Annotated in this window: 50 protein-coding genes and 2 pseudogenes (1 of these 52 only partly in view); 31 read left to right on the forward strand and 21 right to left on the reverse strand. The window is 69.6% G+C overall.

Annotated elements, in window-relative coordinates:
* Window positions 1-494: 494 nt before the first annotated feature.
* Window positions 495-887: a hypothetical protein gene (locus KAK03_RS08965; RefSeq protein WP_210853548.1), complete on the reverse strand. Its 393-nt coding sequence runs from the start codon at window positions 885-887 to the stop codon at window positions 495-497.
* Between the two features lie 23 nt (window positions 888-910).
* Here KAK03_RS08965 and KAK03_RS08970 point away from each other — a divergent pair, with 23 nt between their 5' ends.
* The 10 genes and pseudogenes from KAK03_RS08970 to KAK03_RS09005 all read left to right on the forward strand — a co-directional run bounded on the left by KAK03_RS08970 (window position 911) and on the right by KAK03_RS09005 (window position 9,207).
* Complete coding sequence (locus tag KAK03_RS08970; RefSeq protein ID WP_210853550.1) at window positions 911-1,984, forward strand: ROK family protein; 1,074 nt, start codon at window positions 911-913, stop codon at window positions 1,982-1,984.
* A 105-nt stretch (window positions 1,985-2,089) separates the two neighbouring features.
* A pseudogene (locus KAK03_RS08975) lies at window positions 2,090-2,437 on the forward strand (IS481 family transposase); the annotation flags it as partial.
* 89 nt (window positions 2,438-2,526) lie between these two features.
* A complete protein-coding gene (locus KAK03_RS08980; protein ID WP_210853554.1) occupies window positions 2,527-3,489 on the forward strand; it encodes an IS5 family transposase in 963 nt (320 codons plus the stop codon).
* 286 nt (window positions 3,490-3,775) lie between these two features.
* Window positions 3,776-3,973: a hypothetical protein gene (locus tag KAK03_RS08985; RefSeq protein ID WP_210853556.1), complete on the forward strand. Its 198-nt coding sequence runs from the start codon at window positions 3,776-3,778 to the stop codon at window positions 3,971-3,973.
* A 137-nt stretch (window positions 3,974-4,110) separates the two neighbouring features.
* Window positions 4,111-4,566, forward strand: a complete 456-nt coding sequence (locus KAK03_RS08990; RefSeq protein WP_210853558.1) for an HAD domain-containing protein — start codon at window positions 4,111-4,113, stop codon at window positions 4,564-4,566.
* A gap of 10 nt (window positions 4,567-4,576) precedes the next feature.
* Complete coding sequence (locus KAK03_RS08995) at window positions 4,577-5,974, forward strand: phenylacetate--CoA ligase family protein (protein ID WP_210853560.1); 1,398 nt, start codon at window positions 4,577-4,579, stop codon at window positions 5,972-5,974.
* A gap of 78 nt (window positions 5,975-6,052) precedes the next feature.
* Window positions 6,053-6,322 (forward strand): hypothetical protein, encoded by a 270-nt coding sequence (locus tag KAK03_RS24925; protein WP_247661076.1) that lies wholly within the window; start codon window positions 6,053-6,055, stop codon window positions 6,320-6,322.
* Window positions 6,285-6,416, forward strand: coding sequence for a transposase (locus KAK03_RS24930; RefSeq protein ID WP_247661063.1), 132 nt, complete (start codon window positions 6,285-6,287; stop codon window positions 6,414-6,416). The genes KAK03_RS24925 and KAK03_RS24930 overlap by 38 nt, the downstream gene beginning before the upstream one ends.
* A gap of 30 nt (window positions 6,417-6,446) precedes the next feature.
* Window positions 6,447-6,614 carry a hypothetical protein gene (locus tag KAK03_RS24935; RefSeq protein ID WP_247661055.1) on the forward strand — a complete coding sequence of 56 codons (168 nt, stop codon included), beginning with the start codon at window positions 6,447-6,449 and terminating at the stop codon, window positions 6,612-6,614.
* Between the two features lie 284 nt (window positions 6,615-6,898).
* Window positions 6,899-9,207 (forward strand): annotated as a pseudogene (locus tag KAK03_RS09005) (Tn3 family transposase).
* Window positions 9,208-9,575: 368 nt separating this feature from the next.
* On the opposite strand, the gene KAK03_RS09010 reads toward KAK03_RS09005, so the two are convergent.
* From KAK03_RS09010 to KAK03_RS09025, 4 genes are all read right to left on the reverse strand, one after another.
* Entirely contained in the window at window positions 9,576-10,820 is a 1,245-nt protein-coding gene (locus KAK03_RS09010; RefSeq protein WP_210853562.1) for a tyrosine-type recombinase/integrase, read from the reverse strand.
* Between the two features lie 263 nt (window positions 10,821-11,083).
* Entirely contained in the window at window positions 11,084-12,529 is a 1,446-nt protein-coding gene (locus KAK03_RS09015) for an MFS transporter (RefSeq protein WP_210853564.1), read from the reverse strand.
* A gap of 249 nt (window positions 12,530-12,778) precedes the next feature.
* On the reverse strand, window positions 12,779-14,539 hold the full coding sequence (locus KAK03_RS09020) for a glycosyl hydrolase family 17 protein (RefSeq protein ID WP_210853566.1): 1,761 nt from the start codon (window positions 14,537-14,539) through the stop codon (window positions 12,779-12,781).
* A gap of 8 nt (window positions 14,540-14,547) precedes the next feature.
* Complete coding sequence (locus tag KAK03_RS09025; protein WP_210853568.1) at window positions 14,548-15,924, reverse strand: TonB-dependent receptor; 1,377 nt, start codon at window positions 15,922-15,924, stop codon at window positions 14,548-14,550.
* Between the two features lie 252 nt (window positions 15,925-16,176).
* Between KAK03_RS09025 and KAK03_RS09030 the strand changes: the two genes are divergently transcribed.
* The 6 genes from KAK03_RS09030 (at window position 16,177) to KAK03_RS09055 (ending at window position 24,290) form a co-directional block, all read left to right on the forward strand.
* Window positions 16,177-18,468, forward strand: a complete 2,292-nt coding sequence (locus KAK03_RS09030; RefSeq protein ID WP_210853570.1) for a glycosyl hydrolase — start codon at window positions 16,177-16,179, stop codon at window positions 18,466-18,468.
* A gap of 56 nt (window positions 18,469-18,524) precedes the next feature.
* Window positions 18,525-20,708 (forward strand): Ig-like domain-containing protein, encoded by a 2,184-nt coding sequence (locus KAK03_RS09035; protein WP_210853571.1) that lies wholly within the window; start codon window positions 18,525-18,527, stop codon window positions 20,706-20,708.
* A 125-nt stretch (window positions 20,709-20,833) separates the two neighbouring features.
* Complete coding sequence (locus KAK03_RS09040) at window positions 20,834-21,901, forward strand: LacI family DNA-binding transcriptional regulator (RefSeq protein ID WP_210853573.1); 1,068 nt, start codon at window positions 20,834-20,836, stop codon at window positions 21,899-21,901.
* Between the two features lie 153 nt (window positions 21,902-22,054).
* Window positions 22,055-23,410, forward strand: a complete 1,356-nt coding sequence (locus KAK03_RS09045) for a GH1 family beta-glucosidase (protein WP_210853575.1) — start codon at window positions 22,055-22,057, stop codon at window positions 23,408-23,410.
* A gap of 14 nt (window positions 23,411-23,424) precedes the next feature.
* Window positions 23,425-23,817 carry a glycoside hydrolase family 16 protein gene (locus tag KAK03_RS09050; RefSeq protein WP_210853577.1) on the forward strand — a complete coding sequence of 131 codons (393 nt, stop codon included), beginning with the start codon at window positions 23,425-23,427 and terminating at the stop codon, window positions 23,815-23,817.
* Between the two features lie 146 nt (window positions 23,818-23,963).
* Entirely contained in the window at window positions 23,964-24,290 is a 327-nt protein-coding gene (locus KAK03_RS09055) for a glycoside hydrolase family 16 protein (protein WP_210853579.1), read from the forward strand.
* On the opposite strand, the gene KAK03_RS09060 is transcribed toward KAK03_RS09055, so the two are convergent.
* The 3 genes from KAK03_RS09060 to KAK03_RS09070 are packed head-to-tail and all read right to left on the reverse strand — an operon-like array spanning window position 24,268 to window position 26,506.
* Entirely contained in the window at window positions 24,268-24,783 is a 516-nt protein-coding gene (locus KAK03_RS09060; RefSeq protein ID WP_210853581.1) for a dihydrofolate reductase, read from the reverse strand. The genes KAK03_RS09055 and KAK03_RS09060 overlap by 23 nt on opposite strands.
* Entirely contained in the window at window positions 24,780-25,667 is an 888-nt protein-coding gene (locus KAK03_RS09065) for a DMT family transporter (protein WP_210853583.1), read from the reverse strand. The genes KAK03_RS09060 and KAK03_RS09065 overlap by 4 nt, the downstream gene beginning before the upstream one ends.
* Complete coding sequence (locus KAK03_RS09070; RefSeq protein WP_210853585.1) at window positions 25,667-26,506, reverse strand: thymidylate synthase; 840 nt, start codon at window positions 26,504-26,506, stop codon at window positions 25,667-25,669. The genes KAK03_RS09065 and KAK03_RS09070 overlap by 1 nt, the downstream gene beginning before the upstream one ends.
* A 49-nt stretch (window positions 26,507-26,555) precedes the next feature.
* On the opposite strand from KAK03_RS09070, the gene KAK03_RS09075 reads away from it, so the two are divergent.
* The gene (locus tag KAK03_RS09075) at window positions 26,556-27,674 is read left to right on the forward strand and encodes an acyltransferase family protein (RefSeq protein WP_210853587.1); all 1,119 of its coding nucleotides are present in this window, start codon (window positions 26,556-26,558) and stop codon (window positions 27,672-27,674) included.
* Here the strand turns inward: KAK03_RS09075 and KAK03_RS09080 are convergent, their stop codons facing one another.
* Complete coding sequence (locus KAK03_RS09080) at window positions 27,675-29,459, reverse strand: ABC transporter transmembrane domain-containing protein (RefSeq protein ID WP_210853589.1); 1,785 nt, start codon at window positions 29,457-29,459, stop codon at window positions 27,675-27,677.
* 119 nt (window positions 29,460-29,578) lie between these two features.
* Here KAK03_RS09080 and KAK03_RS09085 point away from each other — a divergent pair, with 119 nt between their 5' ends.
* From KAK03_RS09085 to KAK03_RS09100, 4 genes are read left to right on the forward strand one after another with little or no spacing between them, the layout of a single operon-like run.
* Complete coding sequence (locus KAK03_RS09085) at window positions 29,579-30,091, forward strand: MarR family winged helix-turn-helix transcriptional regulator (RefSeq protein ID WP_210853590.1); 513 nt, start codon at window positions 29,579-29,581, stop codon at window positions 30,089-30,091.
* Window positions 30,088-31,521, forward strand: a complete 1,434-nt coding sequence (locus tag KAK03_RS09090) for an efflux transporter outer membrane subunit (RefSeq protein WP_210853592.1) — start codon at window positions 30,088-30,090, stop codon at window positions 31,519-31,521. Before KAK03_RS09085 ends, KAK03_RS09090 begins: the two co-directional genes overlap by 4 nt.
* Window positions 31,522-31,552: 31 nt before the next feature.
* Window positions 31,553-32,773: an HlyD family secretion protein gene (locus KAK03_RS09095; RefSeq protein WP_210853594.1), complete on the forward strand. Its 1,221-nt coding sequence runs from the start codon at window positions 31,553-31,555 to the stop codon at window positions 32,771-32,773.
* Between the two features lie 13 nt (window positions 32,774-32,786).
* Window positions 32,787-34,361, forward strand: coding sequence for a DHA2 family efflux MFS transporter permease subunit (locus KAK03_RS09100; protein WP_210853595.1), 1,575 nt, complete (start codon window positions 32,787-32,789; stop codon window positions 34,359-34,361).
* Here KAK03_RS09100 and KAK03_RS09105 read toward each other — a convergent pair whose 3' ends face one another.
* The 5 genes from KAK03_RS09105 to KAK03_RS09125 form a co-directional block, all read right to left on the reverse strand.
* Window positions 34,362-34,547, reverse strand: a complete 186-nt coding sequence (locus KAK03_RS09105; protein ID WP_210853597.1) for a type II toxin-antitoxin system antitoxin — start codon at window positions 34,545-34,547, stop codon at window positions 34,362-34,364.
* The gene (locus KAK03_RS09110) at window positions 34,547-34,819 is read right to left on the reverse strand and encodes a hypothetical protein (RefSeq protein WP_210853599.1); all 273 of its coding nucleotides are present in this window, start codon (window positions 34,817-34,819) and stop codon (window positions 34,547-34,549) included. The genes KAK03_RS09105 and KAK03_RS09110 overlap by 1 nt, the downstream gene beginning before the upstream one ends.
* 15 nt (window positions 34,820-34,834) lie before the next feature.
* Entirely contained in the window at window positions 34,835-35,335 is a 501-nt protein-coding gene (locus KAK03_RS09115; protein WP_210853601.1) for a DUF1648 domain-containing protein, read from the reverse strand.
* A 19-nt stretch (window positions 35,336-35,354) separates the two neighbouring features.
* Window positions 35,355-36,245, reverse strand: a complete 891-nt coding sequence (locus tag KAK03_RS09120) for an SPFH domain-containing protein (RefSeq protein WP_210853603.1) — start codon at window positions 36,243-36,245, stop codon at window positions 35,355-35,357.
* Between the two features lie 80 nt (window positions 36,246-36,325).
* The gene (locus KAK03_RS09125; protein WP_210853605.1) at window positions 36,326-38,467 is read right to left on the reverse strand and encodes an acetyl-CoA hydrolase/transferase C-terminal domain-containing protein; all 2,142 of its coding nucleotides are present in this window, start codon (window positions 38,465-38,467) and stop codon (window positions 36,326-36,328) included.
* Between the two features lie 195 nt (window positions 38,468-38,662).
* Here KAK03_RS09125 and KAK03_RS09130 point away from each other — a divergent pair, with 195 nt between their 5' ends.
* On the forward strand, window positions 38,663-39,472 hold the full coding sequence (locus KAK03_RS09130; protein WP_210853606.1) for a GGDEF domain-containing protein: 810 nt from the start codon (window positions 38,663-38,665) through the stop codon (window positions 39,470-39,472).
* A 12-nt stretch (window positions 39,473-39,484) separates the two neighbouring features.
* Here KAK03_RS09130 and KAK03_RS09135 read toward each other — a convergent pair whose 3' ends face one another.
* Genes KAK03_RS09135 through KAK03_RS09160 form a run of 6 tightly spaced genes read right to left on the reverse strand, consistent with a single transcriptional unit; the run spans window position 39,485 to window position 46,848 of the window.
* Entirely contained in the window at window positions 39,485-40,255 is a 771-nt protein-coding gene (locus KAK03_RS09135; protein WP_210853608.1) for an oxygen-binding di-iron domain-containing protein, read from the reverse strand.
* Window positions 40,256-40,297: 42 nt separating this feature from the next.
* Window positions 40,298-41,239, reverse strand: a complete 942-nt coding sequence (gene miaA, locus KAK03_RS09140) for a tRNA (adenosine(37)-N6)-dimethylallyltransferase MiaA (protein WP_210853610.1) — start codon at window positions 41,237-41,239, stop codon at window positions 40,298-40,300.
* Entirely contained in the window at window positions 41,220-42,455 is a 1,236-nt protein-coding gene (locus KAK03_RS09145; protein WP_210853612.1) for a Bcr/CflA family efflux MFS transporter, read from the reverse strand. Before KAK03_RS09145 ends, miaA begins: the two co-directional genes overlap by 20 nt.
* Window positions 42,442-43,809, reverse strand: coding sequence for a pseudouridine synthase (locus KAK03_RS09150; protein ID WP_210853614.1), 1,368 nt, complete (start codon window positions 43,807-43,809; stop codon window positions 42,442-42,444). Before KAK03_RS09150 ends, KAK03_RS09145 begins: the two co-directional genes overlap by 14 nt.
* 50 nt (window positions 43,810-43,859) lie before the next feature.
* The gene (gene mutL / locus KAK03_RS09155) at window positions 43,860-45,695 is read right to left on the reverse strand and encodes a DNA mismatch repair endonuclease MutL (RefSeq protein WP_210853616.1); all 1,836 of its coding nucleotides are present in this window, start codon (window positions 45,693-45,695) and stop codon (window positions 43,860-43,862) included.
* Window positions 45,696-45,717: 22 nt separating this feature from the next.
* On the reverse strand, window positions 45,718-46,848 hold the full coding sequence (locus KAK03_RS09160; protein ID WP_210853618.1) for an ABC transporter substrate-binding protein: 1,131 nt from the start codon (window positions 46,846-46,848) through the stop codon (window positions 45,718-45,720).
* Window positions 46,849-46,966: 118 nt separating this feature from the next.
* Here KAK03_RS09160 and KAK03_RS09165 point away from each other — a divergent pair, with 118 nt between their 5' ends.
* From KAK03_RS09165 to fae, 8 genes are all read left to right on the forward strand, one after another.
* Window positions 46,967-47,605 carry a DedA family protein gene (locus KAK03_RS09165; protein ID WP_210853620.1) on the forward strand — a complete coding sequence of 213 codons (639 nt, stop codon included), beginning with the start codon at window positions 46,967-46,969 and terminating at the stop codon, window positions 47,603-47,605.
* A gap of 142 nt (window positions 47,606-47,747) precedes the next feature.
* A complete protein-coding gene (locus KAK03_RS09170; protein ID WP_210853622.1) occupies window positions 47,748-48,860 on the forward strand; it encodes a beta-ribofuranosylaminobenzene 5'-phosphate synthase family protein in 1,113 nt (370 codons plus the stop codon).
* Between the two features lie 45 nt (window positions 48,861-48,905).
* Complete coding sequence (locus tag KAK03_RS09175) at window positions 48,906-49,808, forward strand: NAD(P)-dependent methylenetetrahydromethanopterin dehydrogenase (RefSeq protein WP_210853624.1); 903 nt, start codon at window positions 48,906-48,908, stop codon at window positions 49,806-49,808.
* A complete protein-coding gene (locus tag KAK03_RS09180; RefSeq protein WP_210853626.1) occupies window positions 49,805-50,974 on the forward strand; it encodes an ATP-grasp domain-containing protein in 1,170 nt (389 codons plus the stop codon). Before KAK03_RS09175 ends, KAK03_RS09180 begins: the two co-directional genes overlap by 4 nt.
* The gene (mch, locus tag KAK03_RS09185) at window positions 50,971-51,969 is read left to right on the forward strand and encodes a methenyltetrahydromethanopterin cyclohydrolase (RefSeq protein ID WP_210853628.1); all 999 of its coding nucleotides are present in this window, start codon (window positions 50,971-50,973) and stop codon (window positions 51,967-51,969) included. Before KAK03_RS09180 ends, mch begins: the two co-directional genes overlap by 4 nt.
* Before the next feature lie 8 nt (window positions 51,970-51,977).
* Window positions 51,978-52,901 carry an ATP-grasp domain-containing protein gene (locus tag KAK03_RS09190; protein ID WP_375140975.1) on the forward strand — a complete coding sequence of 308 codons (924 nt, stop codon included), beginning with the start codon at window positions 51,978-51,980 and terminating at the stop codon, window positions 52,899-52,901.
* A gap of 49 nt (window positions 52,902-52,950) precedes the next feature.
* Entirely contained in the window at window positions 52,951-53,832 is an 882-nt protein-coding gene (locus KAK03_RS09195; protein ID WP_210853632.1) for a triphosphoribosyl-dephospho-CoA synthase, read from the forward strand.
* A gap of 117 nt (window positions 53,833-53,949) precedes the next feature.
* Window positions 53,950-54,459, forward strand: a complete 510-nt coding sequence (gene fae / locus KAK03_RS09200; protein WP_210853831.1) for a formaldehyde-activating enzyme — start codon at window positions 53,950-53,952, stop codon at window positions 54,457-54,459.
* A 199-nt stretch (window positions 54,460-54,658) separates the two neighbouring features.
* On the opposite strand, the gene folB is transcribed toward fae, so the two are convergent.
* The gene (gene folB, locus KAK03_RS09205; RefSeq protein ID WP_210853634.1) at window positions 54,659-55,141 is read right to left on the reverse strand and encodes a dihydroneopterin aldolase; all 483 of its coding nucleotides are present in this window, start codon (window positions 55,139-55,141) and stop codon (window positions 54,659-54,661) included.
* A gap of 224 nt (window positions 55,142-55,365) precedes the next feature.
* Between folB and KAK03_RS09210 the strand changes: the two genes are divergently transcribed.
* A protein-coding gene (locus KAK03_RS09210; protein WP_210853636.1) for a sigma-54-dependent Fis family transcriptional regulator crosses the window boundary here: on the forward strand, window positions 55,366-55,758 show its 5' portion. Its footprint extends 1,617 nt past the window's final position; the window shows 393 of its 2,010 coding nt (coding positions 1-393); it begins with the start codon at window positions 55,366-55,368; its stop codon lies beyond the right edge, outside the window.

Raw genomic sequence — 55,758 nt, forward strand, 5'->3', positions numbered from 1 at the left:
TCCGAGGTCGCTGCTTCATCGCAACACTCCTTCCGCCAGGCGGTCATAGTGTGTTGCATCGATCGGTTGAATCCGCCCTCCTTGGTGGACACTATCGTGACCGGCCGCCCAGCAGAGTTCAAGACGGGTTCGCCGGACGCTTACCTCACTTCAATCGCGAGCGAGTGAGATCTGGCTCCCCATGACCACGCCGATCATCACCGCAGTGCCTGAGCCAGCAGGCACTGATCATCGACGTGGCCGCCAAGGTGCTAGATGATCGCCCAAACCACCCGCCAGATTGCCGCCAACACCCAACGCTGCCTACCGGGACGCCCCCGATCTCGGCCGCCTAACCATCTCATACCTCATGCGCGGTACGCTTACAAGGGGTGGCATGGCTTAGGTTTTGTGGATTGAGGCCTCACTCCGCATCGGAGCCGGCGGAGTCGCCCCCGCAAAGCAACATCCAATCCCCGCATCGCGTTGCCCCAAAGCTGCCGCTTGAGCGCAAATCACCTCACGCCAAAGCAACTCATCCGCGTGGCCTTCAATGACACCAAGGAATCACACTGCCGCAGCAAGTCCTGGATTTCCCGCATAGTCGGAGCCGCATTTTCGCGTAGGTTTTCGATGAGGGCAAGCGGCGAACTTCGCAGATTCAGCTGATCGAACAGCTTGCCAGCCAGCGTGGATGCGACGGCGCCGCATGCCGCTGAAGCTACCAGACCACCTTTAGAGCAGCGCCATCCGAAGCAGGCACCGGCGCCGCTTCCGATCAGGACCCTCTTGTAGGCTGCCGAATCCGGCATCCGGCGCTGTCGCGTGTCCATCAACTTGGTGGTCAAATCCACCGTCGGGGTAAATCCGACGTCCTTGTCTGCGAGAAGCAGCTTCAGCGAGTCCACCCCGCCCCCCTTCCGGAGGAAAAATGGTACTTTCGCCGGACTACCAGCTTTGCATCGATGTCGGTTACACCTTCAGTCGCTTCGGCGTCTCATGTGGGGGATCGTTTGTCGACATCGAGCGCGTAAGGACGATCGATACGCGCGCGTTGTGCGGGAACGTACCAGAGGCGCGCAAAGAGGAGTGGATCAGGTGGCTCGCTGAGTTGGTTCGCGCGAAGCGCAACTTGTGGCCATCCATCACCCGATGCGGCCTTTGCTTTCCTGGCTTGGTGTCGGCGCATGGCGATATTGGTCGTACGAATGCTATCTGGGGCGACGGCGCAAGCGATCTCGCGGCCCCCGCACTCTCCGCCCGGTTGGGCTTGCGAGTAGACGTTCTCAACGATTTGACGGCCGCTGCCATCCGCCATGGTGAGGACTCGTGCTTCACCGATCAGCGTACCGTGCTAACGCTCAGCGTCGGCAGTGGCATCGGATCCAAGATCTACGACAGGGTCGAACGACGCGTCGTCATGGAAGGCAGCGGCCGCAACGGCGAGATCGGTCTTGCGGTCGTCGACGAGGGACCGGAGGCACTGAGGAACGCCAATGGACTGCTGCCTGGCATCCTAGGCAACTACGCCTCGGGCGTCGGCTTTGCCCGTTTGCTCCGACATAACGCCGCGATCGCCAGCGGGGGGCAAGCGTACAAGGCGTCGTTGCTGTGGTCGACGCTCGCTAAAGGCGGGGCAGCCATCGACACGATCGACGACGTCCGGTTAAACGAAGTCGCGGTCGCCTGCATTCAGGCCGGCGACGTCTTCGTCTGCAAAATTCTGCAGCGCTCAATTAAGTATCTCGCTCAGGCGCTTCATGTCGTCGTACTGTTCGACGCGCCAGATGTAATCTTGCTAACCGGCGGCTTCGCCATCGCCGTCGGCGAGGTGTACCGGCGCGAGCTATGCACAGCGCTCTCGCGCTACCTACCATTGCTGTATTCTTCAGACGAAATCAACCACATGGTCAAGCTTGCGGCGGCAGACGATCTCGAAAGCTTGCGCGGCGTTGCCGTTTGGTTGGAGCGATTGCGATTGCCAAAGAATGAGCCCATTCAATAGCTGTCGTGTCCCGGATGATTGGCTCCTCGGCAGCCGATATGCGATCCTTGTGGGCCGGGAAGTCCTGAAGGGCTTGCTGGCAGACTTGAAGCAGCGGAGGCCATGATGCTGATCAGCTTGCACAAGAACGCGACGACCACGCCGGCCACCAGGCTGGCGATTCAGCAGGCGCAAGGCACCGAGGCCGAGTTGGTGCAGCGCTTCGGCGTGGGCAAGTTCACCATCCGCAAGTGGCGCAAGCGCACGACGGTCGAAGACGGCAGCCACACGCCGCATCGGCTGCAGACCACGCTCAACGTCGGCCAGGAAGAGATCGTCGTCTACCTTCGCACGCACCTGCGCCTGTCGCTGGACGACTTGCTGGCGGTGGTGCGTGAGTTCATCGAACCGGCGATGAGCCGCTCGGCGCTGGACCGACTGCTGCGACGGCGTGGCGTCAATCGCTTGCCTGAGCCCGAGGTCCAGAACACTTAGGGAAGGTCTGCATAAATCGCCCCACGCCGTGCTTGGCGCCGACGTGAAGCCCTGAGACGATTGGGTCCATGAAACAGCACAGCCTGGGCCCGGGAGTGACGGCCAAGCGAACGCGGCGCAGGGAGTTCCTGGAGGAGATGGAGAAGGTCGTGCCCTGGGCTGAGCTGGTGGCCTTGGTGTCGCCGTACCTCCCTGAAGGCAAGCGTGGTCGCCCGCCGTTCTCGCCCGAGACCATGTTGCGCATTCACTTCATGCAGCAGTGGTTCGCGCTGAGCGACCCGGCGATGGAAGAGGCACTGCACGATATGCCGGTGTTTCGCGAGTTCGCAGGCCTGGAAGGCTGGGACGAGCGGCTGCCCGACGAGAGCACGATCCTGCGCTTCCGGCATGTGCTGGAGAAGCACAAGCTGGCTGCCCAGATCCTGCAGACTGTTAACGACCTGCTCAGCGCCAAGGGCGTGATGCTCAGGAGCGGCACGGTGGTGGATGCCACCTTGATTGCGGCGCCGAGTTCGACCAAGAACAGCAGCGGTGAGCGCGACCCGGAGATGAAGCAAAGCCGCAAGGGCCAGCAGTGGTACTTCGGTATGAAGTGCCACATCGGCTTGGACATCGAGTCGGGTCTGGTCCACACCGTGAAGGGCACGAGTGGTGCGGTCAACGATGTCATTGAGGCCAACAGCCTGGTGCGAAGCAGCGACCACGACGTCTTTGCAGACGCTGGATACCAAGGCGCAGGCAAACGGCCCGATGCCCGCGACGACGTGACCTGGCACATCGCCATGCGACCGGGCTTGCGCAAGACGCTGGACCCCAGCGATCCGATGGATCGATTGGTCGAGCAACTGGAGCGCGTGAAGGCCGGTATCAGGGCGCGGGTTGAACATCCCTTCCGTGTGGTCAAACGTCAGTTCGGGCATGCCAAGGTTCGCTACCGCGGCTTGGCCAAGAAAACGGCGCAGCTGCACACGCTGTTTGCGCTGGCCAACCTGTGGCTTGTGCGGCGCAAACTCCTCGGAGCGATGGCATGAGTGTGTCCGCAGCCCGCCAAATGGCTCTCGCCACCGACGATTCCTCAGCCCTGAGGCTGCCGACTCGTGCGAATCCAAGGCTGGCGGCATCACATTCCCAACGGTTCAGCGCATTGCAATGCTCGGGCGGGCTTTGTGCAGACCTTCCCTAAGCCAAGGCAAGGTTCCGCAGGGTGGCGGCGCCCCCACGCAGAGCGGGCACAAGGAGGTTGCACCCCAACCATTGTCAGGGCTATAATTCAGCCGGAGTCGGTTTGCGATGCCATCAATTCGACAGGAGCTCACGATGCAACAGGACGAGGACGAAGAGGCGGGTGCCGGCCGGTTGTACGAATCCAAGAGTGTCGAGAAAATGTCCCTGCCGGAGCTCATTGAGCTTCAGAGAAAGTACCCGGCACGATTTGTTCAGGTACTGGACAAATCGCTGAACGTCAAGGTCCCCATCGGTTTGCTGCATCTTCCCGTGCTAGACACGGGCGCGTGATTTCCGGGCGGGCGCCTGACGGCTCGCCGAGGCATCCTTGTGGGCGGGTCGGCTTGGCTAACCATTTCCTTGGCAGACGGCACGGTATTGCTGCGTAATCTCTGGCGACTTGTCTCGGCCTAGGAGGCCGCTCGTTCGTGCAAGTGATCTTCCTCGACATCGACGGAGTCCTGCACCCGAGAAGGGCGGTGGCAGAGCTCTTGAGGACACCCACGCCTGCGAGCGCCGAAATCGCAGGTCGCGGCCTGTTCCGCTGGTCGATACTGCTTGAGAGCGTGATCGTTCCTGCCGACGACGTTGCCATCTACATTCACTCGTCATGGCGGCACGTAAGGAGCGTTGAGGAGCTTGGCATCATGCTCGGACCGCTTGGCCGCAGACTCGCCGGCGTTACGGTCGGCGAGGGCCGATGGGAGTCCATTCTCCGGACGGTTCATAGGGTCCGTCCTAAGTCGTGGCTCGTCATTGACGACGAGCCGAGCGAATTTCCGCAGCCGCTGCCTCGTGATGTCGTGATCTGCGACCCGAACAGAGGTGTGTGTTGCCCGACCGTCGTCGGCGCCATCAAGCGGTTCCTCGCCGACATCAACTAACCGCTAGCCCATGAGTGACGCACTCCTCGAAATGGCGAAGGTCGCCATGGCGCACCTTCGTGACCCTTCGATGGATGTCACGTCGATCGCGCCACGGCTGGCTAGCTACTTCGCCTTGGCGGGCCGCATGCGTCAGGCGGTCCCCGAGCTCGGGATACAACTGCATCACCGGATGGTGCACGAGGCGCTCCAATGGGCGACGCGCTCGTCGCCGTTCTATCGACGGTCGCTTCCGGGTCTATCGAACAGCGGCAGCCTGGTGCCGATCGAGGAATTCGAGTCGATTCCGATCATGAACCGCGACGACATCTCGCGTCACATCGACGAGATCCGCACGCCAACGGCGAATTTCGCCTTCGCCACCTTCACTAGCGGTACGACCTCCGGCGAGCCGCTCATCATCGAACGCTGCGAAGAGGAACAGCGCTACCTCCACGAGTTCGTATCGACGATGTCCCCGCCGAGGCAACGGGCGGACAAGCGCTTCGCGTTGCGACTGGTGACGCCGTGGCATGGGCGTGTGCTCGAGTTCCCTTCCCAGTATCACTTCATTCCCGTCAGCGTAACCACATTGAGCGGCCTCAAAACCGCGGCCAAACTGCTGATGCGGACGTACGTGCACGATTCACGTGAAAACCGAATCTCCGGCATCGGCGGCGGACTCATCTCCGTGCGACGCTTGACGGCGTATCTCGAGCAGTCGGTCGACGCGGCCGTGCTGCCCCGGCTGTTGACACTCCAGTCGACCAGTGAATACGTCACTGCCCACGCGCGGCGGCAAATCGAGCGCTTTTGGGGCGTCGACTTGATCGACCGATTCGGCCTCAGCGAGGCGATTGTGGGCGCGTGGCGGTGCTTGCACTGCCGACGGTACCATCTTGAGCCGTACGGCTACGCGGAGGTGATTTCCTTCGAGACTGGACGTCCGATTGCCGACGGCGTCGGACGGCTCGTGATCACTGGCTACTATCCGTTCATGCAGGCCGTCCCATTCGTCCGCTACGCTACCGGCGACGCGGTGCGGCTGTTCGCATCAGCGTGCCCGACAGGCAGACCGGGCATGGAATTACTAGGTCGGATCGACCGATCGGTGCTTGCCGGCGTCGCGTGGGTAATCGGCGAGTACGAAATCTACGACATTCTCGATGAGCATCCCGCCCTGCAGCGGACCCCGGTGTATTCGCAGTTTCCGGTCGGACTGCAGGAAGCGGGGGCCTTTCCAGTTTATCGCTACGAAAGAGTCGGAGAGACACACACGCTCTATACCCAGCTGCGGGACGGCGACGAGCTGGACAATGATCGCCTCGGGCAGCTGGCGCATGGAATCAAACAGACACTCACGGCGCGCACCGGCGCGGACTGGCGTGTGATCATTGCTGGGCGCTCGACCGGCGACGCGTCAGCATGAGGCCACGCGCCTCTTGGGTGCTTCTAATGGCCGAGCCTTCGCGCGCACGTGCGGCGTAGGCTGCGGCAACATGGCGAGATGTTCACGCCGCGCATCAAGCCCTTTAGCCTCTTCCCCGAAGAGGCCCCAGAGGACCTGGTCCTGGTGCGCCGGCGCAAAGCCAAGCTCGAAGGCTACGTGCAGACGTTCGCGGCGATGGACAAGCTGATCGACTTCTCGGAGATGGCCGCAGCGGTGGACGCTGCATGCCCGAGGGCCGACCGCAGCAAGGGGTGGGCGTCCGCCGTACCCCACCGAAGCGCTGGTGCGCATGGTGTTTCTGCAGGGCCTGTACAACCTGTCCGATGAACAGTGCGAACATCAGGTGCTTGACCGGCTGAGCTTCCAGCGCTTCTGCCGACTTGACGGCGTGCTGCGCATCCGTGATGCCCGCACACTGTGAGCGTTTCGCCAGCGGCTGGCCCAAGGTGGATTGGGTGGCAAGGCCATCTTCGAGACCCTGAGCCAGCAACTGCAGCAGCATTGCCTGATTCCGCGTGGCCGTCAGATCGTGGACGCCAGCATCGTGCAGGCCCCGATTGCGCAAGCCAACGCCAAGGAACGCGAGGCGCTCAACCGTGGCGATGCGCCGGAAGGCTAGAGCGCCAAGCGCCTGGCCCACACCCTGGACGATTTAGCACGGCAAGGCCTTCTACGGCTACAAGCTGCACGGCAACGTGGATGGGCGCTACAAGCTCAACCGAGAGCTGAAGATCACGCCGGCCAACGCGGGGGCCCTTTGATTTCGGTGCAAAAAAGTTGACGGTTCGTTTGCCCAGCAACGGCGCGGGCCCTGAGCGGTAAGTCGTTGATACCACTGGATTTGCTGTTCGGTCTGGCCTCGCGTATCTTTGGCTGCCTTTCGACTCTTGGGGAGCGGCGGCGATGCAGGGCTGGCAAGCACCTTATCTGGGCCTGCGTGAGCTGCCGCGCGAGATCTCTGCTTTTGAGCTGCAGGCCTTCTTCAGCTTCAGCCCCTCCGAACAAGAGCTGATCGAGCGGCGCCGGGGTGACCAGCACAAGCTCGGCCTGGCGCTGCACATCGGCTTCCTGCGCATGAGCGGGTGGCCATTGAACAGCGTTCGTGCCGTGCCAGTGGCCTTGCTGCGCCACTTGGGCCAACTGCTGGACATCGAGACGCCCGATCTGGCCTCGTTGCGTGCGCTGTACACCCGAGGCCGCACCCTGTTCGACCACCAGCGACAGGCTTGCGAGGTCCTGGGCTTTGCCTGGATGAGCGAACACCAACGCCGCGCGCTTGTGCGTGAACTGCGCGACGAAGTGGCGCACACTGCCTACTAGGAGCGACTGCTGCTGCGGGCGCGCCACTGGCTGTACGAGCACCGGCTGATCATCGTGCACGAGCGCGTCATTCGTGCCCTGGTGGCTGCGGCACTTGCCGATCTCGAAGCCACCACTGCGGCATCCGTCCGAATCTCCGTGCCGGCCGGATGGCCAGCACTGTCAGAGCTGGTTGTGGAGCACGCCTGCCAAGCATTACACGCGCCAGATCGCTGAAGTGCACGAGCGCATCGCCTTCCTCAAAGAGCTGGGCCTGGATCGCCACCTGAGCGAGCTCAACGACACCCTGGTGCGCCGCTACGCCTGGCGCATGTCCACACGTCCGCCCTCGGTCAGCGAGCGCATCACGGAGCCGGCACGAGCCGTCGAGTCGGCCTGCTTCCTGCGTTAATGCCCGCTCACGGCAACGAACCAGTTCATCCTCATGTTCCAGCGCCGCGTTTCTGATTTCTGGCGCCAATGCGCCGACGAGGCGGGTGCCGCCGTCGACTGGTCAAGGCAGTACCAATTGCTGTTGGAGGATTTGACGGACCTGGTCGAGGACGAATCCGCTGCGGTCGAACTGCGCACCAGGCTGCTTGAGCTGGTTGCCGCCAGGCGTGCACAGAAGGCGCCGAGTCGAGCGTCGGGCATCCGTCGGCAACTGATCGCCACCATCGTCCCTGTGCGCTCGCTCCTGGTCGCCGTCAGCAGCCTGAGCTGGAAGGCCACGGGTGAACATCCTGCACTGCAAGCACTGGACACCTTGCGCACGCAGTACGCGAGCGGCGACAAGATCCTGCCGGAGGACTTCACGGCGGCACGGCTGGGAGCGGCTTGGCGCCAGGACATCGCCGACGCCGACCGGGAGCGGGCATTCCGGGCGCTGGAGGTGGCCACGCTGTTGGCCTTGCGCCGCGCCGTTCGCAATGGCTCTGTCTGGGTCGAGCATTCGTTGAGCTTCCGTGGTCAGGAGCGGCTGTTCATCCCGGATGAGCCTGGAGACCAGCCGCCGGGTTTGGCAGGCGCGTCAGGATCCAAGGCGGCAGACGGCCTCCATCGGCATCTATAGCCACGTGCGTGACCGCTGGGGCATCTTCCACGCTCAGCCCATCGTGCTCAACGAACGTCAGGCCGGCGCGGCCATCGAGGGGGTGGTGCGGCAGGAGCGAGTCGAGACGACGCAACTGGTGGTGGACACCCACGGCTACACCGACTTCGCCATGACCCTGGCCCGGCTGCTGGGCTTCGATCTGTGTCCCAGGCTCAAGGAGCTCACGCAGCGACGTCTGTTCGTGCCGCGCGGCATGAAGGTGCCCGAGGAGATCGCTGCGGTCTGTGAGGCCGGCATCGACACCTCTTTCATTGAAGCCCACTGGGACAGTCTGGTCCACCTGGCGGCCTCGGTGTCGAGCGGGCATGCCAGCGCCGTGAGCGCTCTGGCACGGTTCGGCTCGGCCGCCAGAGGCGACCCGATTTATGACGCCGGCGTGCAACTGGGCAAGCTGCTGCGCACGGCATTCCTGGCCGACTACTTTGTCAACGAGGCCTTCCGCCGCGAGTTGCGCCGGCTGCTCAATCGCGGTGAGGCGGTCAATGCGCTGAAGCGAGCGATCTATACCGGCCGCGTCGGCCCAGCGCAGGCCCGGCGCGCCTACGAGATGCAGGCGGTTTCCGATGCGTTGAGCTTGCTGGACAACATCGTGATGGCGTGGAACACGGCGCAGATGCAGGCCGTGCTGGATCGCTGGGCCAACCGGCGCCAGATCGTGCCGCCCGAGCTCATCGGCCGGGTGGCACCCACACGGTTGGAGGGCATCAACCTGCGTGGCGTCTTCCGCTTCCCGCTGGAGCGCTACGCCCAGCAGATCCTGCCGTCACAGGCGACAGCGAAAACAAGCGCCGTCGGCTGAAACCGATCGTGCAAACAGGGCTTCAGCGGCCGATCAGAGGACCAACAGAAACTCGTTGCCTGACAAGCACTTGGCGGCGGCCGAAAAACGAACCTCGCGTCAATGCTCACTGTGCGGACAGGCACGAACCGTCATTTTTGGCACTGAATTCAAAGGGACCCCGCTGTAGCGAAATTCTGGCTCGACCTCAGCTGCACATCGGAGTTAATGGTAAACCCTCTATTTCGCAGGCTAGTTGACATAATTAAGACTGCCGCGCACCAGTCTGTAGGAGCAAAGTTCTAACGTCGCCTGCTTTACCGCGCTTGTACCAGATGCGTAGGTCGACGAACTCCCCGGCCGAATCGACGCTTCGCCGCGCTGTGACCTCAGCAGGACCTCTCGCAGATCATTGGCTGCGGCACACCAGTTACTTGCGTGCCCGGCGGACTTGCGCGAAGTTCGTCCACTCGGTCAGCCCATGTCTGCAGCATGATGCGCCGCTCAGCCTGATAGGCATGTCGGTTGTAAGCCGCACGCACTCGGTTGCCAGGGGCATGGGCCAGACAGTGTTCAATAACGTCGACGTTCGCGCCGGCCGCATTGAAATTCGTGCTGAAGGTCGCTCGCATGCCGTGCGGTGTACCGTCGCCGCTGAAGCCCAGTCGCTCCATGAGGGCGTTGAGACTTCGATCGGCCATCGGCCGATTGGGATCGCGTCGATTGGGGAACAGGTAGACACTGCCAACCGGGACGAGTTCGCGCAATTCGTTGAGCAGTTCCAAGCACTGTCGCGACAGTGGAACCCAGTGTGCGCGGCCAGCCTTCATCCGGTTGGCGGGGATCTCCCATTCTGCGGCTTTCAGGTCAATCTCGCTCCACTTGCCTCCGATGACTTCGGCTTTGCGACAGGCCGTCAACACGACCAGCAGCATCGCGATCCGGGTCTGCTCGTGGATCGTGTCGATGGCGTCCAGCTTGCGCAGGAACTCACCGAGCAAGGCGGGCGACAGGGCAGGGTGATTCCCCTGGTTTCTCTTGCGGAGCACGCGAACCGGCGGCACTGGGTTGTCGGCGATCAGCCCGGAATCGATGGCGTACTCGAAGATGCCCCATAGGTAGTTGCGCAGATTCCGTGCGACCTCGGGCGCCCGCGCCTCAACCTCTTTCAGCGCAGTGGTCAGTTCGAGGCGCGTGATCCTGGAGATCGGCCGATCCTTGAAGCGGGGTGTCAGGTCCTTCTCGATCTCCCTGTTGCGCTGAAGGACCGTCGCCGACCGAAGGTCAGCACCCGTCGCGGCATTCCAGTCGGCACACACCGCGCCAAAGCTGCCTTTGACACGGTGCAGTTCTGCCTGGGCACGGCGCTCGCGGTCATCGCGTTGCGCTTGGACGGGGTGAACGCCCTTTGCGACCAGCTTGCGAGACTCTGCGTGGGCGTGCCGCGCGTCGGCGAGCGTGACCTCGGGGAACGCGCCAAGCGCCTGCAGACCTTCGACGCCGTCCAGTCTGAACTTGTAGCGCCAGAGCTTCGAGCCGTTGGGCTGGACGAGAACGAACAGCCCACCTGTGTCGGCCAGCTTGTAGGCACGTTCCGACGGCTTGGCCGACTTGATCTGAAGGGTTGTCAGCATGGGGGTATCGATCGATCCGTACCCCCAACCATACCCCCAGCCGATCGAGATCTCAAGAAATCGGTCGGAACTTCTCGAGACAAGGTGTGACGCTAAGTTGTTGTCACGTATAGGGCAATCAGGACAAGCTGGGACATCCTGGAATCGCTCGGGACCCTCATGCACAGTTCAGGTGGCGAGTTTCACGGCGGTGGTCTTGGGTGACGATGCGCCGATTGTCGACGCTGTCGGGCCTGCTGATGGTGGCCGGTCAGGCGTCGTGCTCAAGCCGCAGGGGATCCGGGTTCCGCGGCCCTGGTTGAGCCGCGCCGCGCCAGCTCGGCCTGCACCTGTGCGGCGCGCTGCTCGTCCAGGTCGTAGTCGCGCATCACCCACAGGGCCAGCAGCGTGCCCAGGATCGGCACGCCCGAGTAGAACAGCCGCAGGCCATCCACCGCCCCCGCGGCCTGTGCCGGTGCGCCAGGCGTGAAGCCCACCAGGCTCATGATCGCACCGCTGAGCAGACCGGCGATCGCGAAGCCGAACTTCACCATCCACCAGTAGATCGCGCCGAAGATGCCCTCTCGGCGCTTGCCGGTGGCCAGTTCGTCCAGGTCGCAGACATCGGCCGTCATCGACATCATCAGCGTGAACAGCCCACCGATGCCGAACGAGAAGAAGGGCAGCGCGATGATGAACAGGGAGGGCCGGCCCGGCACCATCAGGAACCACAGCAGCACGTAGCCGATGACCGAGATGCCCTGCGACAGCATGAAGGCGTTCTTCTTGCCCATCCTGCGCGACATCCAGGCCACGGTGGGAATCACCGCGAAGGTGGTGATCAGCGCGCCGATGCTGCCGAACAGCGTGGGCCAGATGCCGGCCGCCGCGGTGTCGCCACCGAACAGGTGGTAGACGACGATGAAGAACGAGAACGCCGCCACCGTGTTGAAGGCGTTGAAGATCAGGAAGGTGGCGAAACACAGCTTGCGAAACGGCGGTGACCCGAAGGCCTCCTTGAAACCGTTCAGGATCTCGCGCACGCCGCCTTGAAGGTTGCGCCAGGTCAGCGGTACCAGGTGCGTGTCGTCCACGCTGGAGCGCAGCGGAATGAACAGCGCCGGCACCATCGCCAGCAGCATGCAGATGCCGCCCACCCACCAGGCCAGGTGGCGGGTGGCCGCATCGGCGTTGTCGAACCAATTGCGGTCGTACATCACCACCCAGAACCACGGGGCGATCACCCAGGCCCATTGGCCAATCCACTGCGCCACCGCCATGATGCTGGTGCGCTCATGGAAGTCGTCGCTCATCTCGTAGCCGATGGCCACATAGGGAATGCTGAACAGCGTCAACCCGGCGTAGAACACCAGCGACCAGAACAGGAAGTAGATGAAGTTGCGGGTGATGCTGTCGTCGCGGTAGAGCTGCCACATCGCGATGAACGAGATGCCCATCACGATCGCGCCCAGGAAGACGTAGTGATGACGCCGGCCCCAGCGCGAGCGCGTGTTGTCGGAGATGAAGCCCATCACCGGATCGATCACCGAGTCGAAGATCCGTGGCACGAAGAACAGGATGCCCCACATCCAGCTGGGAAATCCCATGTCTTGCACCAGCACCACCATGAAGATGCCCAGCGCAGCGGGGAACATCTGGTTGGCCAGCATGCCCAGGCCGAAGGCGACCTTGTTGCGGAAGGGAACGCGGTGCGGTGGGGTGGCGGACATGGGCAACAGACTATCGGGCGCGGGCGCGCCCACATTTGGCCAGCGCAGGCAAGGGGAACCCGGCCGGGTGGATCAGCCCATCAATGGCCAGTTCGACGTTGCGGCTGGTCATGTGCACGCGGCACGGCTTGTCGCCATGACCCTCGGCGGGCTGAAAGCCGGCGCGCGGCGCGGCCTGCGGCGACCGCCGCAGCGCCTGGCCGTCGTCGCGGGCACGGAGCACCCTCTGAAGCGCAGCGCCCGGGGTCATCAACGCGACCAATGCAGGTCGTCGATGTGCAGCGTCGGCAGGCCGGTGTAGTCCAGCGGCTTGCCGGTGAAGCTGAAGCGGTCGGCGACGATGAAGCGGAAGTTCACGTAGCGCAGGTCCAGCTTCGGATTCACGGCCAGGAAGGCGCTGACCGGGATCGAGACCTGGCACCAGCTGCCGTTGTTGCAGTAGCCGTAGTCGCCGGGGGCCACCTGCAGGAAGGCTTCCTGGATGTCACGGTCCTCGGTGTCGGTGGTGATGCCCACCTCGATCTTGCCGGGGTAGCCATCGCTGCGCACCTGGAAGTTCAGCCGGCCATTGGCAAAGCTGGACAGGTTCTCCAGCACGCCTGCACCCGAGTAGCGGAACAGGCCCCAGCCGTAGTTCAGCGGATTGGGCGTGATCTCCAGGGATACGCCGCCGTCGGTCGAGGCCGGGCCGGTGGCGGACTCGCGGTAGCCGGTGAAGGCGAACGGGTCCCAGCGCAGGCCGGTGGCAAAGGTGTCGTCGGCGGTGGCGGTGTCGGCGAACAGCGTGTAGCGCGCGGTGCTCACGGCCGGCGCCAGTGTGGGCGGTACCCACTTCGTGGCATCGGCATCGGTGTAGCTGCCGGCCTCGCAGGCCCAAGTCACGCCGCAGGTGCCCAGCGCCTGGACCGCATAGCGGGCCTGGCGTTGCGCATTGAACAGGCCCCAGCCGTCGTCCCCCTGCTTCCAGGGCTCATCAAAGGCCTGGAAGACGAAGATCGCCTTCGGGCCCTGCGCGTCCTGCCGACCCTGCTGCACCCAGGTCTGCAGCGCGTCGAGGTAGAGCTTCTGGTTCACCGGGTGGGCGCGGAAGGCCAGGTTGGGGCCGCCGCCGGTGTCCACCGCGGCCCAGCCGGTTTCGCCGATCAGCATCGGCAGGCTGCCCAGGTTGAGCTTGACCAGGCCCTGGCGAGCGCGTTCGAACTGCGACCTGGCTTCGGTGATCGTCGCGTCGATCATGGCCTGGGCGCGCTCGGCCTCAGGCACCGATTTCTGGCGCCAGTCGTAGGCCGTGGGGTTGTAGTAGGTGTCGAGGAAGGGGTAGACGTGCACCGCGGCAAAGTCCACCACCTCGGCGATGGCCTTGGGCACCGAAGCCCAGAACAGGAAGTTGTCGTCGGTGGTGACCGGCTGGGTGATCGCGTCGCGCACATGCTTGAGGTAGCGGGCCATGTCGGCCACCGCGATCTTGTGGGCCGACCACTCCACCATGGTCTCGTTGCCCACGCTCACCGCCACCACGGTGTCGGGGAAGTCCTTGGCCAGCGCGATGCAGGCGTCCAGCTCGGCCAGGTTGTCGGCCTCGGCGGCATCACCGGTGACCGGATTGGGGTAGGCGCCCAGGTAGACCTTCAGGTCCAGCGCGTTGTCGCGGATCACCTCCAGCACGGTGCGGGCGAAGGCGCGGCTGCTGAACAGGCGGATCGTGCCGATGCCGGTGGCCTGGACCAGTCGCAGGTCTTCCAGCACATGGGCCGGTGTGATCACCTCGTTGGCCAGGTCGTCGGCATTGGCCGCGGTGCGGTAGGGCGAGTAGTTGACCGCGGCGCGCGTCATCAGGCTGCTGGGCAGCACACGCCGCTCGCTGGTCTGCGAGACGGCCTGCTCGGTGTAGCCGCCGCTGCTGCCACCGCCGCAGCCGGCCAGTGCGAGCACACTGCCCGCCAGGACGAGCGCGGCCACAGCCGTCCAGCGGGCCAGTCGCCGAGGATCAGGGGTGAGTCGAGGATGCATGACAGGCCTCAGAACGTGAAGTTGACGCCGACGGCAACCGAGTTGCCGCGCGTGGCGACGCGCGAATCGATGCGGGTGAAGGCGTCGTTGGCGGGCATCGACAGTGGCGCCAGCCCCTTGCGCCCGTACTGGTAGGCGCTGGCCGAGGCGTACAGGTTGATGTGCTCGTTGACCGTGTAGCCGACACTGGCGCTGGCCACGCTCAGCGTGTTGCTCTGGCCGCGCTCACTGGGGTTCTTGGTGCTGGCCCGGCCCAGGTAGACCAGGCCGGCACCCAGCGTGAGCTGGTCGTCCCAGCGGTAGCGCACGCCCAGCATGCCGTCGGTCGAGCGCGCCGCGTAGCCCGGATTGGGCACGCCGTTGGCGTCGACACCGCCCCAGTCGACGTTGAACATGTTGTTCCAGCGGCCCAGCGCGCCGGGCGTGGTCTGCACCGCATAGGCGCCGCTCCAGCGGTTGAAGCGCACGCCGCCCGACAGCTCCAGCTGCGGGTTCAGCAGGTGGCGCACCATCAGCATGGCCATGCCCTGGCTGGAGCCGCCCAGCAGCGGGTCGTCGGCCGGGAAGGGCGTCAGGCCACCGAAGGGCGCCTTGCCCCAGGCCACCGGCTCGCCGTTCTTGGCCGACTGCACGATCACATCGACCAGCAGGTCGCGGCCGATGTACTTGGCGTACAGCTCCAGGAAGGACGGCCGGTTGCGTGTCCAGCCGGACTTGCCGAAGTCGTAGGTGGCCTCCAGCAGCACATCGCCGCCGAACATCTCGACCGGGCGCGACATGTAGCGCACGGCGCGGCTCAACAGGCCATAGGCAGCGCCGCTGTCGCTCCAGGCCGTGGAGGAGCCCACGCCGCCGCCCCAGAAGTCCGAGCCGATCGCCTTGAAGGCATAGGGGTAGTCGGGCACGCTCCAGCCGCGGGTGGTCATCGCGCCGATCGTCAGGCGGCCCCAGTCCTCGTGGGCCACGCCCAGGTTGCGCTCATAGAGCCAGCCGTCCAGGTCCACCTTGCCGTCGCGCCAGCGCTGGCTCAGCAGGCCGAAGACCTCGAAGCCACCGCCCACGCGCTGCTTGTAGCCCAGGTAGGGTTGGAACAGCGTGACGTGATCGGCGCGCGTGCCAAACGGTTTGCCGAAGGCCAGGTCGTCGGCCCAGACGCGCTGCCGGTTCTCGCCCAGTTCGCGCTGGCAGTCCTCGCAGACATTGGTGGTACTGGTCGCTTCAGCCTTGGCAAAGCCGGTGAGGCTGAACGGTCCCAGTTCCACGGCGACGCTGGGTACCGTGGCCAGCGTGGCGCCCAGGGCCAGCAGCGCGTGGCGGGCGCGTCGGCGCCCCTGCGAGCGTGGCAGGCGCTGCAGGAGCGGGAGGAGGCGGTTCGGTGGCGGCATGGAGGCCCTCGGGACGACGGTGCAGAGGTGGGCGCAGCCAGGCTGGGCAGATCGGCGACAGGGCCGGAATCGGGCTCGAGGCTGAAAGCGCTTTCAGACGATAGGCCCGATACCCTCACGAGTCAACGGATCGGCCACCCGTGTTTTCCCGCAACCTCGGATCGACGATATCCGGGAAAACGACAGATAGTGCTGAAAGCGCTTTCATACACAATCCTCCCACTGCCCAGTCCGGGCGTTCGAGACCTCGCCATGAGCCTCACCCGCCGCGATCTCCTGGCCCTGATGCCCGCGCTGGGCGCCGGTTGGGGCACCGTCCACACCGCCGCCTGGGCACAGGCAGACTCGGTGGCGCTCGGTGCCGGGCGGGTCAGCCTGAGCCCGCGCGGCAACGCCCCGGTGCCGCGCGCCCCGCACCGCACCGAGGCGATGGCGCGCCGCGCCGCGCCCACCAACCAGTGGTACTCGACGCTGATCTTCAGCGACAAGCCCGAGGCGCTGCATGCGCTGCCGCTGACCGCCAAACCCACCGCCGCCGGGCTGGAGGTGTCGCTGCCGAAGAAGGCGGTGGTGCCGACCGAGCGCCGCGATGTCGAGATCCACTACGCCCACCACGACGCGCTGCTGATCGCGCCGACGGCCTTCGAGCCCGGCCGGGCCCTGCTGGCCGGCGCCAGCGACTGGGCGGTGGATATCGCGATGGGCCGAGGCGCCGACCGCTTCGACGCCACCGTGGCCCATGGCAGCCCCTACGTCTGGCTGCGCATCGGCCGCGGCGACCTGCGGGTGCGCCTGAAGTCGCCGGCCGAGCGCCTGTCCTCGGCCGACCCACGGGCGCTGCTGCTGCGGGTGGCCGGCACGCCCTACGCGCTGTACGGCCCGACCGGCGTGCAGTGGGAGCAGGCCGCGCCGACCGAATGGATCGCCCGCCTGCCGGCCGGCCCGGGCTATCTGGTCGCCGCGGCCCTGCCCGACGACAGTGCCGCCACCCAGGCCCTGCTGCTCAGACATGCCTATGCGGCGGTCACCGACACCCGGGTCAGTTGGAGCGTTGACCGCGCCAGCGGCCGGGTCGAGACCGTCTTCACCGCCACCACCCAAGCGCTCGAGGGCAGCGAGACCATGCCGCTGCTAGGTCTGTACCCGCACCACTGGCACGGCAACGCCAGCGTCGAGGGCCGCCTTGGCCCGACCTACGCCACGCTGCGCGGCCCGATGAAGCTGCTGGCCGACAAGCGCTTCACCACCACCAGCCGCTACACCGGCTTCGTGCCCTACTGGCCTGCGGTGCCCGACAGCAGCCCGCGCGTGGGCGACCTGCGCGAGGCCCTCAAGGCCGATGTGCGCAACGCCCACCGCATGCTGCAACAGGGCGGTGAGGGGCCGTACTGGCAGGGCAAGGGCTTGCTGCGCCTGGTCAAGATGCTCGATGTCTGCGAGCAGCAGGGCGACCGCGAGGGCGCCGAGCGCCTGCTGGGCCTGCTGAAGAAGCGCGTCGAGGAGTGGTTCTCAGGCACCGACCGTCGGCGCTTCTTCCATTGGGACCAGGCCATGGGCACGGTGGTGGGCTACCCCGAGGAGTACTTCGCGGTGGTGCAGATGAACGACCACCATTTCCACTACGGCTACTGGATCCGCGCGATCGCGGAGATCGGGCTGCGTGACCCCGATTGGGCGGCCCGCGGTCGCTGGGGCGACATGGTCGATCTGCTGGTCAAGGACATTGCCACCACCGAGCGCGGGCGCGCCGACTTTCCCTTCCTGCGCACCTTCGACCCCTACGAGGGCCACAGCTGGGCCTCGGGCATCGGCCTGGGCGAGTGGGGCAACAACCAGGAGTCGTCCAGCGAGGCGCTGAACGCCTGGACCGGCCTGATCCTGTGGGGCGAGGTGACCGGCGACGCGGCCTTGCGTGACCTGGGCACATGGATGCTGGTCACCGAGACCGAGGCGGTGCGCCACTACTGGTTCGACCTGCACCGCATTGTTTTCGCGCCCGAGTACCGCAACGCCGACGTCAGCATGGTCTTCGGCGGCAAGTACGCGCACAACACCTGGTGGATCGACGAGCCGCGGCAGATCACCGGCATCAACCTGCTGCCGATCACCACCGTTTCCACCTACTTCGCCAGCCACCCCGACTACATCCGGCGCAACCTGGCGTCGCTGAAGGACGAGCAGAAGATCTGGGCCGAGCGCGGCAAGCGCTTCGATCCGCCCGACATCTGGCAGGACATCTTCGCCAAGTACGGTGCACTGGCCGATCCCGAGGCCGCGCTGGCCGGCTGGGACCGCTGGGGCGCCGTCGAGGCCGGCGACAGCCGCAGCCACACGCTGCACTTCCTGCTCAGCCTGGTGGCGATGGGCGCGCCCGACACCAGCATCACCGCCGACACCACGCTCTACCAGGTCTTCCGCCGCCCCGATGGGCAGCGCACCTACCTGGCCTTCAATGCCGGTCGCCAGCCGCTGCGTGTGCGCTTCTCGGACGGCCGGCAACTGGAGGTGCCCCCCGGCCGACTGGCCCGCGCCGACGGCGCCTGACCGCCCTGCGCATCCCCCCGATGGCCTTCACCGCACCGACACCCAGGATCACCGCCATGACGACCCGTCGCCCGCGCCAGACCCTCGCCGCCACGGCGGCCGTCGCGCTGATGTTCACCCTGGCCGCCTGCGGTGGCGGCAACGACAGTGCGGCTCCGCAGACCGGCGGCAACGAGGTCACGGCGACCGCGCCCGTGGTGACGATCAGCAACAACATCAGCGACGAGACGGCCACCGGCGACATCACCTTCACCTTCACGTTCAATGTGGACGTCGGCACCAGCTTCACCGCCGACGACATCACGGTCAGCGGCGGCACCAAGGGGGCCTTCACCCGTCTCTCCGGAACCAGCGCCACGCTGGTGGTGACGCCCGCGCCGGACACCACGGGCACGGTCGAGGTTACCGTGGTCGCCGCGGGCGTCACGGACGCCGTGGGCACCGCCAACGTCGAGACCTCGGCCAGCAAGCCCTTCTACACCGTGGCGCGCACCTCGCTGGTCAGCTTCGACGAGGCCACCGCGCCCACACTGGTCGGCTTTGGCGGCGCCGAGGATGCCAGCGTGGTGGCGGACCCCACCAACGCCGCGAACAAGGTGGCCCGGGTGGTCAAGAGCGCCACCGCCGAGGTGTGGGCGGGCACCACGTTGGTGATGTGCCCCGGCGACGCGATCGCCCGGCTGCCGTTCGCTGCCGGCAAGACCCAGCTGTCGGCACGCGTGTGGTCGCCGGTGGCCGGCATCCCGGTGCGCCTGAAGGTGGAGAACTCGGCCAACAGCGCGCAAACGGTGGAAACCGAGGCCATGGTTTCGGTGGCCGCGGGCTGGCAGACCCTGGTGTTCGATTTCGCCAGACCGGTGTCGGGCACGCCGGCGCTGAACACCGCCCACACCTACGACAAGGCGTCGATCTTCTTCGACTTCGGCACCCCCGGCGCCACGTCCGGCGCACGCACCTACTACCTCGACGACCTGAGCTTCGTGGGCAGCCGCTTCAGCGCCACCTGCGCCGGCGCTGCGGCCAGCCAGACCATCACGATGGACGAAGCCAGCGCGCCCACGCTGACCGGCTTCGGCGGCGCCGAGGACGCCACCATCGCGGCCGATCCCGCCAACGCCGCCAACAAGGTGGCACGCATCGTCAAGAGCGCCACCGCCGAACTGTGGGCCGGCACGACCATTTCCATCGCGGCTGGCAGCACCATCCCGCGCATCGGCTTCGCTGCGGGCAAGACCACGATCACCGCGCGCGTCTGGTCACCGGTGGCGGGCATCCCGGTGCGCATGAAGGTGGAGGACTCGACAAACGCTGCGAAGTCGGTGGAGACCGAGGCCACGGTGAGCACCGCCTCGGGCTGGCAGACCCTGAGCTTCAACTTCGCCAACGCGGTGGCCGGCACGGCCGCCCTGGACCTGGCCGCCAGCTACGACCGCCTGTCGGTGTTCTTCGACTTCGGCACACCGGGCGCGTCAGTGGGTGCGGCGCGCACCTACTACATCGAGGACATCGTCTACCCGCTGCCAAGCGGCGGCAGCACGTCGGCGCTGGTCTTTGCCAGCGGCTTCGGGTCGGGCAACCGCACCGTCGAGGGCGGCGAGTTCGGTGGCTTCAGCGGCAGCAACCTGGACGGCTTCACCTGCAACGGCGACCCGGCCAACTGCGGCAGCGGTGGCGAGTTCACGCCCACCAAGACGGCCGCCGAGAGCTACTTCTTCTACTACCACCAGACCGCCACGCCGGCCACCGACCTGTTCATGGGCGTCTATGTGCAGGCGCCCGGCCTCACCGGTGGTTTCGTCAATGGCGTGGACACGCCTGGCGTGCAGGTGGGCGCGCAGACCCAGCTGAAGTTCAAGCTGGGGGTGAACGCCGAGTGGTTCAGCGCCCCGAACCACAACGTCATGATCGTCGCCGACCTGGGCAAGCGCTTCACCGCGGGCGCCAACACCGATTGCCGGCTGCAGTTGCGCCGCGTGGTCACCGCCGCCGCCGCCGTGGCCACCGACTATGCGCTGCCATGGAGCTCCTTCGCGCTGTCGCAGGACTGCGGGGGCGCCGCCAGCAGTGTGGCCGACGCGCTGGCCAAGTCACCGGTGTCGCAGCTGTCGTTCCAGGGGGTGGGTGGGGGCATCGCGCTGTCCGACGGCACACTCACCAGCGGCGCCAACCTGTCGGTGGCCAACGGCTCGGGCGTCTACCCGACCACCGTGGTGCTGGTGGGCGGCATCACGATCGAGTAGAGGCCCGCGGGCCGAAGGTCGGCGTGGGTCGCTTGGCGGACTGCCACAATGCAGTCAGCCCCGGCCAGCCGCGTCGATCTGCCATGAAGGCGGCGCGCCCGGCCATCCGTGCTGGATCGCGCCTGATGAGCAGCAAGCCCTCTCCCCGCCGTGCACGGGGCTCCTCAACCCCCGCCACCGATGGCGGTGCCGCTGGCGTGGTGACCCTGGAGATGGTCGCGCACACGGCAGGTGTGTCGCCCAGCACGGTCTCGCGCATCCTCAACGGCACCGCCCGGGTCAGCCAGGCCAAGCAGCAGGCGGTGGACGCCGCGATCCAGTCGCTGGGCTTTCGGCCCAACCCTGTGGCTCGGGGCCTGGCCGGTGGGCGCACGCTGAGCATCGGCGTGCTGACGCAGACGATCAGCAGCCCCTTCTATGGCGAGGCCTTGCATGCCATCGAGGACCGGCTGGACGAGGCCGGCTACATCCCGATCTTTGTCAGCGGCCATTGGCAGGAGGTCGAGGAGCGCAAGGCGCTGGAGGCGCTGATCGCCCGCCGCGTCGACGGGCTGATCGTGCTGGCCGGGCGCCTGTCCAGCCGCGCGCTGCAGGCCGGCGCCGGCCACCTGCCACTGGTGGTGGTGGGCCGCACCATGGAAGGCCCGCGCGTGCATGGCCTGACCCTTGACAACCGGGCTGGCGCGGCCATGGCCACGCAGCACCTGATCGATTGCGGCCACCGCCGCATCGCCCACATCGCTGGCGAACCCGACCATGCCGATGCCCACGAACGGCTGGCCGGCTACCGCGATGCGCTGGACCGCGCCGGCCTGCCGTTCGACCCGGCGCTGGTGACCCCGGGTGACTACACCGAGGCGGGCGGCCTGCTGGCGGTGAACCGCCTCCTCGACGCCCAGCGGCCTTTCACCGCGATCTTCGCCGCCAATGACCAGACTGCGATCGGCGCGGCATTGGGCCTGTACCGGCGCCATGTGCGGGTGCCCGACGACGTCTCGCTGGTGGGCTTCGACGATCTGGCGCCGGCGCGCTTCGCCATCCCGCCGCTGACCACGGTGCGCCAGCCCGTCTACGAGATGGGCTTCCAGGCCGCGGGCGCGATGATGGCCCTCTTGCGCGGCGAGCCTGCGCAGGTGGCCTTGCCGCCGCTGCAACTGGTGCCGCGCGAGTCGGTGCGCCGCCTGCAGCGCTGATCCCCTCGCGCGGTCCACGCCGAACCGTGGGGTTCGGGGTTTTCCTGCAGCCTGTTGCGGCCCCCCTCCACGCAGAATCTCTGGCAAAATGAAAGCGCTTTCAGTTTCGAATCCGATCGGGCCTGATGAAGGCCGACCACGCTGACCGCCACCATGTCCCGGACCCTCACCGAGCTCCCATCCTTTCCCCCCGACTTCGTCTGGGGCGTGGCCACCAGCGCCTTCCAGATCGAAGGCGCCGCCCATGAAGCTGGCAAGGGCGAGTCCATCTGGGACCGCTTCTGCCGCCAGCCCGGCGCGATTGCCGACGGCTCGAACGGCGACATCGCCTGCGACCACATCAAGCGCGTGGACGAGGACCTGGACCTGATCGCGCGGCTGGGGGTCGACGCCTACCGTTTTTCAGTCAGCTGGCCGCGCGTGCAGCCCGACGGCCGCGGTGCCTTCAACGAGGCCGGCCTGGCCTTCTACGACCGCTTGGTCGACGGCCTGCTGGCCCGCGGCCTGCGCCCCTACCTGACGCTGAACCACTGGGACCTGCCTCAGGCGCTGCAGGACGGCGGCGGCTGGGCGGTGCGCGACACCGTGCACCGCTTCGTCGACTACGCCCGCGCGGTGAATGCCCGGCTGGGTGACCGTCTGGCCGCCGTCACCACCCACAACGAGCCCTGGGTGATGGCGGTGCTGGGCCATGAGAGCGGGATCTTCGCGCCCGGCATCCGCCATCGTGGCACCGCGATGCAGGTCGCGCACCATCTGCTGCTGAGCCATGGCCTGGCGCTGCAGGCGCTGCGTGCCGACGGCTGCCGCAGCCGCCTGGGCATCGTGCTGAACCTGTCACCGATCGGCCCGGCCACCGACAGCCCCGAGGACCGCGCCGCCGCCTGGCTGGAGGATGGCCGCCTGGTGCGCTGGTACATGGATCCGCTGCTGCTGGGGCGCTATCCCGAGGACGTCTGGCAGCACCTGGGGGCCGACGCGCCGCGCATCGAGCCCGGCGATCTGGCCGCGATCGCCACGCCGATGGACTACCTGGGCATCAACTACTACACCCGCGGCGTGGTCAGCGCCAGTGGCGGCTGGAGCGCGCAGTCCAGTGGCCTGCCGCTCACCGACATGGGCTGGGAAGTCGTGCCCGAGGGCCTGACCGAACTGCTGCTGCGCCTGCACCGTGACTGGGACCTGCCGCCGGTCTACGTGATGGAGAACGGCGCGGCCTTCCGTGACGAACTGGTCGACGGCCAGGTCATGGACACCGAACGTCGCGACTACATCGCCCGCCACATCGCCGCCACCCACCAGGCCCTGGCCGCCGGCGTGCCGATGGCTGGCTACATGGTCTGGAGCCTGATGGACAACTTCGAGTGGGCCTCGGGTTACGCCAAGCGCTTCGGCATCGTCCACGTCGATTACGCCACGCTGGCCCGCACGCCCAAGCAGAGCTACCACTGGTACCGCCACTTCCTGCAGTCCCAGCGTGCGCAGCGTCAGCAGCCTCAGGCCGCCTGACACCCGAGGCGACGATGGAGCCGCCCACGACCAAGATCTGGACCCTGGTCTGGCACGACGAGTTTGACGGCGACACGTTCGACCGCAGCAAGTGGGACTTCGATCTGGGCAATGGCTTCTACGACGATCGGGTACACGGCTGGGTGCCGGGCTGGGGCAACGATGAGTTGCCGTACTACACGTCGGAGCCCGAGAACGTGCAGGTGCGTGACAGCAGCGTGTTCATTCGCGCGGTCCAGGCGCCGCTGCACGGCTGTGGCTACACCTCGGCACGGCTGAAGACCCAGGCACGCGACGGCCGGGTGCTGTTCGCCAAGCGCGATGGCCGCGTCGAGTTCCGTGCCCGCATGCGCTGGGGCAAGGGCCTGTGGCCCGCCTTGTGGATGCTGCCAGCCGATGACCACTAGGGCGGCTGGGCCGCCAGCGGCGAGATCGACCTGATGGAGATCGTCGGCGAGCAGCCGCACGAGGTGCTCAACAGCCTGCATGTCGGTTCGGCCTTACCGCGCCGCTCGCTCGCCACACCACTCATCGCCTGCCTGCCGACTCCAGCGTGGCCGGTTGGCACACCTACGCCGTGGAGTGGGAGCCGGGCGAGATCCGCTTCGTTGTGGACGAGGTGCAGACCTGCAGCTACCGCCACTGGTGGAGCTGCAGCTGGCGCGAGGCAGGGCAGGGCGTGGAGGCGCGCGCCGAGGCCGATCTGAACCCCTGGCCGGCGCCCTTCGACCAGCCCTTCTACCTGCTGATGAACGTTGCGGTGGGCGGCAACGTCCCTGGCCACCCCGACCAGCACACACGGATGCGCGGCCGAAGTTCGGCTGACGGGCCGAGCCAGGGCCCGCCGCTGGCGAGCCTCAGCGCCGTCGCCGGTAGGTGACGAAGCTGATGTCGAAGTTGTTGGGCGCGGCGGCGTGGCGGGTGTCGCGGGCCACCTCGGTGAAGTCGGTGGTCGGCCAGTCGGGGAAGAAGGCGTCGGCGTCCGGCACGTCCAGCGCCAGCTCGGTCAGCAGCAACTCATCGGCCAGCGGCAGTGCCTGGACGTACAGCTCGGCGCCACCGATCACGAACACCCGCGGCACGCCGGCGCAGCGCGCCAGCGCCTCGGGCACGCTGCCCACGACCTCGGCGCCGGGACAGACCAGGCCGGTCTGACGGCTCAGCACCAGGTTGCGCCGTCCAGGCAGCGGACGAAAACGCTCGGGCAGTGATTCCCAGGTGCGCCGGCCCATCAGCACCGGCGCGCCCTGGGTGCTGCGGCGGAAGTGGGCCAGGTCCTCCGGCAGGTGCCAGGGCAGCTGGTTGGCGCGGCCGATCGCGCGGCCACGGGCCAGCGCGGCGATCAGGACCAGGTCGGGGCGGGTGTCGCTCATGGGGCCGATTGTCGGCGCGGCAGCAGCGCGCTGGCGATGGCCAGCACGATGGCCAGTGCCGCCACCAGGTCCAGCGGCCGCGGCCATTCGCCGACGATCGCGGTGGCCGCCGCGGTGCCCACCAGCGGCACGGCCATGATCGAGAAGGCGCTGGCCGAGGGCGGCAGCGTGCGCGCCATGCCGAACCAGATCACCTGGGCCACGCCATAGTTGAGCAGCACGCCATAGAGCAGCGACCACCACAGGCCGGTGCTCCAGGCCGCCGGGCTGGGCGTGGCCTCCAGCAGTGGCGCCACGCACCAGAAGAAGGCCGAACCCAGCGCCATCATCCACACCGTCACCGCCTCGGTGGGCATGGGACAGGTGGTGCGGCGCATCAGCACCGTGCCGGCCGCCCAGCTGAAGGCGGCGGCCTGCATCCACAGCACGCCTTCGGGCCGACCAGCCAGATGGGCCAGTTCCTGCCAGGACAGCAGCAGCACCGCGGCCAGTGCGGCGACGGCCGACAGCAGCACCCGGCCGCTGGGCCGCTCGTGGGCCAGCACCAGCGTGATCAGCACCGTCCACACCGGCATCGTGAAGCCCAGGATCGCGGCGCGCCCTGATGCCAGCGCCTGCAGGCCGGTGATCGAGCAGAAGTGCCAGGCCAAGATGTTGGGCAGCGCCAGCAGTGCCACCTGTCGCCACTCGGTGCGCGGCCAGCGCATATCGACGCCGCGCCAGAAGCGGTAGTACAGGTACAGCGTGAGCGCGCCGCCGGTCATCGTGATGGCACGGAAGTACAGCGGCGACAGCTCGCGCAGGCTGAACTTCATCATCGGCCAGTTGACGCCCCACATCAGCGTGAGGGCCACCAGCACCGCGATCTGGCGCGGCTGCAGCATCAGACCGCGACGTCGGCCTTGATGGCCGGATGGTGCTGGTACTCCAGCACCTCGAAGTCCTCGTACTGGTAATCAAAGATCGAGTCAGGGCGGCGCCTGATGTTCAGCACCGGGTAGGGGAAGGGCGTGCGCGCCAGCTGCGTGCGCACCTGCTCGAAGTGGTTGGTGTAGAGGTGGCAGTCGCCGCCGGTCCAGATGAAATCGCCCACGTCCAGGTCGCACTGCTGGGCCAGCATGTGGGTCAGCAGCGCGTAGCTGGCGATGTTGAAGGGCACGCCCAGGAAGATGTCGGCGCTGCGCTGGTAGAGCTGGCAGCTGAGCTTGCCGCGGCCACCCGGCGTGGTGGCCGGCGCCACGTAGAACTGGAAGAAGGCATGGCAGGGCATCAGCGCCATCTTGTCCAGGTCGGCCACGTTCCAGGCGCTGACGATGATGCGGCGGCTGTCGGGGTTGCTCCTGAGCTGCTGCACCACCTGCGCGATCTGGTCGATGTGGCCACCGTCCGGCGTGGGCCAGTTGCGCCACTGCACGCCATAGACCGGCCCCAGCTCGCCGTCCTCGCGCGCCCACTCGTCCCAGATCGTGCAGCCACGCTCCTGCAGCCACTTGACATTGCTGTCGCCGCGCAGGAACCACAGCAGCTCGACGATGATCGCCTTCAGGAAGACCTTCTTGGTGGTCACCAGCGGGAAGCCTTCGGAGAGGTCGAAGCGCATCTGGTGACCGAACACGCTGCGCGTGCCGGTGCCGGTGCGGTCGCCCTTGGCCACGCCGTGTTCCCAGACATGGCGCATGAAATCTTCGTACTGCGAGCGGACAGGGCGGGCGGCGGAACTCATGGGGCCGGATTATCCCGCGGCCGGGGTGTCACACTCGGCGCTGGCCGCCATGACCTCGCCGCACCGCCTGCATTTCCTCGATGACCTGCGCCTGCTGGCGCTGGGTGCGCTGCTGCTCTACCACGTGGGCATGGCCTATGTGCCCTGGCCCTGGCATGTGAAGGGCGGTGTCACCAGCGCCGCGCTGGCGCCCTGGATGCTGGCGCTCAACCCGTGGCGGATGAGCCTGTTGTTCGCCATCTCCGGTGCGGTCACCAGCCTGACGATCGCTGGTGCGCCCCCGGGATGGCTGCGCGCCCGGATGACGCGCCTGGGTGCACCACTGCTGCTGGGCGTGCTGCTGATCGTGCCGCCGCAGGCCTGGTGGCAGGTGCGTGAGCAGTTCGGCTACACCGGCGACTTCCTCGACTTCATGGGCCTGTACCTGCGCGGCTACCACGGCTTCTGTGATGCAGCCGGGCACTGCCTGGTGCTGCCCACCTGGAACCACCTGTGGTTCCTGCCCTACCTGATGGTCTACACGGGGCTGCTGTGGGCCACGCTGCGGCGCTGGCCCAGGGCGCTGGATGAGGCCGGGGCCTGGCTGGCCACGCGCCTGGGCGCATGGAGCCTGCTGTGGGCGCCCTGGCTGCTGCTGGCCGCCGGCCGGCTGGCCTTGCGGCCCTGGTTTGACGTCACCCACGACCTGATCCACGACCCGCTGGCCCATGCGCAGTACGTCCCGGCGTTCCTGGCCGGCGCCGTCTGGGCGCGCACGCCAGGCGCCTGGGCGGCGATCGCGCGCCTGCGGCACCTGGCGCTGGCGTTGGCGGTGACGGCATTCGCGGCATCGCAGCTGCTGGGTGAGCCCGCGCCGGCGGCACTGGTCCGGGCCGGCTTCGCATTGCAGCAGTGGTGCGGCGTGCTGGCCGCGCTGGGATTCGGCCAGCGCTGGCTGGGCGCCATCAGCACCCGGTGGCCTGGGCTGGCGGCGCGGGTGTTCCCGGTCTATGTGCTGCACCAGACGCTGCTGATCGGCGCGGTGGTGACGCTCAAGCCGCTGGGGCTGGCGCCGCTGGCCGAAGCGGGCGCGGTGCTGGGGATCACCGTGGGCGGCTCGTGGGTGCTGGCCGCCACCGCCACGCGCTGGCGCGCCGTGTCGCCCTGGCTGGGCGGTGCGACGCGCTGATCAGCCGGGCTGGAACTGCATCGCCGCCAACCGGGCGTACAGGCCGCCGCGCGCCACCAGTTCGGCGTGCGTGCCCTGCTCGACGATGCGGCCGTGTTCCAGCACGACGATGCGGTCGGCGCGCTGCACCGTGGCCAGGCGGTGGGCAATGACCAGCGTGGTGCGGTCCTGCATGGCCGATTCCAGCGCCGCCTGCACCATGCGCTCGCTCTCGGCGTCCAGCGCGCTGGTGGCCTCGTCCAGCAGCAGCAGCGGCGGGTTCTTCAGCATCGCCCGCGCGATCGACAGGCGCTGGCGCTGGCCGCCCGACAGGCGCACGCCGCGCTCGCCCAGGAAGCTGGCATAGCCCTCGGGCAGGGCCAGGATGAAGTCGTGCGCGAAGGCGGCTTTGGCGGCGGCGATCACCTCCTCGTCGGTGGCGTCGGGGCGACCGTAGCGGATGTTCTCCATCGCGCTGGCGCTGAAGATCACGCTGTCCTGCGGCACGATGCCGATGCGCGCGCGCAGCGCGGCCAGGTCGGCGTGGCGCACATCGACGCCGTCCACCTGCACCGAACCCTCGGCCACATCGTAGAAGCGCAGCAGCAGCTGCAGCACGGTGCTCTTGCCGGCACCGCTGGGGCCGACCAGGGCCACGGTCTCACCCGGCTGCACGCTCAGGCTGACGTCGTCCAGCGCCGCCTGCTGCGGCCGCGACGGGTAGCGGAAACGCACGCCCTGCAACTGCAGCGACGAGCCGCCGCGCGTGGCCGGCAGGGACTGCGGCGCGGCAGGCGATTCGATCGGCGAGCGCGCGTGCAGCAGCTCCATCAGGCGCTCGGTGGCGCCGGCGGCGCGCAGCAGATCGCCCCAGACCTCGGAGAGCACCGCCACCGAGCTGACCAGCAGGATCACGTACAGCACGGTCTGGCCCAGGTGGCCGGCGGTGATCTCGCCATGCAGCACCGCCTGGGTGCCCTGGTACAGGCCCCAGAGCAGCGCGCCGAAGGTGGCAGTGATCAGGAAGGCCACCAGCAGCGAGCGCACGCGGGTGCGCTTGCGGGCGGTGTCGAAGGCGGCCTCGGTGGCCAGCGAGAAGCGCGCGGCCTCGCGCGGCTCGGCCACGTAGCTCTGCACCACCGGCATGGCGTTGAGCACCTCGGCGGCGATCGCGGAGGAATCGGCCACGCGGTCCTGGCTGGCGCGGCTGAGCTTGCGCACCCGGCGGCCGAAGGCCAGGGCCGGCAGCACCACCACCACCAGGATGCCCATCACCTGGAACATCACCCAGGGGTTGGTGACGATCAGCATCGCCAGCGCGCCGATGCCCATCACGGTGTTGCGCAGGCCCATGCTGAGGCTGGAGCCGACCACCGTCTGCACCAGGGTGGTGTCGGTGGTCAGGCGCGAGAGCACCTCACCGGTGGCGGTGGTCTCGAAGAACTCGGGGCTTTGCCGCAGCACGTGGGCGTAGACGGCATCGCGCAGATCGGCGGTGATGCGCTCGCCCAGCCAGGTCACCATGTAGAAGCGGCTGGCCGAGAACACGCCCAGCGCCGCACCCACGCCGAACAGCGCCAGGAAATGCTCGCGCAGCGCCATCACGCGCTGCCCCGGATCGGCCGCCACGATGCCCTGGTCGACCAGGGACTTCAGGGCCGCAGGCAGCAGCAGCGTGGACACCGCTGCCAGCACCAGGAACAGCAGCGCCAGCGCGATCTGCAGGCGGTAGGGACGGAGAAAGGGCAGCAGGCCGGACAGCGATTGGGGGCTGCTGCCGGTGGGACGGTCGGGACGGGTAGCCATGCGTGCAGTGTAGGCAGCAGGTGGGGCCTGGATCGCACCCTCGTAAAAACCCTGCCAAAACGCTGGACTATTCAAATAATGACCAAGCAATCATTGCATAGGCAACTAAACTGGCGGGCATGGCAAAGAAAGAACCCGAGCCCGCTGGCTTCTACCAGCCGGGCCAGTACCGGCCGGACGAGAGCGTGGGCTACCTGATGCGCAAGGTCATCAGCTCCATCCTGGCGCAGGCCGATGCCCAGCTGGCCAGCTGTGACCTCACCTATGTGCAGTGGCTGCCGCTGTACAAGCTGGTGATGAAGGAAGGCCACACCGTGGCCGGCCTGGCGCGCGACCTGGAGATCGACCCGGGCGCGATGACCCGCTCTCTCGACCGCCTCGAGGCCAAGGGCCTGGTGCGTCGCGAGCGCTCCACCGAGGACCGTCGCGTCGTCAACCTGGTGCTCACCGACGAGGGCCGCAAGGTCGCGCGCCGCGTGCCCCAGGTGCTGGCCGACGTGCTCAATGGCCACCTGCGTGGGTTCAGCCACGACGAGTGGCGCACCCTGGTCGACCTGTTGACGCGCATGCTGGCCAACGGCGAGCGGCTGCGCCAGGGTGATGCGCAACCCGACCCGAAGGATCCGGCATGACGCCCCGCCCGACCCCATCCCCCCGCCGCATGGCCGCGCTGGCCCTGGCGGTCGCGCTGCTGGCCGGTTGCGCCACGCCTGGCGACCGTGCGCAGGCCGCGCGGCTCGACGATGGCCAGGCGCTGGCCTTGGCCGCACGCACCGAGGCACTGCCGGCCGCCGACTGGTGGCGCGTGCTGGGCGACGCCCAACTCGACACCCTGATCGAGCAGGCCCTGCGCGACCAACCCAGCCTGGCCGTGGCACGCGAGCGCGTGCGCCGCGCCCAGGCCCAGGCCGACGTCCTGCTGGCGGCCCACGGTCCGCAGGCCCAGCTGAGCGCCAGCCTGACGCGCCAGCGCTACTCGGAACATGGCCTGGTGCCCGCCCCGATCGCGGGCGATACCTGGAGCTCGGGCGAGCTGCAGGCCGCGCTGGCCTGGTCACCCGACCTGTTCGGCGCCCAGGCCGCCGAGCAGGCTGCGGCGCTGGGCCAGGCCCGTGCGGCCCGTGCCGAAGCCGCCGCCGCCGCCAACGGCCTGGCCACCCAGATCGCGCGCGGCCATGTGGCGCTGGCCCGTCTGCTGGCGCAGCGCGAGGTGCTGCAGGCCCAGACGGCCCAGCGTGAGCGCATCCGCCAGATCACCCAGCGCCGTGTTGCCGCCGGTCTGGACACCCGCGTCGAGCAGTTGCAGGCCGACGCCGCGCTGCCCGACCTGCGCGTGCAGCTCGAAGCGCTGGACGAACAGACCACGCTGCTGCGCCGCCAGCTGGCGGTGCTCAGCGGCCAGCCGCCCGAGGCGCTGAGCAGCCTGTCACCGCGCCTGACGGACCTGCGCAGTCCCGTGCTGCCAGCCACGCTGGGCGCCGACCTGCTGGGCCGCCGGCCCGACCTGGTGGCGGCGCGCTGGCGCGTCGAGGCCAGCCTGGCCGATGTGCGCGCCGCCGAGGCCGCCTTCTACCCCAGCATCAACCTGGTGGCCTATGCGGGCCTGTCGGCGCTGGGACTGGACCGGCTGTTCGACCTGGGCAGCCGCCAGCTGGGCGTGCAGCCGGCGCTGCGCCTGCCGCTGTTCGACGGCGGCCGACTGCGCGCCGCGCTGCAGGGCCGCGAGTCCGAACGCAACGCCGCCATCGCGCAGTACAACGTCACGCTGCTGGACGCGGTGCGCGAGGCCGGCGATGCGCTGGCCTCCGAGCAATCGCTGCAGCGCCAGCGCGCCGAGCAGGCGAGTGCCCTGGCCGCGGCCGAGCAGGCCCACACCATCGCCGAGAAGCGCTACGCCGCCGGCCTGGGCAACCAGCTCACCGTGCTGGCCACCGAGACCGCCGTGCTGGCGCAGCGCCGCAACGCCGTGGACCTGCAGGCGCGTCAGCTCGACAACCGCCTCGCGCTGATCAAGGCGCTGGGCGGCGGCTGGACCGACGACACCGCGCTGGCCGCCCGCTGAGCTGGCCGCGCCCCACCGAAAGACGACACCGATGAACGCCCCTGCCTCTTCTGTTTCTCCTGCCGCGGCGCGCACCGCCCGCCAGCGCGGCCTGACCGCCATCGCCCTGGTCGTGCTGCTGGCCGGCGGCGCCTGGGCCGGCTGGCACTGGCTGCATGGCCGCCACCTGCAGAGCACCGACAACGCCTACGTGGGCGGCAACGTGGTGCAGATCACGCCGCAGGTCGGCGGCACCGTGGTCGCGCTGGGCGCCGACGACAACGACGCCGTGCGCGCCGGCCAGGTGCTGGTGACGCTGGACCCGGCCGAGGCGCGGGTGGCGCTGGCCCAGGCCGAGGCCACGCTGGCGCAGACGGTGCGCGAGGTGCGCGCGCTCTACGCCAACAACACCACGCTGAAGGCCCAGATCGCGCTGCGCGAGGCCGACGTGGCCCGCGCCCAGGCCGAACTTGCACGCGCCGATGACGACGTCAAGCGCCGCGCCCCGCTGGTGGGCGAGGGCCTGGTCGGTCAGGAGGAGTTCAACCACGCCAAGGCGCAGCAGGCGGCCGCGCGCAGCGCGCTGGCCGCGGCGCAGTCGGCGGCCCAGGCGGCGCGCGACCAGCTGGCTGCCGGCCTGACGCAGACCGAAGGCACCAGCGTCGAGCAGCACCCCAATGTCCTGCGCGCCGCCGCCAGGCTGCGCGAGGCCCACCTGGCGCTGCAGCGCGTGGCCCTGGTGGCGCCGATCGACGGCCATGTGGCCAAGCGCAACGTGCAGCTGGGCCAGCGCGTCCAGGCCGGCACGCCGCTGCTGACAGTGGTGGCGATGAACCAGCTGTGGGTGGACGCCAACTTCAAGGAAGGCCAGCTGAAGGACCTGCGCATCGGTCAGCCGGCCGAGCTGACGGCCGACGTCTTTGGCGACCAGGTGGTCTTCCACGGCCGCATCGCCGGCCTGGGCGCCGGCACCGGCGCCGCCTTCGCGCTGCTGCCAGCGCAGAACGCCACCGGCAACTGGATCAAGGTGGTGCAGCGGGTGCCGGTGCGCATCGCGCTGGACCCGCAGGAACTGGCGGCGCACCCGCTGCGCGTGGGCCTGTCGATGGAGGTGAACGTCGACACCCGCGACCCCTCCGGCGCGCAGCTGGCCCAGGCGCCGCGTGCCGAGCCCCTGGCCCGCACCGCGGTCTTCGAGGCCCAGCAGAAGGCCGCCGACAGCGATGTCGAGCGCATCATCGCCGCCGCGCTGGGCCGCGGCAAGGTCCACTGAGGGGTCGGGCGCCATGGCCGAAGATGCCGCGCCGCAGGGCCTGCCGCCCCGGCCGCCGCCACTGAGCGGCACACCGCTGCTGCTGGGCACGCTGTCGCTGTCGCTGGCGACGTTCATGAACGTGCTCGATTCGTCGATCGCGAATGTCTCGCTGCCGGCCATCGCCGGCGACCTGGGCGTGAGCCCGGGCCAGGGCACCTGGGTCATCACCAGCTTCGGCATCGCCAACGCGATCTCGGTGCCGCTGACCGGCTGGCTGGTGCAGCGCTTCGGCGCGGTGCGGCTGTTCGTGGCCACGGTGCTGCTGTTCGTGTTGGCCAGCTGGCTGTGCGGCTTCGCACCCTCGCTGGAGTGGCTGGTGGCCTTCCGCGTGCTGCAGGGCCTGGTGGCCGGGCCGATGATCCCGCTGTCGCAGACCCTGCTGATGGCCACTTACCCTCCGCACAAGACCGGGCTGGCGCTGGCCCTGTGGGGCATGACCACGCTGGTGGCGCCGGTGGTCGGGCCGCTGCTGGGCGGCTGGATCACCGACAACATCAGCTGGCCCTGGATCTTCTACATCAACGTGCCGGTGGGCCTGTTCGCGGCCGGCCTGACCTGGGCCATCTACCGCAAACGCGAGACCACGATCCGCAAGCTGCCGATCGACGCCGTGGGCCTGGGTCTGCTGGTGCTGTGGGTGGGCTCGCTGCAGCTGATGCTCGACAAGGGCAAGGAGCTGGACTGGTTCTCGTCGCCGCTGATCGTTGCCCTGGGTGTCACCGCGGTGGTGGGCCTGGCGGTGTTCATCGTCTGGGAGCTCACCGCCGAGCACCCGGTGGTGGACCTGCGCTTCTTCCAGCGGCGCAATTTCGTGTTCGGCGCCGCCACCTTGTCGATCGCCTACGGCCTGTTCTTCGGCAATGTGGTGCTGATGCCGCTGTGGCTGCAGCAGTGGATGGGCTACACGGCCACCAGCGCCGGCTTTGCGCTGGCGCCGGTGGGACTGCTGGCGATCCTGCTGACACCGCTGGCCGGTCGCAAGGTCACGGTGTGGGATCCGCGCTGGATGGCCAGCGTGGCCTTCGTGATCTTTGCCGGTGTGCTGTGGGTGCGCTCGCAGTTCACCATCCAGACCGACCTGGTGCACATCATGGTGCCGACGCTGGTGCAGGGCGCGGCGATGGCGATGTTCTTCATTCCGCTGACCACGCTGACGCTGGCCGGCGTGCCGCCCGAGCGCATCCCGGCCGCCGCCGGCCTGTCCAACTTCACCCGCATCACCGCGGGGGCGATGGGCACCTCGATCTCGACCACGCTGTGGGACGACCGCGCGGCCCTGCACCACGCCCACCTCAGCGAGGCGCTGGGCAGCGGGCAGGGCGGCGCGCTGGCCGGCACGCTGGCCAACCTGCAGGCCGCCGGGCTGTCGCGCGAGCAGGCGCTGGCGCAGATCAATCGCCTGGTCGACCAGCAGGCCTACACCCGCGCGGCCGACGACATCTTCCTGGCCTCGTCGATGATCTTCCTGGCGCTGATCGCGCTGGTCTGGGTGGCGCGCCGGCCACCGCGCCAGGCGCCGCCGGCCGACGCCGCCGGCGCGCACTGATCAGGACCCGGGCGCGGGCCGGGGCGGCGGCGCCGGCTTGATGCCGCGCCGCGCCAGCGCCTCGCGCAGCAGGAACTCGATCTGCGCGTTGGCGCTGCGCAGTTCCTGCGCGGCCAGGCGCTCGATCTCGGCCCACAGCGCAGGGTCGATGCGCAGCGGATAGCTCTTCTTGCCGGGGCTGGCCATCAGTGCTTGCGCCGGTCACCCAGGCCGGGTGGATCTTCTGAAAACCAGCCCCAGGCGGCGTCGCGTGCGCCCCGGCGCAGCAGCGCCTGCGCCAGTGTGCCGGTCAGCCAGGCCAGCAGGGCCAGCGTGGCGAGCACGCACAGCGCCAGCAGCACGGCCGCCCCCATCAGGCGTGGCGTGCTCCAGGCGGGCAGCAGGTCGTGTCCGGCCATGACAGCGACGCCGCACAGCGCCAGCACGGCCACGGACAGTTTGAGCATCAGCAGGTTCATGGCGACTCCCTTGGCTCAGCGCGTGCGACCAAAGCGCAGGTTCAACTCGACCACCCAGGCCAGCATGCCCAGGATCAGCGCGCCGTGCAGGGCCAGCATCAGGCCCTGCGGCAGGTGCGGTGGTTGCAGCTTCTGCGCCTGGACGATCAGCAGGTGCAGGCCCAGCGGATAGGCGGCCAGCAGCGTCGCCATCACCTTGGCGCGCACCCCCATGGCCGCGAGCGTGTCAGCGCGGCGCTCGGGAGCCAGCCAGTAGGCCTTCTGGGGGATGCTCAGCCGCTGGCCCTCGCGCCCGGCCAGCAGGCCCATGCCGTAGCCCAGGGGCAGGGGCAGGCCCACGGCGAGCAGCGTCATCATCCACAGGTGCCGGTTGCGCTCACCGTAGCCGGTGGCTTCGCCCAGCGCGCCGAAACCCGTGGCGATCTGCGAGGGCAGCGCCAGGCCGGTCCCCCAGATCGCGGCGGCGGCTGCGGCCACCGTGGCCAGCAGCAGCGCATCGATCAGACGCGGGTTCATGGCGGCTCTCCACCGGGGGTCAGTTGTAGAGCGTGCCGGTGTTGACGATCGGCTGCGTGTCCTTGTCCGAGCACAGCACGACCAGCAGGTTGCTGACCATCGCGGCCTTGCGCTCGTCGTCGAGCTGCACGATCTCGCGCTCGGACAGGCCCTTGAGCGCCGCCTCGACCATGCTGACCGCGCCATGCACGATCTTGGTCCGCGCGGCGATCACCGCCTCGGCCTGCTGGCGCCGCAGCATCGCCTGGGCGATCTCGGGCGCATAGGCCAGATGGGTCAACTTGGCGTCCACCACGCGCACGCCGGCCGGCCCGAAGCGCTGCTGCAGTTCGGCCTGCAGCGCCTGCGCCACCTCGTCCAGGCTGCCGCGCAGCGTGGGCTCCTGGCCGGCGTCGGCGTCGGCGTCGCCGTCGTCATAGGCGTAGCGCGAGGCCAGGTGGCGCAGTGCGCTCTCGGCCTGCAAGGCGACGAAGCGCTCCACGTCATCCACCGAGAAACTGGCCTGCGCGGTGTCATGCACCTGCCAGACCACGGCCGCGGCGATCTCGACCGGGTTGCCGCGCTTGTCATTGACCTTCAGGGTGCTCATGTTGAGCGTGCGGGCGCGCAGCGACACGGTGCGCTTGAGCAGCAGCGGATTGCTCCAGCGCAGGCCTTCGCGGCGATCGGTGCCCTGGTACGCGCCGAACAGCATCAGCAGCGCGCCGGTGTTGGGCTGCAGCATGTACAGACCCGAGGCCAGAAGGACCGCCAGCACCACCGACACCCCCATGACCAGGAACGACCCGCGGTCATCGGCCAGCGGGAAGACCTGCCAGGCCGCGGTGCCCGCGAGCCCCGCGATCAGCAGCACGATGGGGTAGCCACTGGTGGTGGTCGCCGAGCGTTCGACGTGCTCCGAGCGGTCCATGAAGGTCTCCTGGATATCAGATCAAAGTGATATCACTTTAGGCCGGCTTTCAGCAGCCGTCAAGCCTCCTGGTTCGGCGCTCAGAGGTTGCCGGCGAACAGTTTGCGGATGAACAGCTGCTTGAAGTCGGTGGCCTCGTCCAGGCCCAGGCGCTGCAGATAGGCGGGCGGCGCCTCGCGGTTCTCCCACAGCGCCTTGAGCGCCAGCCGCACCAGATCCACCGGATGCTCGGTGGCCTTCTTCAGGCGCTTGAGGGCGCGCACGATGTGCAGCTCGTCGGCGGTCAGGTCGGTGCCGAAGGGGAAGTCGGGCAGGGCGCCGGCCTCGCTCCAGGGGTGGAGTCGGCTGTCGAGCGTGGCGGGCAGGTTGTGGCGGTGCGCCTCGGGCACCTGCCAGCCGGCCTCCAGCTTGCCGTGCGACTGCGCGGCACGGATCAGCTCGTCCTGGAAGCGCGAGTCGGCGATGCAGATCAGGCGCTTGACCACGTCGCCATCGGACTGCCCGCGCAGGTCGGCCACGCCGTACTCGGTGATGACGATGTCGCGCAGGTGGCGCGGGATGGTCGCGTGGCCATAGGACCAGACGATGCTGCTCTTCAGGCCGTCCCGGTGTTCATGGGTGGCGCGCAGCATCAGGATCGAGCGTGCGTCGGGCAGCGCATGCGCCATCGCCACGAAGTTGTACTGGCCGCCCACGCCCGAGACCACCTGACCGCTCTCCAGGCCGTCGGACACCGCCGCGCCCAGCAGCGTCACCATCATCGTGGTGTTGATGAACGAGGCCTGGCGGCGCTGGGCGCGCTTCAACTCCATCTCGCCGCGGTGCTGCCCGTAGAGCTGGTTGATGAAGTCGATGCGCGTCATGTCGATCTTCGCCAGCCGGCTGCGCGGCAGGTGGCGCAGGCGCTCGTAGAAGTCGCCCGGGCCGAGGAAGAAGCCGCCGGTCATGAACACGCCATGCGCCAGCCGCGTGCCCAGCCAGGCCGAGCAGATCGCCTCGAAGGCGTCGGCATCGTCCAGGTCGTTGCGCAGGCGGGTGTCGCCGTCAACGAGCTCATGCCCTTCGCGCCGCAGGCCGGCCTTCAGGATGCCGAAGCGGCCCAGGAACTCCAGGTCGCGCTGGCGCAGCGGCGAGTCGATGCGCCCGGCAGCCTGCAGCGCCCGCAGCGTGTCGGGGGTGACGGCCAGGTCGGGGATGCGGCCGGCGTTGATCAGCTCCTGCAGCACCGCGTCATCGAACACCTCGCGCCGCACGATGCCGGCTTCCATCAGCTGCAGGAAGCCGTTGACGAACATCTCCGAGCAGCCGTAGAGGCCTTGCTCGAAGCGGCCGGTCTCCCGGCCGTCCAGACCGTCGGGGCACAGCGTGGTCAGGATGCGGCGGTAGTCGGCCCCCTGGCGCTCGCGCAGGATCAGCGCCTGGGCGATCGCATCGCCCAGCGAGCCGATGCCGATCTGCAGCGTGCCGCCATCGCGCACCAGGCTGGAGGCGTGCAGGCCGATCGCATAGTCGGCGGTGCTGACCTTGCCATTGGGCGGCGCGAACAGCTCGTGGGTGCCGCGTGGGTCGGTGACCACGATGTCGAAGAAGTCCGGCCCCACCTCGGCATGGTTGGGCATGAAGGGCATGCGCTGGTTGACCACGCCCACCTTCAGCAGCGGCAGGCCCTGGGCGGCGTAGCGCTCGGCGATCTCGAAGGTGAGGTCGGGGTTGCTGGACAGCGACAGCTGCCAGTGGGCGCCTTCGCCGTCGCTGGCCACCGCCTGGGCGATCACGTTCATGCCCTGCAGCGCCATGTCGCGGGCAACGAAGGTGTAGTTGGTGCTGATGTAGCCCTGCTGGGCAGCGGCATTGCCCAGGTAGTCGCCGGTCTTCAGGAAGAACTCGCGCACCTCGATGTGGGCGGGCAGGGTGCCGGCGCGGCTGTCCTTCACGTAGTCCAGGTCGGGGTAGTCGGCGAACACGCGCTCGACCAGCGGCGCCAGGAAGTGCCGCTCCAGTTCGCTCTTGCCCACCGGTTTCTCCAGCGACAGCGCGGTGACGATGCGCAGCCGCCGCGTGTCCTGGGCCTTGAGCCGGCGGTAGAGCGCATTGACGAAGGGGTTGGGCTTGCCGATGCCCAGCGGGATGCCCAGCACGATGTCGCCGCTCACCCGGTCCAGCACCGCGTCCACCGCGCGGTCCAGGTCATCCATCACGAGGGGGGCGGCGGTCGGGCTCATGGTCTCCTTGTCTCGCGCCGGGTGGGCGCCTGGGGCGCAGTGTCGTGCACCGGCGCGGTGCGGGCCTTGACGCCGGGCAAGACCGGCGCCGGCGCGCCGGCCGTTGCCTTTGTCACGCGGGGGCGCGCCGAGATCGCCACAGCGCCACGGCTTTGTGATGCAATGTCTGCCTCGTCCACGAACGACCGTCGCATCTTGACCCGCTCGTCCACCGCCACCCCGCTGACACAACGCCTGGCCCTGGCGGCCATCCGCCTGGGCACCGGTGGGGCGTGGATCTTCGAGCTCAGCGTCGGCCTGGCCGTGGCGCTGGCGGTGGCCACGCTGCTGGTGCTGCTCGATGGCATGAGCTGGGGCACCGCGGTGCTGGCCGGTGTGCTGGCCCTGGTGCCGGCGCTGCTGGCCGGCGGGGTGGCCCTGCACCTGGCGCGGGCGCTGGCCGAATCACAGCAGCAGCGCGAGATGCTGATGCTTGACGAAGACCTCACCGGTGTCAGCTCGCGGCGCCAGTTCCTGCGCCTGGCCGAGCGCGAGTGGTCACGCTGCCGCCGCTACGGCGATGACGGCGCGCTGCTGCTGATCGACACCGACCACCTCAAGCGCATCAACGACGGCCTGGGCCTGCGCTGCGGCGACGCCGTGCTGCTGGAGGTCACCCGCCGCGTCAACGCCACGCTGCGCCAGTCCGACCTGCTGGGCCGCTTCGGCGGCGCCGAACTGGCGGTCTTCCTGCCCCACACCGACCCGCTGGGCGCACTGGACGCCGCCGAGCGCATCCGCCAGCAGGTGGCCGGCGCGGCCTTCCGCTGGGAGCAGTCGCACCTGGTGGTCACGGTCAGCGTGGGTGTGTCGGCGGTGCATGTCAACCAGGCCTCGCTCGACGCCCAGATCCAGGAAGCCGAGGCGGCACTGGAGCTGGCCAAGGACGCCGGCCGCAACTGCGTGCGCGCCGCCCCCATCATTCCGCGCCCCTCGGGCGAAACGGCGCCGGCCGCGCGCAGCTGAGGGCCGCGCCGATCAGGCCGGCACGCGGTAGGTCTGCGGGCCGACCAGGTCGATGCCGCAGGCCAGCGTGCGCACCCAGGCGATGAACTCCTTGACCGCCGGGCCGGCCAGCGGCGCGCCGTGCTGCGGCACGATCATGTCGATCGCCATCGGCTCGACCATGTCGGCCCACAGGCGCAGCACCTTGTTCGACACCATGTAGCGGCGGTGGAAGGCCTCCATGCGCGGCAGCAGCGGCGCCAGCGCGGTGGCCGGCTGCTTGGCGTCCTGGCCGCCGCCCAGCGACACACCCAGGTCACCCGAGAAAAGAATCCTGCTGATCGGGTCGTAGAACTGGAAGTTGCCTTCGGCGTGCAGGAAGTGCGCCGGCAGCGCGACCAGTTCGCTGTTGCCAATGGGAATGCGCATGCCGCTGTCCGGGATGCCCACCACGCGGCCGGCGGTCTTGCCCGGCTTGCAGAAGTGCGGCACGAAGCGCTCCCAGATGGTGGAGACGTAGATCTTGGCCTGCGTGGACGTGGTCCAGCGGTCCAGCGAGCCGATGATGTCCGGGTCGGCGTGCGAGGCCACGATCGCCGACAGCTTGTGCGGCGGAAAGTGCTGCGTCATCGTCAGGTACAGCTCGCTGTAGGCGAGGTTGCCGCCCGGGTCGATGATCGCGCCGGTGTCGTCGTTGACGACCAGGAACTGGTTGGACTGCACCGCCTCCGCCGCATGGTCATCGGCCAGGTCGGTGAACATGAGGCACTTGTGGCTGCCGTGTTGGTAGAGGGTGACGGGCATGCGGCACTGTAGCCGTTGACGCCGCCTTGCACTTGATCTTGGTTAAGGCGAAATCGCTTGCAGCGCGGCCTGGCACAGCGCGGTCGCGTCCAGCTGGTCGATCGGCAGCGCCTGCCGCGCCATGCCCCGCAGCCAGGTCAGCTGCCGCTTGGCCAGCTGGCGGGTGGCGGCCGCGCCCCGGATGGCCACGTCGGTGCGCAGCGCCGCGCCCGCCAGACCGGCGTCCAGCGCCTCCCAGGCCTGGCGGTAGCCGACGCAGCGCATCGAGGCCAGGCCCGGGTGCAGGTCGCCGCGCGCGCGCAGCGCCAGCACCTCGTCCAGCAGCCCGGCGTCCAGCATCTGGGCAAAGCGCTGGCCGATGCGGGCATGCAGCCAGGCGCGGTCCACGGGCTCCAGCGAGATCAGCTGGTGGGTCAGACCGCGGGAGCGCGGGCCGGTGTGGAAGGCCGACAGCGGCCGGCCGCTCTGGCGCCACACCTCCAGCGCGCGCTGGATGCGCTGGGCATCGGTGGCGTGCAGGCGCGCGGCGGTGACCGGGTCGACCTGGGCCAGCTCGGCGTGCAGGGCCGGCCAGCCGCGCTCGGCCGCCTCGGCGTCCAGCGCGGCGCGGATCGCCGGGTCGCTGGCCGGGATCTCGTCCAGGCCGTCGATCAGCGCCTTGAAGTACAGCATCGTGCCGCCCACCAGCAGCGGCAGGCGGCCGCGGGCGCGGATCTCGGCGATCAGCCGGGTGGCGTCCTGCACGAAGCGGGCGGCGGAGTAGGCCTCGGTCGGCTCGATCAGGTCGATCAGGTGGTGCGGCACCGCGGCGCGCTCGGCCGCGCTGGGCTTGGCGGTGCCGATGTCCATGCCGCGGTAGACCAGGGCCGAGTCGACGCTGACCACCTCCAGCGGCAGCCGCTCGGCCAGCGCCAGCGCCAGCGCGGTCTTGCCCGAGGCGGTCGGCCCGGCCAGGCCGACCCAGTCAATGGCCGGGTTCACCATGCCGGCGCACCAGCGTCCAGGCGATCAGGGCGGTCACCGCCGCCGGCACCGCCACGCCCCAGCCCAGCATCGCCAGCGAGCCGTCCAGCGCGCGGCCCAGCCACAGGCCCATGCCGAAGGCCACCAGCGCCAGGATGAAGCCGGCCAGCGCCGAGGCCGTGCCCGCGGCGCGCGGGAAGGGCGCCACCGCACCCACCTGGCCGCAGGGCTGGTGAAAGCCATGGCCCCAGCTGTACAGCCACTGCGCGCCGATCACCAGCGGCACCGAGCGCACATCGGCCAGGCCCAGCGCCAGCATCGACAGCCCGCCGGCCAGTGTGAAGAAGCCGCCCACCCAGGCCGCACCGGCCAGACCGCGCCGGGGCAGCAGGCGCCGGCAGTGGAAGGTGCCGGCGATGTAGGCCAGCGAGCAGGTGGCCAGCGTCACGCCGTACTGCGCGGTGCTCATGCCCAGCGTGCCGATGTAGACGAAGGAGGTGCCGGCCAGCAGCACGTACAGCCCGGCATAGGTGCTGGCCACCAGCAGCGCCCAGGCGCGAAAGCCCGGGTGCGCGGCGATCTCGGCCAGGCGGCGCAGCAGCGGGCCGGGCGCGGTGGCCTGCGGGTCGCGGCGCGGCGCGGTCTCGGGCAGCTTCAGCATCACGAAGACCAGGATCGCCGCGCTGCACAGCGACAGCGCCGTCATCGAGCTGCGCCAGCCGCCCCAGGCGGCCAGCAGCCCGCCCACGGTGGGCGAGGCAAAGGCGATCACTCCCAGGCCCGACAGGCCCTGGCTCATGACCGTGGCGCCCTGGTGCGGCTCGAACAGGTCGCGCACCATCGCCCGCGCACAGACCACCGAGGCCGCCAGCCCCACGCCCTGCACCGCGCGCAGCGCGATGAACACGACGATGTCGCCAGCCAGCGCCGCGCCGGCCGCGCCGGCGGCATGCAGCGCGAGCCCGCCCAGCAGCACCGGCCGGCGGCCGAAGCGGTCGGACAGCGGGCCCATCACCAGCTGGCCGGCGCCAAAGGCCAGCAGCAGCGCGGCCATCGTCATCTGCACCCGCTCCATCGGCGCGTCCAGGCCGGCCTTGAGCAGCGGCAGCGCCGGCAGATAGAGGTCGGTGGTGATCGGCTGCATGCCCAGCAGCAGGGCCAGCGCCAGCACCACCACCTGCGGCGGCAGCGCGCGGGCGGCGGCGTTCAGCGGGGCCGCCACCTCAGAAGCGTTCATCGTCACGCAGGTAGCGCCACTCACCCACCGGCAGCTTGCCCAGCACCACCGAGCCGATGCGTACCCGTTTGAGCGCCAGCACCTTCAGCCCGACCAGCTCGCACATGCGGCGGATCTGGCGCTTGCGGCCCTCGCGCAGCACGAAGCGCAACTGGTCTTCGTTGGCCCAGCTGACCTTGGCGGGCTTGAGCTTCACGCCGTCGAGCTCCAGGCCATGGTTCAGGCGCTGCAGGTCGGCCTCGGGCAGCTGCTCGCCGCGGGTGTATTCCACCCGCACCAGGTACTCCTTTTCGACGGTCGAGTCGTCGCCGATCAGGTGCTTGGCGATGCGGCCGTCCTGGGTCAGCACCAGCAGGCCGGTGGAGTCGATGTCCAGCCGACCGGCCGGCGCCAGGCCGCGCGCATGGCCCGGATGGAAGGGCTTGCGCGCCGGGTCGTCGGCCCAGTGGTTGGCCGGCGTGACCAGCACGCTGGCGGGCTCATAACCGTCCTCGGCCTGGCCGGACACATAGCCGATCGGCTTGTGCAGCAGGATCGTCACCCGTTTGGCCTGCTGGGTGCGGGCGGCGGGGTCGATCTCGATCGCGGCGTCGGGCGCCACGCGCTGGCCCAGCGTGGCCATCTGGCCGCCCACCTTCACCCAGCCGGCCTCGATCCATTCGTCGGCCTCGCGGCGCGAGGCCAGGCCGCGCTCGGCCAGGACCTTGGACAGGCGCTCGCCGGCGCCCTCGGGCGCCAGGCGAGGCGGCACCACTCGCTCACCGGCCGCCGGGTCGCGGCGCGGGCGGTCGGTGCGCGGGCGAAACTCGTCGCGCCCCTCGGGCCATCCCTCTGGCCGCGCCTCGCGCGGCGGGCGCGGGTTGGGCGGGCGGCCCGGGCGGTCGCCGCGCTCGGCTCGGGGGTCGCGTTCCTCGCGGCGCGGGCCGCGGGGTTCGGCCCGGGCGCCTTCGCGACCTTCAGGCCGTGGGCCGTCGCGCCGTTCCGGCCTCGGGCCATCACGTCGTTCAGGGCGGGGGCCATCACGCCGCTCGGGCCGCGGACCATCGCGCCACTCGGGGCGCGGGCCGTCGCGCCGATCCCCCTGCGGAGGGCCGCGGCGGTCGTCGCGGGGCGCGGTGTTCCGGTCATTGCGGCGCTCATCTCGGCGATCGTCGCGGCGGGGCGGGCGGCCATCGTGGTGCGGCGGGCGACGATCGTCACCACGCGGTCCCCCCTCGCTGCGGGGCGCGTAGCTGACCTTGACGGCCGGGTCGACCACCACGGTGGGCTCGGTCGGGGCGGGTGTGTCGGGCGTGGCGGCCGGGCTGGCTGCGGCGCGGCGCGGCTTGCGCTGGATGTCGCGTTCGGAACGCATCGGGAACCTTCGTCGGGGCGGGGCCGCGGCGGGCCCAATCGCGTATTGTCTCAGCGACCGCGCAGGAACAGGGCGTCGAGCTCTTTCATCGACACCTGCCGCCAGGTCGGGCGGCCGTGGTTGCACTGGTCGGCCCGCTCGGTGGCCTCCATCTGACGCAGCAGGGCGTTCATTTCCTCCAGCGTCAGCCGGCGGTTGGCGCGCACCGCGCCGTGGCAGGCCATGGTGGCCAGCAGCTCGTCGCGGGCGCGGGTGAGCAGGTGGCCGGCATCCGCCTCGGCCAGCTCGGTCAGCTCGCGCAGCACCGAACGCGCCAGCTCCACCGGGTCGGCGTCGGGCAGGGCCGCCGGGCGGCTGCGCACCGCCAGCCGGCCCGGGCCCAGCGCGGACAGGTCCAGGCCCAGCGCCTGCAGTTCGTCGGCGCGGGCTTCGGCGGTGGCCACCTCGGTGGGCGTGGCGGCGAAGGTGGCCGGGATCAGCAGCGGTTGGGCGGCCAGCGCCGCCTGGTCGGCCGCGGCCTTCAGGCGTTCGTAGACGATGCGCTCGTGCGCCGCGTGCATGTCGACCACCACCAGGCCCTGGGCGTTCTCGGCCAGGATGTAGACGCCGGCCAGCTGGCCCAGCGCGCGGCCCAGCGGCCAGTCGTGTTCAGGGGTTGGCGCGGGCACCGACGCGCTGGGTTCAGCGGCCAGCAGCCGCGTCGCGCCGGTCTCGACCGGCAGCGGGGTCCGCGGCTCGGGGGCGTAGAGCGCGCCCAGATCGGCCAGCGAGAGGCGCGATTGATGGGCGGTGGGTGGCAGGCCGGCGAAGCGAAAGCCGCTGCCGGCCACCAGGGTCTCGGGCAGGGTGATCGGCGCGGGCGCGGCCACGATCGGCGCCGCACCGCCCGGCGCGGCCAGCGCCTGCGTCACCGCGCGCCGCACCGCGGCGTAGACCTCGCCCGAATCGCGAAAGCGCACCTCGATCTTGGTCGGGTGAACGTTGACGTCCACCCGCGTGGGGTCGATGTCGATGAACAGCACATAGACCGGCTGGCGCTGGCCATGCAGCACGTCTTCATAGGCGCTGCGCAGCGCATGCTGGACCAGCTTGTCGCGCACGAAGCGGCCGTTGACATAGCAGAACTGCTGGTCGGCGCGGGCGCGGGCGGCCTCGGGCAGGCCGACGCGGCCGATCAGGCGCATCGGGCCGGCCTGCACGTCCATCGCGCGGCTCTGGGCCAGGAAGTCCTCGCCCAGGATGTCGGCAAAGCGCTGCTCGTGGCTGCCGCGCTTCCACTGCTCGACCAGCTTGCCCTCGTGCCAGACCGCGAAGCCCACGTCGGGCCGGGCCAGCGCGTGGCGACGCACGGCTTCCACCGCGTGGGCCAGCTCGGTGGCTTCGCTCTTCAGGAACTTGCGCCGCGCCGGCGTGCTGAAGAACAGCTCGCGCACCTCGATGCTGGTGCCCTGGGCGCGCGCCGCCGGCGCCAGCTCGCCACTGCGGGCGTCCAGGCGCTGGGCATGGGCGGCGTCGGCGGGGCGGCTGACGATGGCGGTCTCGGAGACCGAGGCAATGGCCGCCAGTGCCTCGCCCCGGAACCCCATCGTCGACACGCCTTCCAGCTCTTCCAGCGTGCGGATCTTGCTGGTGGCATGACGGCGCAGCGCCAGCGGCAGCTCCTCGGGCGGAATGCCGCAGCCGTCGTCCTCCACCACGATGGCGCGGATGCCGCCCGCCACCAGGCGCACCGTGACCTGCGTGGCGCCGGCGTCCAGCGCGTTGTCCACCAGCTCGCGCACCACCGAGGCGGGCCGCTCGACCACCTCGCCGGCGGCGATCTGGCTGACGAGCTCGTCGGGCAGTTCGCGGATCGGGCGGCGGGGCGGGGCGGCGGTCTCGGTCATCGCCGGATTGTAGAAAGCCGCCTCAGCGCAGGAACTTCCCCTGGGCATTGACCTGCACCAGCTCGACGAAGCGCGAGCCGGTGGCGTCATCGCTGAAGTCCAGGTCCAGCCCGCCGACGCGGCCCTTGAAGCCGCGCATCACCGTGTGCAGGCCGGCGCGGGTGGGCTCCTTGCCGCAGCGGCGCAGCGCCTCCAGCAGCACCAGGGCGTTCAGGTAGCCCTCGTAGCTGGTGTAGCTCACAGGGGTCTTGGCGGCGTCGCACAGCTGCTGGAACTGGCGCGCGGTGGGGTCGGCGCCGCTCCAGGGGTAGGGCACGGTCTGGCAGATCGCCAGCCCGCGCAGCCGCGCGCCCAGCGTGGCCGCGACCTTTTCGCCGGCCACGGTGGACATGCCGTAGAAGCTGGGGCTGCGGCCCTTGGCCCACAGACCCTCCATCAGCTGGGCCACCGGCGGGCCCGAGAGGAACATCACCACCGCCTGGGGATCCAGCCTGGCCAGGGTGTCCACCGCCTGGGCCAGCTGGCTGCCGTCATTGCCCACGGCCACCGCCCCCAGCAGGTCCTTGCCGCTGCGCTTCTTCAGCGCCTGCTGGACCAGGGCCAGCACTTCGGTGCCGCCCGGGTTGTCCAGATGGGCCACCGCCAGGCGCTCGACGCCCAGCGTGCTCAGGTGCTGCACCAGCTTCTCGGCCTCACGGCCGTAGCCGGCGCGGATGAAGTAGGCCGCCCCGCGCGCCTTCTGGCGCACGCTGTCGGCCACCGCGAAGTTGCCCACCAGGGGCACGCCGGTGTCGCGCAGCAGCGGGGTGACCGCGGCGATCGTGCCCGAGCCGACGCCGCCGAAGAAGGCGAACACCCCCGGGTCCTGCAGCAGGGTGCGGTAGTTGCGCTGGGCCTGGTCGGGCTTGAGTTCGTCGTCCAGCGAGACCAGCCGGACCTGCCGGCCACCGATGCCGCCGCGCGCATTGGCATCGGCCAGGGCCAGCGCGGCGCCGGCATTGAACATCTGCAGCGACAGCCCCAGCGGGCCGCTGAGCACGGCGCTCTGGCCGATCAGGATCTCGCGCTCGCTGACACCCGGCTCGGCCGCCCGGCTCCAGGCGGGCCAGGCCGCCGCCAACGCGGCCAGGGCCGCCTCCCGTCGTCGCCACATGCGTGGGTGTTCCTTGGTGAATCAGCGCCGGACAGACGGCGCGTTGGGTCCAGTGTCGGTAACGCCTGCCGGCTTGGGCATCAGGGTTGCCACGGAGCCGCTGGCGATAATGCGGCGGATGGATCTGCTTGCCCTGCTGGTCGACTTCGTGCTGCATGTCGACGTTCACCTTGCCCAGTTCGTCACCCAGTACGGCGCCTGGGTCTACGCCCTGCTGTTCCTGATCATCTTCGTCGAGACCGGCGTGGTGGTGATGCCCTTCCTGCCGGGCGATTCGCTGCTGTTCGTGGTGGGCGCGCTGTGTGGCGCCGGCCTGATGCAGTACCAGCTGGCGGTGCCGTTGATGCTGGTGGCGGCCGTGGCCGGCAACCAGAGCAACTACACGATCGGCCGGGCGCTGGGCCCCAAGGTCTTCCAGTGGGAGAACTCGCGCTTCTTCAACCGCCGCGCCTTCGACCAGGCGCACGCCTTCTATGAGCGCTACGGCGGCATCACCATCGTCATCGCCCGCTTCATGCCGTTCCTGCGCACCTTCGCGCCCTTCGTGGCCGGGGTGGCGCAGATGACCCGCAGCCGCTTCACCTTCTTCGACGTCACCGGCGGCACGCTGTGGGTGGTGGGCGTGACCAGCGCCGGCTACTTCTTCGGCCACCTGCCCTGGGTGAAGGAGAACCTGGACAAGATCATCTGGGCGATGATCTTCATCCCCGGCGGTCTGGCCCTGCTGGGCGCCTGGCGGGCCCGCCGCAAGGCGTGACAGATTGTCCCCGCCGCGGGTCAGGCGGGCGGCCGCGGGGCGGGGTGGCCGGCGGGCCCGCGGGCGGCCTGCCGCCGGGCGTGGATGGCCACCGCGGGACATCCCTGAGCGCATGGGAACACCCTTTGCTTACCGTCTGTGCATGACCGCGTCCGCCGACCCCGCCACGCCCCGCCTCGTCAGCGTCGACGCACCTGGGCGCTTGCACCTGGGCTTTCTGGATCCGTCCGCCTCGCTGGGGCGTCGTTTCGGCAGCCTGGGCCTGGTGCTGGACGACTGGGTCACCCGGGTGGAGCTGCGCGCTGCGCCGGGCGCCACCGACCTCTTCACCGCCGACACCCCCGAGGCCCGCGCCGAACTGCCCCGCGCAGAGGCCCATCTGGCAGCACTGAAGTTGCGCACCGGCCAGCCCGCGCCGCTGCACCTGCATCTGGCCCGGGTGCTGCCGGCGCATGCTGGCCTGGGCTCGGGCACCCAGCTGGCGCTGGCGGTGGGGCGGGCCTTTGCCCGCTGGCACCAGCTGAGCCTGTCCACCGCCACGCTGGCCCATGGCCTGGGCCGGGGCCTGCGCTCGGGCATCGGCATCGGCGGCTTCGACCAGGGCGGTCTGCTGCTGGACGGCGGGCCGGGCGCCGATGGTCAGCCGGCGCCCGTGCTGGCGCGGGTGGCGCTGCCGCCGAACTGGCGGGTGCTGCTGGCCATCGAGCCGGGCGCGCGCGGCCTGTCAGGGGCCGAAGAACGCGCCGCGCTGGCCCGGCTGGCGCCGCTGCCGGCCGCGGCCGCGGCCGAGATCTGTCACCAGACGCTGATGCGTGTGCTGCCCGGCGCCACCCAGGGGGATTTCCTGGCCTTTGCGATGGGCGTGGGCCGGATCCAGCAGATCGTCGGCGACCACTTCGCGCCGGCGCAGGACGGCGAGGCCTACACCCGACCCGCGATCGGCCGCCTGATGCGCTGGCTCGAGGCGCATGCCCCGGCCTTCACCAGCGAGCCGGTGGGGGTGGGCCAGAGCTCCTGGGGCCCCACGTCCTTCGCCTTCGTCAGCCGGCCCGAGCATGGCCAGGCCTTGATCGCCGCGGCCCGCGCGGCGGGTGCGCTGGCCCAGGGCCTGCAGCTGGTGATGGTGCGTCCGCGCGACCATGGCGCCCTGGTCAGCGACAGCGCTGACACCGCCCACCGTGCACCCAGCCGACCCAGCGCCGAGAGCCTGTGGCGCTGGCAACAGACCGAGCAGGCGCCCTGGCGCCTGCACTGACCGCTTTCAACGACTGTCGCGGCGCTCCCACGCGCCCCTTGAGCCATGGAACGTCCCTACATCCTGCACATGTTCACCCCGGGCCGCCAGATGAGCCCCTTCGATGTCAACATGGCCGCTGATGCCGGCTACCAGGTGCTGGCGCCCTACACCGATGTCACGCTCGACGCGGTGCGCGGCCTGACCCAGGACGCAATCTTCTCGCGCAGCCCCAAGGGCCTGGCGCGCACCGCCATCTTCATCGGCGGCCGCGACGCGGTGCTGGCGGCCGACATGCTGGAGCGGGCGCAGCAGGCGATGGTGCCGCCGTTCACGGTCTCGCTGATGGCCGATCCCAGCGGCTCGTACACCACCGCCGCGGCGATGGTGGCGGCGGTCGAGGCCGAACTGGTCGCGATGGGGGCGGGCGGCCTGACGGGCCAGCGCGTGGTGGTGCTGGGCGGCACCGGCCCGGTCGGCCGCATTGCCGGCGTGATGGCGGCCATGGCGGGCGCCAACGTGGCGCTGTCCAGCCGCAACGGCATCGACGTCGCCGAAGAGGCGGCGCAGCAGACCGGCCAGCGCTTCGGCGTCACGCTGCATGGCATCTCGGGGGGTGACCGCGACGCGGTGCGCCGCTCGATCGCCGACGCCGATGTCATCCTGGCCACGGCCGCTGCGGGCGTGCAGGTGGTCTCGGCCGAGGACCTGACGGCGGCCACGCGGCTGAAGGTGGCCGCCGACGTCAACGCCGTGCCGCCTGAAGGCATCGCCGGGGTGGGCGTGATGGACAAGGGCACGCCGGTGGCCGGCACCCAGGCCCGCGGCCTGGGCGCACTGGCGATCGGCAACGTCAAGTACCAGACCCAGCAGCGCCTGCTGCGCTCGATGAACGAATCCGCCGAGCCGGTCGTGCTGGGCTTCGCCGAGGCCTTCGAGGCCGCGCGGGCCCTGCTGCGCCAGGCATGACGGTGCACGGTCCGCTGGCGCTGGCGGGCCTGTCGGTCCGGGCGGCGGCGCAGGCGGCCCGGCGCGACGGCCTGCGCGTGCTGGCGCTGGACCTGTTCGGTGACGCCGACACCTGCGAGGCGGCCGAGGCCTGGCGCCCGCTGGGCGACCCGGCGCGGCCGCAGATCGACGGCGAGCGCCTGCTGGCGCTGCTGGCACGGTGCCGCGACGAGCTGGCCGGCTGGTGGCCCGGCAGCGGCTTCGAGGACCGCGCCGACCTGCTGGAGGCCGGCAGCGCGCTGTGCCCGCTGCTGGGCACGCCGGCCCAGGGCTGGCGCCGGCTGGCCGATCCACGGGCCTTCTTCGAGCGCCTGGACGCCTGGGGCATCGCCCACCCGGAGGTGGTGTTCCAGCGGCCCGTGCCGGCGCTGGGCTGGCTGCGCAAGCGCGGCGGCAGCCGCGGCGGCGAGCATGTGCAGCCGGCCGATGTGACGGCGGCCGAACCGGCCGACACGGCTGCGGCCGAACTGGCCGACGGCCCCTGGTACTGGCAGCGCTGGCAGGACGGCGCGCCGATGTCGATGACCCTGCTGTGCGCCGCGCCCGGCCGCGCCTGCGTGCTGGGCCTGAACCGCCAGTGGCACCAGCCGCAGGCGGGCCAGCCCTTTGCCTATGGCGGCGTGCTGGGACCGGTGGGCCTGCCTGGCCGCGCGAGCAGCCTGTTGCAGGGCGTGGCCGAGCGCCTGGCCGCCGCCTTCGAGCTGCGCGGCGTGGTGGGGGTCGATTTCATCTGGCACGAGGACAGCGCTTGGGTCCTGGAGGTCAACCCCCGCTGGCCAGCCAGTGCCGGCCTGTATGCGCCCCAGGGCGGCCTGGTGCGGGCTCACCTGCAGGCCTGCCTGCATGGCCGCCTGCCGGCGCCGGCCCAGGTGGCGGCCTGGCAGCCGCCGCGCCTGCGCGGGCTGCAACTGCTGCGTCTGGCGCATGACGCCCAGCTTGACGCCGCCACGGTGGCGCGGTGGGCGCGCCAGCCGGATGTCCATGACCGCCCGTCGGCCGCGATGCGCTTGCCGGCCGGCGCCCCTGTGTGTACCGTCAGTGCCGAGGCCGACGACGAAGCGGCGCTGCGCCGCCAACTTGACGCCCGCTGCGCCGCACTGGCCTCGACCCTGGAGACCCCCGCATGAGTTCCACGACCAGCCACCGCGCCTGGCCCAGCCCCAACGACCTGGCCGTGCCCCTGGTGGCCCAACTGCTGCAGGACGCCGAGCGCCTGGGCGTGTGCTGGACCCGCGACGAGCGCGGTACCTGCATCGTGGACGCCGGCATCGACGCCCCGGGCAGCATCGCCGCGGGCCTGCTCATCGGTCGCATCTGCATGGGCGGCCTGGGCGAGGTCTCGCTGGTCACCGACGGCCGCCACGGCTGGGCCAACTGGCTGCAGGTCAGCAGCCCGCAGCCCGTGCTGGCCTGCCTGGGCAGCCAGTACGCCGGCTGGAGCCTGGCCGCCAGCAAGGAGGAGACTGGCGGCAAGAAGTTCTTTGCCCTGGGATCCGGCCCGGCACGGGCGCTGGCAGCCAAGGAGAAGCTGTTCGACGAGCTGGCCTGGCGTGATGCCGCTGGCAGCGGCGTGCTGGTGCTGGAGGTCGATCGCGCGCCGCCGCGGGTGGTGATCGACAAGGTGCTGCGCGACACCGGCCTGGCGCCCGAGGCGCTGACCATCGTGCTCACCCCCACCAGCAGCCGCGCCGGCACCACCCAGGTGGTGGCCCGGGTGCTGGAGGTGGCGCTGCACAAGGCGCATGAGCTGGGGTTTGCGCTGGACGACATCGTCGACGGCACCGCCAGTGCGCCGCTGCCGTCGCCCACCGCCGACGGTGCGCAGGCCATGGGCCGCACCAACGACGCCATCCTCTACGGTGGCCTGGTCACGCTGTCGGTCAACGGCGAGGTCGAGGCGGCGCGGTCGCTGGCCCAGCGCCTGCCCTCGGGCACCTCGCGCGACTACGGCAAGCCCTTCGCCGACATCTTCTCGGCCGCCGGCTACGACTTCTACAAGATCGATCCGGCGCTGTTCGCTCCGGCCGCGGTGGTGGTGCAGCACCTGCCCAGTGGCCGCAGCTTCGAGGCCGGTCGGCTGGACATGCCGGTGCTGCTGCAGGGCTGGCGCGAGGCGGCCTGAGCATGACGATGCGCGTGGCGATCATGACCGACGAGGTCGGCTGGCACACCCGCCAGCTGCAGGCGGCGCTGCGCGCACGCGGCGCCCAGGGCCGCTGCCTGGACCTGGCCGACTGCGGCATCGACACCAGCGCCTCGCACCACGGCCTGCGCCTGCCTGGCTTCGAGCGCGCGCTGCCCGAGGCGGTGATCGTGCGCGGCATCGCCGGCGGCAGCTTCGAGCAGGTCACGCAGCGCCTGGGCGTGCTGCACGTGCTGCGTGAGCTGGGTGTGCCGGTCTACAACGATGCCCGTGCGATCGAGCGCACCGTGGACAAGGCGATGACCACGCTGCTGCTGCACGCCGCCGGCCTGCCCACACCGCCCACCTGGACCTCGGAGAGCGAGGCCGTGACGCGCCGCATCGTCGCCCGTGAGGCCGCGGCCGGCCACGCGCTGGTGCTCAAGCCGCTGTTCGGCTCGCAGGGGCGGGGTCTGGTGCGGGTGGGCCAGGTCGAGGGGAGCTTCGAGCCACTGCCCAGCCTGGCCGGGCCGCCCTTCAACGGCCTGGCCTACCTGCAGCGCTGGGTGCCACCGCTGTCCGAGCCGGGTTTCGACTGGCGCGTGCTGGTGATCGGTGGCCAGGCCCGCGCGGCCATGCAGCGCGTCAGCGGCCACTGGATCCACAACATCAAGCAGGGCGCGCGGCCGGTGGCGGCGGCGCTGACGCCCGAGCTGGCCGATCTGGCCGAGCGCGCCTCGGCGGCGCTGGGTCTGGACTATGCCGGTGTCGACATCCTGCCCACCCGGGACGGTCTGACCGTGCTGGAGGTCAACGGCATCGCCGCCTGGCAGGGTCTGCAGCGGGTGACCGGCTTCTCCATCGCCCAAGCGCTGGTGGACGACCTGCTGGCGCGACGCTGCGCCGATCGCAGCGCCGCGCGGCGCGCATGAGTCCCCTCCCGCTCCGCCAGCGGGCGCCTGTCGCAGGCCGGGGCGGGCCATGAGCGCCCGCATCGAGGCCGCCTGGCGCCGCGCCTGCGCCTGGGACGTGGCCGCCCGCAAGCCCGGCAACGTCAGCCATGCCAGCGACGGCCACCGCATGACGGCCGCGCAGTTCCTGGACAGTGCCGACGCCGCGGCCGCCGCGCTGGCCCGTCCGGGCGGGTCGGTGGGCGAGGGCATCGAGGCGGCGGTCGACGCCACCTGGGCGCGGGTGGGCTGCAACACCAACCTGGGCATCGTGCTGCTGTGCGTGCCGCTGGCCCAGGCCTGGCGGTGCCTGCCCGCCGGTGCGGCCGATCACACCGCGCTGCGCCTGGCGCTGGGCGCAGTGCTGGCCGAGCTGACGCCGCAGGACAGCGCCGCGGCCTACCGCGCCATCCGCCGGGCCAATCCGGGCGGTCTGGGCCATGCCGACGACGAGGACGTGCACCAGGAACCCACGCTGGACCTGCGCGCCGCGATGAGCCTGGCCGCTGACCGCGACCGCATTGCCCGCCAGTACCGCGACGGCTTTGCCGAACTGTTCAGCCTGGGCCTGGACGCGCTGGGCGGGGCCGACCTGGGCGTGGGTGCGCCGCAGGGTCCGCGCGAAGACGCCGCCGCCGAGGCGGTGCAGCGCGTCTTCCTGGCCTGGCTGGCCTCGGCGCCCGATGCACATATTGTCCGCAAGCACGGTGCGGCGGTGGCACAGTGTGTCATGAACGATGCCAGTCGGTGGCTGCAGCGCCCCGCCGCCGGGCGCAGTCTGGACGCCGATCCGGGCTGGCGCGCCTGGGATGAGCAGCTGAAACAGCAGGGCATCAACCCCGGCACCAGCGCCGATCTCACCGTGGCCACGCTGTTCCTGCACGGTCTGATCGACCGCCGCGGGGCACCCTAGGGATAGCCCGGGGCGCCTGGCGCCCCGACGTGGCATGGAACGTGATTCCATGTTGACCAGCGCCGGCGGATGAGCCCCGGCGTCGTCAACACAGGAACAGCACAGGAGACTGACAATATGGCCAAGATCGATCGCATGCTGGTGGGCGAATCGCTCGTGGGCGATGGCAATGAGGTGGCTCACATCGACCTCATCATCGGCCCGCGTGGCAGCGCCGCTGAAACCGCGTTCGCGAACTGCCTGACCAACAACAAGGACGGTTTCACCTCGCTGCTGGCGGTGGTGGCCCCGAACCTGCTGTGCAAGCCGGCAACCGTGATGTTCAACAAGGTCACCATCAAGGGCGCCAAGCAGGCCGTCCAGATGTTCGGCCCGGCCCAGCGTGGCGTCGCCATGGCGGTGGCCGACTGCGTCGAGGATGGCACCATCCCCGCCGACGAAGCCGACAACCTGTTCATCTCGGTCGGCGTCTTCATCCACTGGCTGGCCGAAGACGACAAGAAGATCCAGGACTACAACTACGCTGCGGTCAAGGAGTCGATCAAGCGCGCCGTCGCCGGCACGCCGACCGCCGCGGAAGTGGTGGCCAAGAAGGGTGGCGCGTCGCACCCGTTCGCCGCCAACTGACCTGCTTGAGGCCGCCGCCTGTCTGGCAGGCGCGGCCTGCGTTGCGAGCACGCAAGGGGGCCTTGCGAGCGCCCGGGGGTCATCCGGGTTGCATGACCGGTCAGCACCGCTGACCGGTTCTTTTTTGCGCCCTGCGCGCTCCTTGCCGATGAAAAAGGGCCCCGCATCTGCAGGGCCCGGAGGCGTCAGGGTGAGCCGTTCAGGACTTGGCCGGCACCATGCCCGAGCCGATCCAGCGCAGCACCTGGGCACTGCGGCCACCGGCGGCGCGCGACGAGGCGGCACCGGCGCGGCGCTCGATCTGCACGCCCACCGCATCGAGGTCCTCGAACTTGTTCGGCTTCACCACCTTGACCCGCACCCACTGGGCACCGAAATCGTGGATCAGCATCTGCGCAATCTGCTCCGCCAGTGCTTCGAGCAACGTGACACCATGGTGAAGCATCAGGCCGTGCAGGCGTTCACGCACCACGCTGTAGTCGATGGTGTCGGCGATGCGGTCGCTGTCGCAGGCGTCGGCGTGCGGCACGCCGGCGTGCAGGTCAATCACCAGCGGCTGCGGGCGATGCAGTTCGCTGTCGTGGATGCCGATCACGGTCTGCACGCGCAGGCCTTCGATGAAGATCAGGTCCAGGGCCTGGGGTTCGGCGGTGCCGTGGGCTTGGGGCAGGGCGGCAAGCATGTCGGGGGATGTCTCCGGTCGGGTTCCTGGTTCCAGGGTTCGGCGGTGTCGAGGCAAGTTCCAAGCCACCGGCGGCACCGGCGTTTATCGGCTGGCCGGGCCTTGATTTCAGTCCATCAACATCGGGGGTTTCACCGGCGTGGTCGTTACTGCGGTAGCGCCACAATCCGGAATGGCGCCCAAACTGTCGGGAGCCCGTCCTCGTGAAACAGGGAGATTTTCCCATGAGCCTCGTCCTGCCTCGTTCCGACGGCCACGCCGACCATGTGTTCGATGTGGTGCGCAGCGGCCAGCACGACGACCCGAACGACATCGTCGCGCGCTCTTGGAGCCGCTGCCTCAACGAATACCGCCTGCACCCCGACCGGCCGCGCGAGCTGCCGGTGCTGCCGGCCAAGACGCTGGAAGAGCGCCTGTCGCGCATGGCCGACGTCATCGACTGCGCGCGCTACGAGATGACCTCGCTGTACCAGCAGCTCTCCGACGGCGAGACCGCGGTGGTGCTGACCGACACCGAGGGCGTGATCCTGCACATGGTGACCTCGGCCGATTTCGCCTCGCAGGTGGAGCCGATGGGCCTGCGCGTGGGCGCCATCTGGAGCGAGAACACCGCCGGC

Origin of the sequence: Ideonella alba, from assembly GCF_018069845.1 — a bacterium.
GTDB classification, from domain to species: Bacteria; Pseudomonadota; Gammaproteobacteria; order Burkholderiales; family Burkholderiaceae_C; genus Ideonella; species Ideonella alba.

What these genes read in the sequence shown, in the direction of transcription:
- KAK03_RS09145 (WP_210853612.1), bottom strand. Translation starts at nt 42,455, where the DNA reads ATGAACGCTTCTGAGGTGGCGGCCCCGCTGAACGCCGCCGCCCGCGCG.
- KAK03_RS09125 (WP_210853605.1), bottom strand. Translation starts at nt 38,467, where the DNA reads ATGAGCCCGACCGCCGCCCCCCTCGTGATGGATGACCTGGACCGCGCG.
- KAK03_RS09190 (WP_375140975.1), top strand. Translation starts at nt 51,978, where the DNA reads ATGCGCGTGGCGATCATGACCGACGAGGTCGGCTGGCACACCCGCCAG.
- miaA (WP_210853610.1), bottom strand. Translation starts at nt 41,239, where the DNA reads ATGGTGAACCCGGCCATTGACTGGGTCGGCCTGGCCGGGCCGACCGCC.
- KAK03_RS09050 (WP_210853577.1), top strand. Translation starts at nt 23,425, where the DNA reads ATGGAGCCGCCCACGACCAAGATCTGGACCCTGGTCTGGCACGACGAG.
- KAK03_RS09020 (WP_210853566.1), bottom strand. Translation starts at nt 14,539, where the DNA reads ATGCATCCTCGACTCACCCCTGATCCTCGGCGACTGGCCCGCTGGACG.
- KAK03_RS09160 (WP_210853618.1), bottom strand. Translation starts at nt 46,848, where the DNA reads ATGTGGCGACGACGGGAGGCGGCCCTGGCCGCGTTGGCGGCGGCCTGG.
- KAK03_RS09065 (WP_210853583.1), bottom strand. Translation starts at nt 25,667, where the DNA reads ATGCTGCAGCCGCGCCAGATCGCGGTGCTGGTGGCCCTCACGCTGATG.
- KAK03_RS09060 (WP_210853581.1), bottom strand. Translation starts at nt 24,783, where the DNA reads ATGAGCGACACCCGCCCCGACCTGGTCCTGATCGCCGCGCTGGCCCGT.
- folB (WP_210853634.1), bottom strand. Translation starts at nt 55,141, where the DNA reads ATGCTTGCCGCCCTGCCCCAAGCCCACGGCACCGCCGAACCCCAGGCC.
- KAK03_RS09110 (WP_210853599.1), bottom strand. Translation starts at nt 34,819, where the DNA reads ATGAACCTGCTGATGCTCAAACTGTCCGTGGCCGTGCTGGCGCTGTGC.
- KAK03_RS09100 (WP_210853595.1), top strand. Translation starts at nt 32,787, where the DNA reads ATGGCCGAAGATGCCGCGCCGCAGGGCCTGCCGCCCCGGCCGCCGCCA.
- KAK03_RS24925 (WP_247661076.1), top strand. Translation starts at nt 6,053, where the DNA reads ATGTTCACGCCGCGCATCAAGCCCTTTAGCCTCTTCCCCGAAGAGGCC.
- KAK03_RS09035 (WP_210853571.1), top strand. Translation starts at nt 18,525, where the DNA reads ATGACGACCCGTCGCCCGCGCCAGACCCTCGCCGCCACGGCGGCCGTC.
- KAK03_RS09120 (WP_210853603.1), bottom strand. Translation starts at nt 36,245, where the DNA reads ATGGACCGCTCGGAGCACGTCGAACGCTCGGCGACCACCACCAGTGGC.
- KAK03_RS09115 (WP_210853601.1), bottom strand. Translation starts at nt 35,335, where the DNA reads ATGAACCCGCGTCTGATCGATGCGCTGCTGCTGGCCACGGTGGCCGCA.
- KAK03_RS09090 (WP_210853592.1), top strand. Translation starts at nt 30,088, where the DNA reads ATGACGCCCCGCCCGACCCCATCCCCCCGCCGCATGGCCGCGCTGGCC.
- mutL (WP_210853616.1), bottom strand. Translation starts at nt 45,695, where the DNA reads ATGACCGAGACCGCCGCCCCGCCCCGCCGCCCGATCCGCGAACTGCCC.
- KAK03_RS09010 (WP_210853562.1), bottom strand. Translation starts at nt 10,820, where the DNA reads ATGCTGACAACCCTTCAGATCAAGTCGGCCAAGCCGTCGGAACGTGCC.
- fae (WP_210853831.1), top strand. Translation starts at nt 53,950, where the DNA reads ATGGCCAAGATCGATCGCATGCTGGTGGGCGAATCGCTCGTGGGCGAT.
- KAK03_RS08980 (WP_210853554.1), top strand. Translation starts at nt 2,527, where the DNA reads ATGAAACAGCACAGCCTGGGCCCGGGAGTGACGGCCAAGCGAACGCGG.
- KAK03_RS09085 (WP_210853590.1), top strand. Translation starts at nt 29,579, where the DNA reads ATGGCAAAGAAAGAACCCGAGCCCGCTGGCTTCTACCAGCCGGGCCAG.
- KAK03_RS09165 (WP_210853620.1), top strand. Translation starts at nt 46,967, where the DNA reads ATGGATCTGCTTGCCCTGCTGGTCGACTTCGTGCTGCATGTCGACGTT.
- KAK03_RS09095 (WP_210853594.1), top strand. Translation starts at nt 31,553, where the DNA reads ATGAACGCCCCTGCCTCTTCTGTTTCTCCTGCCGCGGCGCGCACCGCC.
- mch (WP_210853628.1), top strand. Translation starts at nt 50,971, where the DNA reads ATGAGTTCCACGACCAGCCACCGCGCCTGGCCCAGCCCCAACGACCTG.
- KAK03_RS08985 (WP_210853556.1), top strand. Translation starts at nt 3,776, where the DNA reads ATGCAACAGGACGAGGACGAAGAGGCGGGTGCCGGCCGGTTGTACGAA.
- KAK03_RS09080 (WP_210853589.1), bottom strand. Translation starts at nt 29,459, where the DNA reads ATGGCTACCCGTCCCGACCGTCCCACCGGCAGCAGCCCCCAATCGCTG.
- KAK03_RS09135 (WP_210853608.1), bottom strand. Translation starts at nt 40,255, where the DNA reads ATGCCCGTCACCCTCTACCAACACGGCAGCCACAAGTGCCTCATGTTC.
- KAK03_RS09105 (WP_210853597.1), bottom strand. Translation starts at nt 34,547, where the DNA reads ATGGCCAGCCCCGGCAAGAAGAGCTATCCGCTGCGCATCGACCCTGCG.
- KAK03_RS08995 (WP_210853560.1), top strand. Translation starts at nt 4,577, where the DNA reads ATGAGTGACGCACTCCTCGAAATGGCGAAGGTCGCCATGGCGCACCTT.
- KAK03_RS08970 (WP_210853550.1), top strand. Translation starts at nt 911, where the DNA reads ATGGTACTTTCGCCGGACTACCAGCTTTGCATCGATGTCGGTTACACC.
- KAK03_RS09170 (WP_210853622.1), top strand. Translation starts at nt 47,748, where the DNA reads ATGACCGCGTCCGCCGACCCCGCCACGCCCCGCCTCGTCAGCGTCGAC.
- KAK03_RS24930 (WP_247661063.1), top strand. Translation starts at nt 6,285, where the DNA reads ATGGTGTTTCTGCAGGGCCTGTACAACCTGTCCGATGAACAGTGCGAA.
- KAK03_RS09195 (WP_210853632.1), top strand. Translation starts at nt 52,951, where the DNA reads ATGAGCGCCCGCATCGAGGCCGCCTGGCGCCGCGCCTGCGCCTGGGAC.
- KAK03_RS09030 (WP_210853570.1), top strand. Translation starts at nt 16,177, where the DNA reads ATGAGCCTCACCCGCCGCGATCTCCTGGCCCTGATGCCCGCGCTGGGC.
- KAK03_RS09075 (WP_210853587.1), top strand. Translation starts at nt 26,556, where the DNA reads ATGACCTCGCCGCACCGCCTGCATTTCCTCGATGACCTGCGCCTGCTG.
- KAK03_RS09070 (WP_210853585.1), bottom strand. Translation starts at nt 26,506, where the DNA reads ATGAGTTCCGCCGCCCGCCCTGTCCGCTCGCAGTACGAAGATTTCATG.
- KAK03_RS09175 (WP_210853624.1), top strand. Translation starts at nt 48,906, where the DNA reads ATGGAACGTCCCTACATCCTGCACATGTTCACCCCGGGCCGCCAGATG.
- KAK03_RS09045 (WP_210853575.1), top strand. Translation starts at nt 22,055, where the DNA reads ATGTCCCGGACCCTCACCGAGCTCCCATCCTTTCCCCCCGACTTCGTC.
- KAK03_RS09025 (WP_210853568.1), bottom strand. Translation starts at nt 15,924, where the DNA reads ATGCCGCCACCGAACCGCCTCCTCCCGCTCCTGCAGCGCCTGCCACGC.
- KAK03_RS09015 (WP_210853564.1), bottom strand. Translation starts at nt 12,529, where the DNA reads ATGTCCGCCACCCCACCGCACCGCGTTCCCTTCCGCAACAAGGTCGCC.
- KAK03_RS09180 (WP_210853626.1), top strand. Translation starts at nt 49,805, where the DNA reads ATGACGGTGCACGGTCCGCTGGCGCTGGCGGGCCTGTCGGTCCGGGCG.
- KAK03_RS09040 (WP_210853573.1), top strand. Translation starts at nt 20,834, where the DNA reads ATGAGCAGCAAGCCCTCTCCCCGCCGTGCACGGGGCTCCTCAACCCCC.
- KAK03_RS09150 (WP_210853614.1), bottom strand. Translation starts at nt 43,809, where the DNA reads ATGCGTTCCGAACGCGACATCCAGCGCAAGCCGCGCCGCGCCGCAGCC.